The following is a 47,797-nucleotide window of genomic DNA, read 5'->3' on the forward strand; positions in this document are numbered from 1 at the left end:
GACGCCCTACATTCCCCAAATGAGCATTACGGCGTCAAAAATTACCTCATTGGAATTGAAACCATCACCCTCTTCTTCAAACATTTTAAATCAGAAGCTTTCAAATAAGTTTAAATTCTGGGAGGGGCACCAAGATTCCTTGGTGCCCCTCCCAGAATTTAATCCATGAACTATTTCCACCAAAATCTCATTTACCAATCAGTTGCGCTTATATCACACCGAAATGGCAAAATATCTTAGACAATCACTGATTCTTTTCTTTTTATTACTCTTCAGTACCGCTGGCTTTACCCAGATCATTTCACCCCCAAAATGGAATATACAAATTGAGGAGAAGGATATTAAGGTCGGTGATGAGGTTAAACTGGTATTCAAAGCCCAAATCCCAAAAGATTGGTACATCTATTCCAATGACTTTGATCCCGACTTGGGACCAATGTTAACGGAATTGACGCTCAAAAAATCCGAAGGAATCGAATTAGCTGGCAGCTTGAAAGCCATCAATCCACGAAAAAAATATGATGAGATCTGGGAGGGAGACGTTACTTACTTTATCGGGAATGGCACTTTTGAACAGCAAATAAAAATAACTGCTGAAAACATCAACATCATTGGATCTATTGATTATCAAATGTGTACTGATGTTACTGGACAATGCATCCCTTTTGAAGAAGATTTCACATTAAAAGTCTCCGCCAAACCTTCTGGAACAACCCCCACTTCCCAGGTGACTGAAATTGAGAACGACGATGAACAAGCAACTCAAAAAGTCACCGAACAAGATGCAGTTGAGGTGTCGGAAGCGGCCCCTGCTTTAGAATTGGAAGAAAGAACATATATTGACATCAATGAAAATGAGAGTGAGGGAGGACTATTGGGGTTTATGTTTATTGCATTTTTGGCCGGATTGGCAGCATTGCTGACACCCTGTGTTTTCCCCATGATTCCGATGACGGTGACTTTCTTTACAGGTAGGTCAAAATCCCGGATTTCAGGAATCCGGAATGCTTCAATATATGGACTGTCCATTATAGCCATTTATACCATTGCAGGTACAGCAGTAGCGGCGATTCAAGGGCCAGAATTTGCCAATTGGCTTTCTACCCATTGGGCGCCTAACGTCTTTTTCTTTTTGGTTTTTATTTTCTTTGCTTTTGCATTCCTTGGCATGTTCGAACTGACCCTGCCGAGTGGCTTTGTAAATAAGATAGATGCAAAAGCAGATAAAGGGGGCTTGACCGGGATTTTCTTTATGGCCTTCACCTTGGTATTGGTTTCCTTTTCATGTACAGGGCCAATAGTTGGATCCATTTTAATCAAGGCTGCGGGCGGTGACTTTATCACGCCGATTGCCGGGATGTTTGCCTTTTCATTGGCATTTGCCATTCCTTTTACTTTGTTTGCCATATTCCCTGAATGGCTGAATTCCCTGCCAAAATCAGGTGGTTGGCTGAATTCCGTCAAAGTAGTTTTAGGTTTTCTGGAATTGGCTTTGGCTTTCAAATTCCTCTCTGTTGCAGATCAGGTTTACCATTGGGGATTGTTGGACAGGGATATCTACATCGCGATATGGATTGTAATATTCTTCTTGTTGGGACTTTACTTGCTTGGCAAGATCCGAACCAAGCATGACACTCCAATGGATTACATCAGTGTCCCAAGATTGATGTTGGCCATTTCCACTTTTGTGTTTGTAGTATATCTGATTCCCGGGCTTTGGGGAGCGCCTTTAAAAGCTTTGAGTGGCTATTTACCACCAATGGCAACGCATGATTTTAATGTGATGGAAAGTAGGGGAATGGCGTCCAATGACAGTAAATTGGATGATATTCCAAAGTATGCCGACCTCCTACATTTCCCACATGGCATTCAGGGATACTTCGATTATGATCAGGCATTGGCAGCGGCCAAAAGATCGGGGAAACCGCTTTTTATTGATTTCACAGGACATGGATGTGTCAACTGCCGTGAAATGGAAGCAAGAGTTTGGTCTGATCCACTTGTTTTGGATAGGTTGAAAAATGACTTTGTGATGGTCGCCCTTTATATCGACGAGCGATATGAATTGCCTGAGTCAGAATGGTTTGTTTCAGAATATGATGGCAAAGAGAAGAAAACCATTGGGAAACAAAACGCCGATTTTCAGATCACCAGATTCAACAACAATGCACAGCCTTATTATGTGATTTTGGACCATAATGAGGAATTGCTCATCAAACCGATATCCTACGACACTAATATCCAGAATTTTGTGAATTTTCTGGAGAAAGCCAAAAGCGAGTTTGGAAGAAGGTAACCTAATCTAATTTTTCATCTATCTACGCAATGATGCCAGTAGAAAGGTAATTCGATATAATTCTCGCTAGAAACTGAAGTGTCCGGTACATCGGACTTCGGACATCCGACTTCCTACCTGTCTGTATTAAAATATTGGGTTTCTGGCAAAGAAGCGGATAACTATTTATTTTTTTTAAAGGCTGAATTATCCCTCAAGTTTAGTTGGGTTGCTTATCCCATTTTCAAAAACCAATCTTGTTTTTGGGAGACTTTCAGGGTAATTTTTTTGAATAAATACAATCAATTTTTCTCTGATTTCTACTCTTAAGTCCCAAGCTGTGGGCGAGTTTTTGGCACTTACCAAAATCCTTATTTCCATGGTGGACTCTTTGGAATCGGTGACTTGAAGCACATTTACTTTTTTGTCCCAAAGTGGGGTATCATTCAATAAACGTGTGAGTTCTTCCCTTAAGGCTTGGATTGAAATGGTATAATCAGTGTATAAAAAAATTGAACCTATAATATCCGCAGAATTTCGGGTCCAGTTTTGGAATGGCTTTTCCAGAAAGTAGGTAGTGGGCAAAACCAACCTCCTTTTATCCCAAATCCTCACTACCACATAGGTCAGATTGATTTCCTCAATCCAGCCCCACTCATTTTCAACCAACACTGCATCTTCGATTCTGAAAGGTTGTGTAATTGCAATCTGTATCCCTGCCAATAAAGTCCCAACTGCCTTTTGGGCAGAAAATCCAATTATTATTCCAGCTACTCCAGCCGAGGCAAACAGACCTATCCCAACTTTTCTGATACTCTCAAAAGAAAGCAAAACCATCCCGACCCCAAATAAAACAACCACAAAAATGACAACTCTCGTTAAAATGTTAATCTGAGTATATACTTTTCGTGAAGCTAGATTATCTTCTTTTTCTATATCATATCTTTTTAAGTAGGTAGCTTTTAAGGTCTTAATTAATTGAATTAAAAACCATGTAAAACTGATTGTCACTAAAATAGAACTATGATTGTATAGTATTGAAAAAAACCCATGTGAAACATCGAAAAAGTAATCCAAAATTGGCTTCACAAGGATAAATATGATCGTAACTATGGCACTCAGAATAAGCTTGTAATGTTTCATCTTGATTTTTTTTAGGTCTTGGGAATAGATGGAAATCTTGGGCCTAATTGGAATTGGTCTTGGACCAAATGGAGATTTAAAGAATCTTACCAAAACTTATGCTAGTTCAAAAAACAGCAAAGTCTCAATTTTCATCTTTTAATATAACAATTGCACTTGAAGAATGAAAAATTACTCCTATTTACATTGAAAAATCAATTCGTTGAACGTGTGTATCACCTCCTTTTCCTCAATGCCATCAACAAATGCATGTGGTTTTTGGCACGGTGCAGATTTTGCGCTTCGTAGTGGATGGTGTAATAAATATTTCCATTGAGATAATCGGCCAAAAATCTGAACCCCATGATGCAAGTCATCATTTTTCCACCAAAGGATAAAGATTGGATTTCATCTTTAGTAAAAGTGCCATCTCCTATTTCTAATAATCCATTCAATAAAGCATCAAATTTATCTTGATCTACATCGATGTTATTCCAATTTGTTGAATTTTCCCCCTCCGTACAAGCCACAGTTCTAACCAAATCCCCAAAATCATAATAGACATAACCGGCCGTCAGGGTATCTAAATCTATGATGGCAATGACTTTATTTAGATTTTCAGAAAAAATAAGGTTGTTAATTTTGGTGTCATTATGAGTAAGTCTTAGAGGTAGCCTTTCTTTCCAAAACAGATATTCTTCGACCAAATCCTTTTGGGAAAGATAAAAATCCACCAATACTTGCAACTCACCCGTAACCTCTCTCTCGGTTTTGCTTAATGCCTCCAACAATTGATTGTACCGCAGCTCCAAATCATTGAAACCTGGAATAACCTCCTGAAATAAAGACGCGTCAATATGAATTCCAGCCTTAATAAAATGGGCAAATGCTTTTGCAGCCAAATAAGCCTGATGAGAATTATCTACCTCATTGATGCATTTTCCTGTTATAAAAGGAGACAATCTGAAATAATCTCCATCAATGACTGTAAAGAGCTCGCCATTTAAATTTGGTATCGGGAGTGGCAGTTCAAAGGGTAATTGATTGGCATTTATTTGATCCAAGAGGATGGCATGGTTATGGGAAATCCTTTCTGGATTTTTGAAAACCGAATTATTGAACTGCTGTAAAATATATTGACGAACTCCATCATCAATCAAAAAGGTCTTATGAATATGACCATCACCAAATTTTTGGATTTGCGCTCCAGGTAGTAGAAACCCATAAGCATCATTGAGTTGTGTCAAAAATGATGGGTTTTTCATATTTGAATTTGCATTGATTTCACTTTCAGTATACATAAATAGAGGATTGAAACCATATTGATTTCAACCCTCTATTTTCTTCAACTTCTTTATATAATAATTAGAGATCAAGTTCTTTTCTAAAATAAGCAATGGTTTTTGCCAATCCTTCATCTAACTTAATTTTCGGTTCCCAGCCCAATTCCTTTTTTGCCAAATCAATGACCGGTTTCCTTTGCATAGGATCATCTTGAGGTAAAGGGAAAAATTTTATTTTACTCTTGCTACCTGTTTGTAAAATGATTTTTTCTGCCAACTCAAGCATCGTGAACTCTCCTGGATTACCAATGTTGACCGGTCCTGTGAACCCATCTCTAGAATTCATTAATAAATGCATCCCATTGATAAGGTCATCTACATAGCAAAAGCTCCTGGTTTGCTTACCGTCACCAAACATGGTAATATCCTCTCCTTTCAGGGCCTGAACAATAAAATTACTGACAACCCTACCATCATTGGGATGCATCCTGGGACCATAGGTATTGAAAATCCTCATGACCTTAATATTGACCTTGTGTTGGCGGTGGTAATCAAAAAATAATGTTTCAGCACATCTTTTACCTTCGTCATAACAGGCACGAATACCTGTTGTACTCACCGAACCTTTGTAGGATTCAGGCTGTGGATGTATTTCGGGATCTCCGTAGACTTCCGATGTACTTGCCTGCAAAATTTTTATTTTCAATCGCTTTGCCAACCCCAACAAATTGATCGCCCCAATCACACTCGTTTTGGTAGTTTGAACAGGGTCAAATTGATAATGTACAGGACTTGCAGGGCAGGCCAAATTGTAAATCTCATCAACCTCCACAAATAATGGAAAGGTCACATCATGTCTTAGAAATTCAAAGTTTTTATTATCCAACAGATGGTGGATATTCACTTTCCTGCCTGTAAACAAATTGTCCACGCATAAGACCTCGTTTCCTTCATTTAACAAAAGTTCGCATAAATGAGAACCCAAAAATCCAGCTCCGCCGGTAACTAATATTCTTTTCATAAGTATTTTTTTGAAAAAAGATTTTACAATTATAATACCTTTTGACTCACGAAAATACTAAAATATTTTTCCTTCCAAATTTTTGGTTACAAGTATTGACTAAATATTAAAAGAATTCATTACCATTTGATTATTATTAATTATCAGGTTTCGATTACTCTTATTAAAAAACATATATGTACACAATGATGCCAGTAAAATGGTAATTCGATATAATTCTCGCGAGGAAGGTGAAATGTCCATTACTTCGGACATCGGACTTCCGACCCATTTGTAATAGATTATTGGGTTACTGACAAAGAAGTGGATAACAATTTTGCAAATTGCTTTATTTGTAACTTTGCAATTATTATTTCTTTTTTTACATTAGTGAAATTTATTAAAGAAGTTTATTATTCTAAATTAAAATTTTTAATAAACTTCAAACCAGTATAAGCCTAAAAAAACCCCTAGACTATGAACATTTCTTATATTGATTGGGCCATCATTGCAGCATTCTTTGTGATTTCGATGCTGATCGGGGTCTACACTTCAAGAAAAGCCGGAACCTCCGCCAAGGAGTTTTTCCTTTCAGGAAGGAATATGCCCTGGTGGTTATTGGGCGTTTCCATGGTTGCTACCACTTTTTCCGCAGACACACCCAATCTGGTGACTGATATTGTTCGAAAAAACGGAGTCTCTGGTAACTGGGTTTGGTGGGCTTTTTTGCTGACAGGGATGTTAACGGTGTTTGTCTATGCAAAGCTTTGGAGACGGTCAGAATTGACGACTGATTTGGAATTTTACGAATTAAGATATGGTGGGAAACCTGCTGCATTTTTAAGGGCATTCAGGGCTTTATACCTGGGAGTTTTCTTTAATGTTGTAATTATGGCAACTGTTTCACTTGCCGCAATCAAAATCGGCGGCATCATGTTGGGCTTAAGTCCCATAGAAACCTTGTTGATTGCCAGTGTGGTCACAGTGATTTACAGTTCTTTGGGTGGTCTGAAAGGAGTTTTGTTAACAGACTTTTTCCAGTTCTTTATTGCAATGGCCGGAGCTATCGGTGCGGCAATTTATATTTTGGATTTGCCGGAGATCGGTTCTTTGGATAAACTGTTGACCCATGAAAATGTGGTTGGAAAATTGGATTTTCTTCCTGACTTCAATGACTGGAACATGGTGATTCCGCTTTTAATCATGCCCCTTGCGATTCAATGGTGGGCTACCTGGTATCCCGGTGCTGAGCCTGGAGGAGGTGGATATATTGCACAAAGAATGCTTTCTGCCAAAGATGAAAAAAATGCCATAGGTGCTACTTTGTTTTTCAATATTGCCCATTATGGAATGAGACCTTGGCCTTGGATCATTATTGCACTCGCTTCATTGATTGTTTTCCCGAATATCTCAGATATGCAAGCCGCTTTCCCCCATATCCCGGTAGATAAACTAGGAGATGATTTAGCATATTCCGCCATGTTGACTTTCTTGCCAACTGGCTTGATCGGAATTGTACTTGCCTCCTTGATAGCCGCGGTAATGTCCACGCTATCCACACACCTAAACTGGGGATCTTCTTATGTTGTCAATGACTTCTATCTGCGCTTTTTGAAACCACAGGCGACTGACAAAGAATTGGTATTGGTCGGAAGAATCGCCACAGTTCTTTTGATGGTTTTAGCGGCATTTCTTGCATTGGCGCTCTCCAATGCTTTAGAGGCATTTAACATCCTCCTACAGATTGGGGCTGGTACAGGGATAATTTTTATCCTTAGGTGGTTTTGGTGGAGAATAAATGCCTATACAGAAATCTCAGCCATGGTCATTTCATTTGTTGTGGCTATTTTCTTTGAGAGTATTAACCCAAAATATCAATGGATCAGTATTCCTGAAAATCAGGAGTACCTTAAATTGCTATATGGTGTTGGAATTACAACTATTGGTTGGATTTTGGTAACAATTTTCACACAACCCGAAAAAGATAACATTCTGCTGTCCTTTTACCGAAAAGTTCGACCTGCAGCTTTTGGCTGGAAAAAACTCTTGGACAGATATCCTTCCGAAAAACAAGAGCAGGGTCAATTGCCCATGGAAATCGGATTGATGTTGGTTGGTTCGGTGATGGTCTATGCTACTTTATTTGCCGTAGGATTCTGGATTTATGGTAATGTAGTTTCAGCTTCTATCGCAACCGTCATCGCAATAGTCGGAGGAATAATTATCATTAAGAGCTGGAAAAAGATGCGATAATTGTATAGGTATTTTCACAATGAGTTGCAATTATTTCTACTATCATCCGATACAGGGTAAGTGGGTGATTTCAGGTTCAATATCAACTAATATCCAACCTGCCTGCGGTAGGCAGATATTAATAAATATCATAGGTGATTTTAAAATAAGGTATAATTCGATCACTGGCAAAAAGAGAATTTATCTTATTGGAAATTTAAGTTTTTAAACTCCAAAGTATTGATCAAATGGATCAGATCCACTTTGATATATTCAATTACAGGAGCCAAAGAATCATTTTTCATAGAGGTATTGAAATAGAGAGCACCCCTTAAAAAGTTACTGGTCGAATCAGTCACAAAAAACTGAAACTGTGTCGGAACCTCTCCGCTGAGTTCTGCTACTACACCGGTATATCCTTTTGGAGTAAGCAATACCGATTCTTCTATGCCATAAGCCTTGATCTGATGCTTTGCAGTAAGATTGATTGCGTCCTTCATCACCGTTTTAAGGTCCTTTCCTTTACTATCCAAAGGAAGATAAGTCAAGTGCACCTTACCTCCCAATTCATTATAATTCAGGTTTATCCAATTTTTCTCTGCCAAATTAAACGAATCAGGTTCTACCGAAGCGTTCTTGGAATATTCAAAAGTATAAGGCTTTTCTTCGTCAAGTAAAATAAAACCCCTTTCCGGCAGGTCGATTCTATTATATCCTTTTGGTTTAGGGAGAAAATCTCCTCCACATGATGATAGCAGGAAGAGAAAAAGCGGGCCCAAGAAAATTCTTTTCATACTTAACATGGTTTCAAAGTTATCAAATTGGTTTGATTTGAGCCTTGGATAATGGATATTTATAGAAACTTTAAAAACACTAATTATGAAAAATGTGAAAAAAAATTTCGCAATCGCTATGGGAATGATGGCATTTTTATTTGTTCAGACCATCTCCTATGCTCAAAACAACTTGACTGAATTTGTAGCCAAGTGGGAAAACGGGAAGCAGTTTACTCTTGAAGTAGTGGATAAAATGCCGGATGATTTACTGGCATACAAGCCGCATGAATCTGCAATGAGTTTTACTGACCAAATCGTCCACTTGTCAGCAGCAATGGCAGGAATGAGTCAAAGGTTCCTGAACGGCGATAAGCCTAGTTTTGATCTAAGTGCAAAGCCAACTTCTAAAGCTGAAATAAAAGCTTTTGTTGCCAATTGCTATGATTACGTGAAAGCCACCGCCTCAAAATTATCCGATGCCCAAATGGGAGAGTCAGTTGATGTCTTTGGCACCTCGGCAACAAGAAGACAAGCATTGGCCTTGATTGACGACCACACCACCCACCACAGAGGAGCTGCCATTTCCTACATCCGCTCAAATGGCATCGAACCACCAAGGTTTAGGGCTATGTGATTTGAGGGTAGATCTTAGATTTTGGAATGTAGATTTAAAAAGAAAGGCGGACAAATATCCGATTTGCCGCCTTTTTTTAAATCTAAAATCCACCTTCTAAAATCTTAAATTTTCACTTCATGACACCTTCCTCCCTCATCCCTCATCCTTCCTTCACCTCACCCATTCCACCTTCTCTCCGACAGGTCTCCTTTTGCCTACAGGCCATCTATCTGTTGCAGGTTTAGCTACATAGAAGAAGCCCATCAACATGTCCTCTTCTTCCAATCCAAACCAAGACTTGGCCTCAGGCCAGAATGTAGGTCCGCCGGTTCCCCAATATGCCGCGAGGCCGTGGGCTGATGCTGTTAGGTACATATTTTGAACAGCCATAGCCACAGAGGATATTTCTTCCATGACAGGAAGGTTGGCCTTCAGGTCACGCTTCATGATGATGGCAATAATGTGGGAAGCTTTGAGGGGGTTTTCTTTGAATTTCTGATAAGTAGCGTCTAAGAAATTGCCACTTTTTGTATTCCTTTCTTTATAAAGTTCAGCCTGAAAATCTGCGAATTTCTTGAGCCCCTCCCCAGTAAAAACTTTGAAATTCCAAGGTTCTGTCAATTTGTGTGTTGGCGCCCAATTGGCATTTTCCAACATTTCAGTAATGATGACATCTTCAACGGGATCATTTTCTTTGAACTGAGCTACGAACATGGATCTACGCCCACGGATGATTTTATTTACTTCTTCGATATTGAAATCAGGTTTTTCCATATAGTTAGTTTTGATTGAAACTGTCAGATTAAAAATGCTAAATCCGGGTAAATGGTTTCCTTTTTTCAGTAGGCAGTGTTCAGTTGGCAGTTTGCGTTAGTGATCCGTGTTCAGTTTCGGTTTAAAGTGTACATTTAAGTGTTTGGTTCAGTTTGCTACGGCAAACTGCCCGCCGAACTGCCTACTGAAAAAATCCACTGCCTACTGCCCCCACTGCGACTGCCACTGAAATCTTCCTACTTTCTACCGAGACTGACTCACCCCCAAAGATTCTCCGGATATTCCCCCGATTCATGCATTTTTTTCAAAGAATTGATCACTATCGGTTTATCCTCTGTATAGGTGACTCCAAACCATGTTTTTCCACCTTCCAATATTTCAAAAGCAGCCTTTCCTGCCTGAATTAAATTGTTGGCAACTGTGGGGATATAAAACTCGGATTTAAGGTTTTCTTGATTTGCAGGGAGGAACTGATTCCACATTTCTTCTATGTCTGAAAAAACAGCCTGATGAAATCCCCAGAAATTCATCGAGACGGGAGTTCCTTCTTTGATCTCGATCAATTCACTATCCCCTTTGGCAAGAATTTTTTCGCCTTCTTTGGCAATAGCGGTTCTTTCTACCATACCTACCAGTTGATTGGCGTCATTCATACCGCAAACTCCTCGGCTGACAGTCCCGTGTTCTGACAACACATTTTGGATGGCATATCCTACCATGGCATGTAGATTGGGCTGTACGCCGTTGGTCAGGAATTTACCGACCACTTCAAAAGCCTCTTTGCCATAAAAATCATCCGCATTGATGACAGCAAAAGGTTCAGCAATGGCGTCCTTGGCGCATAGTACGGCGTGGGCTGTTCCGTAAGGTTTTACCCTATCCGGATGTTGGTATTGATCGGGCACAAAACTGTTTAGGGTCTGAAGTACAAAGTCAATTTCAATCTTTCCTTTCAGTTTGGGCATCAATAGGTCTTTGGTCATTTCAAGAATTTCTTCTCTTACGATTAGCACGACTTTTCCGAAACCGGCCCTGATGGCATCATATATCGAATATTCCAGGATGGTTTCTCCACTTGGGCCAAAGCCATCGATCTGTTTATTTCCACCATATCTGCTGCCCATTCCTGCAGCAAGGACCAAAAGTGTTGGTTTTATTTCCATAGAGTCATTTTTTATTGAGTTTTCAAAATTACTGGTTTCAGAATGGATACAAAGGAAGAACAAATATTATTTCAAGAGTTATGATTATATTTAAAAAAAAGTTAAATTTTTTAAAATTGGGTTTTTTAGCATGTATTTACCAGTCATTTTGTATTAAATTAGTTAAAATAGGTTCAAAAAAACGTCTATAAATTAAAAATAATGTAAAATTTCATGAAATCAAGGTTAATTATAATACCGAAATACTTTTTTATTACTTTTTCTTTTACATTAGCACTGCTTTTCTAATAAATCGCCACTTAAATTGAAGAAAATGAAAAAAATCGAAGCAATCATTAGAACATCCAAATTTGAAGAGATCTATACCTGTGTTGCAGGCTTGGGTGTGAAGTTTCTCACCTTTTACGAGGTCAAGGGCATGGGAATGGAACACGCCAGGCAACAGACCTATAGAGGTGTTGCCTATGAGCCAACCTATATTCCAAGAACCAAACTTGAAATAGTGACAGTGGAAGAATTGGTTGGGCCCGTGGTAGACTGTATTCTCAAAATGGGTAAAACCGGCGAGGTTGGAGATGGGAAAATCTTTATTTACGAAGCGTTGGATGCCTTCAGGATTAGAAACAGCGACACTGGTGAGGAAGCTTTATAGAACCAAGATGCGAGATGTGAGATGTGAGACACAAAACATAAGACATAAGTCTCAAGACATAAGGTATTAGAAACAAAGCCTGCCCCGAATATCAAAGCATCAAGAATCAAAACCTGTGCCGAGTATCGGGAAATTAAGATGTGAGAAAGGGAAAAAAAGATAAAAGTTTAGAGAAAAAAATAGAGTAAAATCTGACCTCAAACTCGGTTTCAAAAGTCAAAATATCATTACATAATACTAACCTATCAAACCTATGAATCAAGAAATCTTTACAATCAATAACTTATGGATGATGGTGGCCACAATTTTGGTCTTTATCATGCATTTGGGCTTTGCATGTCTGGAAGCAGGACTTACCCGAGCCAAAAATACAGTTAACATTTTATTTAAAAATACGATCATCCCGGCCATTGGGCTGTTGACCTATGCCTTTATCGGATTCAATCTGATGTATCCGGGAGATGATTTTGCAGGTGGTTTTATTGGATTGGCAGGCATTGGAATTAATTTACCTGTAGGCTGGGACACTTTTGCCTATAATGAAGGCTATACCTTTTTCACTGATTTTATTTTTCAGGCCATGTTTGCGGCTACGGCTGCGACTATCGTTTCCGGGGCAGTAGCTGAGAGAGTTAAACTGGGACCTTTCATATTTTTCTCTATACTTTATGTAGGTATCTGCTATCCCATCGTAGGTATGTGGAAGTGGGGAGGAGGGTTTCTGAATTCCATGGATATCCCTTTTTATGATTTTGCGGGATCTACCATTGTCCATTCAGTCGGAGGATGGGGAGCACTTGTAGGAGCATTCCTATTGGGGCCAAGATTGGGAAAATATACCGAATCAGGTATGAAAGCTATTCCGGGACATAATATCCCAATGGCAACCATTGGAGTGTTTTTACTTTGGTTTGGTTGGTTTGGATTTAATGGAGGTTCAGTATTGACCGCGGATCCGGGAAGTGTTTCTAGAGTTTTCGTCACTACTGCCATTGCCGGTGCTGCCGGTGCTTTTGGCGCCTTGATCGCTTCCTATCTCAAATTTAAGACTTATGACATCACCATGGTTCTAAATGGGATTCTTGCAGGATTAGTAGGAATTACAGCAGGCGCAGACCTGATGGGAGTAGGAGAGGCTGCCATTATCGGGTTTATTGGGGGTACTTTGGTGGTTTTTGCTGTTGTTTTTTTTGACAAGATCAAAATTGATGACCCAGTAGGAGCCATTTCTGTCCACCTGATAGGAGGTATTTGGGGAACTTTGGCAGTAGGTTTATTTGGAAACCTCGCCGGATTCCAACAAGTGTTATCTCAATTGATAGGTATTGGTGTGGTAGGAGCCTTCTGTTTTGCAACCAGTTGGCTGATTTTCTTCTCCATGAAAAGAACCATTGGTATACGTGTAGATGAAAGAGAGGAACTCGAAGGTCTCGATATCAACGAACACAGTATGCAAGCTTATCCTGATTTTGCTTCTAAAAACTAAAATAAAATATCCAAAGGACCTGTGGAAATTTTTTCCACAGGTCCCTTTGGATATTTTAATTGTTAAATAGTGGACATCCATAAAAAGCACTAAAGAAACAATCAATTAATAAGCTTTTAGACTGATATCCATACTTTTTACCTGATGGGTGAGGGCGCCAACAGAAATAAAATCCACCCCGCACTCTGCTACATCTTTCAAAGTTTCTTCTGTAATACCTCCGGAAGCTTCTAATGGATACCTGCCATTTACCAAGCCAACAGCTTCTCTCATGGTAGGATAATCCATATTGTCCAACATGATATAATCGATTCCTCCTATCTCTATGACTTCTTTGACTTCATCAAGATTCCTAGTTTCTACCTCAATCTTCAAATCAAGGTTATTGGAAGCAAGGTAATTTTTGGTGGATAAGATGGCGTTTGGAATTCCACCGGCAAAATCAATATGGTTATCTTTCAGCATAACCATGTCATACAGCGCAAAACGGTGATTGATTCCCCCTCCCAGGACAACAGCCCATTTTTCCATCAGCCTGAAATTCGGAGTTGTTTTACGGGTATCCATCAATTTTGCTTTGGTGTGTGCAATTAATTGGTTGAGTTGTGAGGTCTTTGTGGCAATGCCACTCATCCGTTGCATACAATTGAGCACTAGTCTTTCAGTCGTCAATATCGAAGCGGCAGATCCACTGACCCTTAGGCCGATTTGACCTGCTGATACTTTATCCCCATCATTTAAAAGTAATTCAACTTGTAGGGTTGGATCATATTGTTTAAAAATCAATTCAGCCAATTGCAGACCTGCGATGACACCGTTTTCTTTTATAATCAACTGTGCCTGACCTTGTTTTCCTTTAGGGATGGCTCCCAAAGAAGAATGATCACCAGAACCGACGTCCTCTATCAGGGCCGATTGAATAAAACCGTAAATTTTTTCTGGATTTAAAGAGGCTATGTTTTCCACAAAGCAAAATTAAAAAATAAAGTGAGGGGGAATTTAAATTCTTATTTTAATAATTTCCAAACTGTATATTTTTATCAATTCGCCTTTGTCTGTCCCTTTGATCAATATTCTGAACTGATCCGCATCTGTGGTATAAGAACCCACAAAAAACATAGTTGGCCCAGGACTGCCCCCTTTATGTAGAATTTTGAAATCGCTTGGCGGATATTTTATGAAGAAATCTTTTAAAATGAATTCTGCCTGATTTTTGGAAAAATCACCCTGACTACCGTTGATATTCAAATTGATCGCCTGATCAAAATACTTTGCCAGATCTTTGCTTGAGCCTGTTTTAAAGTAAATGGAAACGTCAGTGAGATTGAATAAGCTTGGGATAGAATCAGCTGCATTCGAATGCATAAAGAACATCAAGCTAAGAGTCAGAAGGGCAATTATTTTTTTCATCAACTAAAAGGCTTCAAAAATTAAGCCAAATCAAGAACCCTAATTATTTTTCTTAAAAAATAATAGTTGTCCTCTAATTTTTGTTATTCATAGCCTGATATTCCTAATTAAAATAAATTTATCTAGCTGGAATTTTGTGCCCTTAGCAAAGAATAGTCATTTTTACGGTTCAATAGGGAATTTTACTGATTTTTATAAATATTTATTTCAACATGAATAAGAAAGTAATCTTAATGATATTGGATGGGTGGGGTATTGCTACCAATCCGGAAGTTTCTGCTATCGATAAAGCTAAAACACCTTTTGTAGATAGTCTGTATAATAAATACCCTCATTCAAAATTAGAAGCTTCAGGACTTGCGGTTGGTCTACCCGAAGGTCAGATGGGCAATTCAGAAGTTGGGCATATGAATATAGGAGCAGGGAGAGTGGTATATCAGGATCTTGTCAAAATTAATAAAGCGGCAAAGGAAGGAGATTTAAATTATCATCCAGTTCTTGAAGAGGCCTTTGCCTATGCAAAAGCGGAAAACAAAAAAGTCCATTTCATAGGTTTGGTATCTGATGGTGGAGTCCATGCACATATTGACCATTTGAAAGGACTTTGTAATGCGGCCAAATTTCAAGGACTTACCCAAGTATTTATTCATGCTTTTACTGATGGCAGGGATACAGACCCTAAAAGTGGGATTCACTACCTGTCAGAACTCACAGAACACTTTCAGCATTCCGTTGGAAAGATCGCTACCGTCGTTGGAAGGTACTATGCAATGGACAGGGATAAAAGATGGGAAAGGGTGAAATTGGCCTATGATGCCTTGGTTCATGGAGAAGGAGAAAAATCAAAAGATATTATAGCTTCCATAGTTAAATCCTACAGTAATGGTGTGACAGATGAATTTATCAGACCAATCATACAGGTAGATGATAAAGGAAAGCCATTGGCTAAAATCGAAAATGGTGATGTGGTTGTTTGCTTCAATTTCAGAACAGATAGAGGAAGAGAAATCACACAGGTCTTGACCCAGACTGATTTTGAGGATTTCAACATGAAAAAGCTGAGTTTGAATTATATTACCTTCAGTAATTATGACGAAACTTTTAGAAGTATCAAGGTGCTTTTTGAAAAGGACAACTTGAACAATACATTGGGAGAGGTACTTGCACGGAATGGAAAGAAACAGATCAGAATTGCAGAAACCGAGAAATACCCCCATGTTACATTCTTTTTTTCCGGTGGAAGGGAAAAAGAATTTGAAGGGGAAAGCAGGATTTTATGTCCTTCACCCAAAGTGGCCACATACGACCTCAAGCCGGAAATGAGCGCCTTTGAAATTGCTGACAAAATCAAGACAGAAATCCGGAAAAAAGAAGTTGACTTCGTTTGCCTTAATTTTGCCAATCCGGACATGGTCGGTCATACAGGTGTATTTGAAGCAGCAGTAAAAGCTTGTGAGACTGTAGACCAATGTGCAAAACAAGTGATCGAACAAGCATTGCAAAGTGGATATACTACTATAGTAATCGCTGATCACGGTAATAGTGACATGATGATCAATGCAGATGGTAGTCCAAATACAGCCCATACTACTAATCTTGTCCCCTGTATCATAGTGGATGATAAAGATAAATTTGAAATCAAGGATGGCAAGTTAGGTGATCTTGCACCGACTATTCTTACGATTATGGGAGTTCCTATTCCTTCCGAAATGACAGGGGATATTTTATTCTAATATCTATTACATTTGTTGACAAGGAATTCAATCCATTCTGGAATTGGATTCCTTGTTATTTACAGCCAACTCAAAAATTATTGTAATTATGAAATACTATTTGCTGCTGATTTCCATAGGTTTTTTTATCAGTGGTTGTTCGGTTAGTGACAACAATCCAAATGATTTGGAACCCATATATTTTCCACTGAAAGATTATTTTGAAGTTCAAGCGCTTCAACTTGATGGGAAAGGTGTGTTAAAGGAAATTACTGTAAATGGAGAAAAAGAAAAGATCCAAAAATCCTTGGACACTGAAGGATGGTTAAAAGAATTTGAATTTTTTATTCAGGCAGACATCAATAGGTCCAGCTTGGCTGGTTCTTATGAAACCAAAAGAAGTGAAAAGGCCCTGATCCATGAGCTTAAACGAGGAGAGAAAGGTAAAATACAAAGAATTGTGGTCAATTATAACGGGAAAGAAGTAAAGGACATATCCTTTGTTTCCAAATCTGACAATCTCTTTTATTCCACTGAAACTAGGGGAATTATTTACAATCAGAGTTTGACCGGCGTACCTGACAATTATGTTGTTGAGACCATGCAGAAAGTTGTTTTCCTTAAACCCAATAAAATGATTATCACGGCATCTATCAATTATTATTGATGGATTGAAATACCAATCAAAAAGAAATCCCGAATAAAAATCTTTATTCGGGATTTCTTTTTGATAATGAATTCTTGTAAAAAATGTTTTTTGATAATCTGACCTGCAGCCATTTTATCTTAAACAAATGCAAAGAACACCAGCCAGGTAATGATCAATACCGGCAATAAAATTGGAATGGAAAACCTGATGACATAACCAAAAAAGGATGGCATTTTGATTCCACTTTGTTCAGCTATGGATTTTACCATGAAATTGGGTCCGTTTCCAATATAGGTCATTGCACCAAAGAATACTGCAGCTATTGAAATAGCCATCAATTCGAAAGCTGAATCATCATAATTGTTCAGGGCAAAATTTCTTACATTTTCGATATTGCTGATTTCAGCACCTTGAGAAGCCATAGCAGCGGCCAAGAAATTCAAGTATGTAGGTGCGTTGTCCAAAAATCCCGAAAGAATTCCTGTGCCCCAATATAAAGTGTTGTGAGTAATGATCGCGGCACCTTCGGGAGACTTGGCAAAATTGCCGACAAGTTCCAAGGCCGGCATCATGGTTCCGAAAATTCCAATGAATATGAATGCTACTTCCCTTATAGGTTCGAAGTTAAACTCATTTCCCTTGATGGCTTTTTGATCTGCAAATCTAAAGCTAAAGTAAGCAACAGATAGCATGATAATTTCCCTGATGAATGAAAACTTCTGTCCATCATAACGGATGGCGGGAACCCATTCAATCACGTTTGGATCGAGGAAAACTGAACCAATGATCACCATTAGCCATAAAAAGTTTCTGGATCCTATCAGTTGGAATTTATTGCTATAGGAAGTACCGTCGAGTTCTTCTTCAATAGCTTTACCGAATTTTTTGTCTATAAAATAAAAGATTGTTGCCAAAATAGCCAATGCCAAAAGCCAGGCGGGCCAGTTGTACTCTAATGTCCAGAAGAAAGGAACACCCTTTAAGAATCCAAGAAATAGTGGAGGGTCACCGATGGGAGTTAAGGAACCACCTATATTGCTTACCATAAAAATAAAGAAGATGATATGGTAAGGTTGGATATTCCCTTTGTTAAGGCGGATAAAAGGTCTGATCAGCAGCATCGAAGCACCAGTAGTACCTATCAGGTTCGATATCAGTGCGCCTACAATCAAGAGTGTGACATTTGCCATTGGCGTGGCTTTTTTGTCTACCTCTATCAAAATACCTCCTGATGCAATATAGAGAGAAGCCAACAGTGCAATAAATTGTACATATTCTGCCATTGCGTGAACAGGTCCATGTACGTTATGGAGTATAAACAAATAGTAGAAGACTACAAAAATAGCAAGCCCGACAGCAATTTTAGGGTAATTATGGTGCCAGAAATGTTCGTAGAACAAAGGACCTGTTGCAATCATCAACAAAAGCGTAACAAATGGGATAACCAGCCAGAGTGGAGCGATCTCATGGTGTTCATCGGAATCATCATGAATATGTGCTGCTACGCTTGTTATCGGATCACTTTCGCTTTCCTGATCTACTGCTTCTGTCTGGGGGTCTGTTTGGGCAAAGACTTGTGGGATACCTGAAAAATATAACATCCCAAAAATCAGCACCAAAACAGGAATAAAATTCTTCATTCAATTAAAATTAAGGGATTTTTCTTAATAATTATGGTTTCAGAAAACTTATGAATCAAATCAATTCAAATTATAAACTCAGATTTTACTTTTGCTAAACTACTATTTTTGAATGAAAAGCACTATATAAAAAATCACTCACAAGAGGAATTATTTTAATTTAATCCCTCTTGGTTGATGATTGGTAATATGGTTATACAAGTTGCTTTAAGGCTATTTCTAAAGAAGTTAAAGCTAGACCTGTTTTACCAGGGTTTTTTTCATAAGTCTTCTTTAATGCTTCCGAGATTGTTTTGCTGACATCAGTAAATATAGCCTCATCGGTCAGGACTACATCGTCAGACATGAGATAAGCAAAGACCCTTGCCATACCGCAGTTGGCAATAAAATCGGGGATTAAGGAGACTTTTTCATCTACCCACACGCCAATTGGACCAAAAAATATCTCTGTATCAGCAAATGGAACATTGGCACCACAACTGATGACCTCTAATCCGGATTTTACCATTCTCTCTGCCTGATTTTTATCAATCAACCTTGAAGCTGCGGCAGGGATAAAAATTTCACTTTCTAAGTCCCAGATGCGCCTGTTAATTTCCTCATGGGTAAGTAGGTTATCTGCAAACAGTTTATTTCCGTTTCTTTTTACAAACAAGTCCCTGATTTCATCTAAGGAAAAGCCTTCTTCATTGATCAATCCTCCTTCTCTGTCTATAATTCCAACAATTCTGACACCTTCTACTGCTAAAAAACAAGCTGCCGCGGCCCCTACATTGCCCCAGCCTTGGATAACTGCTCTTTTTTCATTGATATTCCCGCCCCAAATTTTATAATAGTGCCTCACTGCTTCTGCTACCCCAAAGCCTGTGATCATATCAGCAACTTTATATTTTCTGGGACTGTTGGGCGTATATAATGGGTCTTCCAGCACTTTGGAAACTCCTTGGCGCAACTGACCGATTTTTCTGATTTTTTCAGGCTCTGTAGCATGATAATGTCCGTTTACCACACCTTCCTGGGGGTGCCATAATCCATAGGATTCTGTAATTGGGATTACCTCGTTGATTTCGTCAATATTCAAGTCTCCACCAGTACCGTAATAGTTTTTGAGCAAAGGCATTACTACTCTGTACCAACGCTTAAGCACCTCATCCTTTCTAGGGTCACTTGGGTCAAAGTTGATTCCTGATTTAGCACCTCCTATTGATGGACCGGAAACAGTGAATTTTATTTCCATTGTTTTGGCCAGAGATTCCACTTCTCGTTTGTCAAGGCCTTTGCGCATCCTTGTTCCTCCGCCGGCAGCACCACCCCTAAGAGAGTTGATGACTACCCATCCTTCAGCCTCTGATTCACTGTCACTCCATTCAAAAACAATTTCAGGTTGTTTATTTTCAAATTTCTTGAGTAATTCTTTCATGTGGTATATTTGGGTTTATCAGGAAGCAAAAATAGAAATATTCTTGACTTTTATCTTGGTGACTGCCTATAGTCCATAAACTGTTCCCCCGCAATTGTCCCTAGAGGCCCCTGTCACAGAGGCCAAGCAATTGACCTCTCCTCTTATTCTCAACACTCCTAAAAACGCAAACAACAATGCCTCCTTAAAATTGATTAAAGTATTGTTGGGTGCTATGAATTCAAAGTTTTCAGTTAATTCTGTTTGAAGCATTTCCATAAAAAAAGCATTGTAAGCTCCACCTCCGGTGATTAGAATTGTCGGTTTTTTCCCCGGAATAGGTTGAAGTACTGCATTGATCTGCTCCACATAGTGGACTACCAAAGTATGGAGGATATTTTCGGGTTTAAATTCCCCGCTCAATTCAAGGATTTTAAGGTAATCCTCCAAATCTTCTCTGCCCAAAGATTTGGCTCCTTCTTTTTTATAAAAGGGAAGTTTGTTTAGCGCTTTTAATACTTTGGGAAGTATTTTACCTTTTCTGGCAAGTTTTCCATTTTTATCAAAAGTCTTTCCACAGATTTCGGCAAAATGATTGAGCAGCAGATTAAACGGACAAATGTCAAAGGCAATCCTCTTTCCATCAAAATCCATACTGATATTGGCAATACCACCCAGGTTGATACAATAATCATATTCTCCAAACAAATATTGGTCACCTATCGGTACTAACGGAGCGCCCTGTCCACCCAACTGTACATCAAGCATCCTGAAGTCATTGATGACAGGTAGTCCGCTGGATTGGTGAAGTGCCCAACCATTTCCGATTTGTAGGCTGAGTTTTTTGGAAGGCTGGTGAAACACGGTATGGCCGTGAGAGGCCACGGCCTGAGCTGAATGCGATTTTTTAGTAAGAAAGTATTTGACTTGATCTCCCGACCAGCTTCCAAACTCAACATCAAGTAAGGACAGCTTTTGGCCATTGAGTAAGTGGGATTTTTTGAGTTTTTTTCCCAATTTTTTTGGAAATGGCACTGTGTCTGCATCAATAATGGTGAAATTCCATCTGTCTTTTTTTTCAAATTCGCAAAAGACAATGTCCAAGCCATCGCCAGAGGTGCCAGACATCAAACCGATCACTTTATAAATCTCTTGGTCGCTCATGGGTTAAAATATGTTAAATGTATGTCTGTAAAGTTAATTTTAATTTAATCAAAAACAGCCGTAGGGTAAAATGAGTAAATTCGACTTAATCAATTACAATCATCCTCATTTCAGCATTTGAGAAATTTCGTCATAGATATAGGCAACACCAGGTTGAAGACCGCACTCTTTGAGGAAGGGAAAGTTATTTCTGAGGAGAGTTTTGGAGATTTTGGGACTTTTTTAGAAGCCTCCAAATCACTTCAATTTCAACATGCAATTATTAGTTCTGTGACATATACCAAGGAACAACTGGGAGAACTTCTTGGTTTTTCTTTTTTATTTTTGGACAAAAGCACAGGTTTGCCGATTACAAACAAATACGCTACTCCTGAAACATTGGGAGTAGATAGGAAGGCTGCTGTAATTGGTGCGCGTTCAATAATTGAAAATGGCCCTCTTTTGGCTGTGGACCTTGGAAGTTGTATTACCTACGACTTTCTGGATGAAAGTGACAATTATATGGGTGGTGCGATTTCTCCCGGGCTTCAGATGCGTTTTCGGGCTATGCATCAGCAAACAGCCAGGCTACCAATTGCTGAATTAGAAAGTAACAAAATCCCGGATTTTATAGGCAACACTACTGTCAGTTGTCTAAGGAGTGGGGTGTATTTCGGTATACTTAATGAGTTGAACGGATTTGTTCAGCAGTATCAAGAGCAATATCATGATTTGAAGGTCATTATTTGTGGAGGCGATTCAAAAATTTTTGAAAGCTTAACAAAAGACCACATATTTGTAATCCCTAATTTGATCCTGTATGGATTAGATAGAATATTAAGCTACAATGTCAATTACCAATAAGTTTAAATTATTTGGTGCAATGTGCACCTTTTTCATATACAGCAATGCTTATCCGCAATCCAGCGCTTCTACCTACAGTGCTTTGGGACTTGGAGAGTTCAATAATTCAGGATTTACCCAAAATCAAGGAATGGGAGGATTGGGTATCAGTTTTGGAACGGGTTGGGGAATCAACTATATGAATCCGGCTTTATCTACACGAAACACTATTTTCAACTTCCAGACTGCTTTCAGCTATGAAAGACTTGATGTCGCCTCAACAAATGAAAATCAGACTGTAGATGGCGGGGGTCTATCCTATGTAGGTGTATCACTTCCTATTAAATCCGGTAAATCATCCGTAGGATTGGGTGTCAATCAGGTGACGAGTGTAAATTATAGCATTGTAGTTAATGGGCAGGTCACCAATTCTGATCTGACTTCATTGAACAGGATAGATGGGGAGGGAGGAATCTCAGAAGCGTACATTTCAACAGGCTTTATAGTCGCCAAAAATCTTAGTCTTGGTATTCAAGGATCTTACCTTTTTGGATCTACCATTAGAACAAATCAACTCACCCTATTGAACGAAGAAAACAACCCAATAGGAGCCTCTACAGAATTTTATGAAAGATTAACAGTTAATGATGTGACATTCAAAGCAGGACTTCATTATTTTTTCAAAATGGGAAATAAGAGCAACCTTCATTTAGGTGCCATTTATCATGCCTATGGGGCGATTAATGGAAAAGAATTTGCTAAGGTTGCCGAATTTGGGCAAGCTAGCAGGCCCGATACAGAAGGAGATATCATCCGAAACAACGAGATAGGCAATGTTTTTATTCCTAAAAAGATAGGTTATGGGGTAACTTACGAAAAAATCAATAAATTTGTAATTGGACTGGAAGCTCAAATGCAGGAATTCAGCCAATATAGGTCATTTGGAGGAAACCTTGGTGAATTAGGAGATAGTTACAGAGTCGCATTTGGTGGTCAAATTACTCCTGATTATGCTGCAGTTGACAACCTATTGAAAAGATCTACTTACAGGATTGGGGTTCAATATGAACAGACACCCTACATTGTGAACCAAACCCAGATCACGGATCTTGGCATCAATTTTGGAGGATCTGTTCCGATCAATAATCTCTCTCTAATGAACTTCGCTGTAAAGGTCGGTTCAAGGGGAACAATTGAAAACGGATTGATCAGAGAAAATTACTTAAGTTTTAGTCTTGGTTTTTCTCTCAATGATAATACATGGTTCTATAAACGAGTTTACGAATAAATCAAACAGAATATGAAAGTAAAATACGCACTTGTAGGGTTATTCACATTGGCCCTTGTAGGATTGGCTCAGGCCCAGGAAGGTTGGAACTGGCCTTCTGATGAGGCTTTGGAAGCCAAAGCCAGAGAATACAATGCAGCCTATGTAGATTACATGAAATCAGAACAATTCGTGGAAGCTACCAAGCCTTTGTATTGGTTGTATGCCAATACTCCTAAACTTAATGAATCCATTTATATCAATGGAATAATTGTTTATAATGGTGCTGCTGGAAAGGCTTCTGATGAGGCAAAGAAAAAAGTGTATCAGGATTCGGTCGTTGCCATATTTGATATGAGAAAGGCCAATTTTGACAATGAAGAAAAGTGGATTGAAAACAAAGCTTACTATAGCTACAATTTCTATAAAGCGAACAAAGATAAGGTAGGGGATGCTTTGGCTACTTTCGATCGGGTGGTAGAGATAAACGGTAATTTCAATACCATTAATCTCGTGGCTGCATATTTTGACTTGATTTACAGGCATAGTGCATACAACAAGGCATTTACTAAGGAACAATTGTTGGAGAAGTATGAAAAGCTGAATGCTTTGCTAGTTGAAGCTGAGGCTGAGGGTAAAGATGTTTCTGCTCCAAAGCAGACATTGGAGCAGTTGGTAGTAGCAATGGAATTGATCGATTGTGAATTTATAGAAAACACGATGAGTCCAAAGTTAGCTGCTGATCCTACCAATATGGTTCTTGCCCAGCAGATATTTAAATACTCCATCCAATATAAGTGTACTTCTTCCCCAACATTCCTTACTGTCTTGGAAATTATTGATTCTGATAGTCCGACATTCTCGACTTCTCAAGTGAGGGCAATGAGATACATGCAGAATAAAGAATATGAAAAAGCCCAGCCTGTATTGGAAAAAGCTTTGACTTTGGCAGAAAACAATGTTCAAAAAGCTGAGGTACATTTTGACCTAGCCAAAATCCATGGCATAGCGGGTAGAAAATCCGCTGCTAGAAATTCTGCCCAAGAGGCCGCTAAATTGGATCCTGAAAAAGCAAAAGATGCTTGGACCTTGATCGCACAATTGTATATGCAGTCTTATAATGATTGTAGAAAAGGAGTTAGCAGGGTGGATGATCAAGCAGTCTATATCGCAGCCTATAATGCTTACCAAAGAGCTGGCGACAGTAAAGGTATGTCTGAGGCCCGTGCCAGATTCCCTTCAAAAGAGGAATTGTTTACCGAAAGTAGACAGCCTGGTGAGTCTTTCTCAATTCCTTGTTGGATTGGAGAGACAGTTACATTGGCTACAAGAGATTAACCTCATAATAATGAAATAGATAAGGCAGTCTTTATGGCTGCCTTTTTTTATGTGTCTTTAGGATTGGTTTTCTTTTGATATCTTTGCCATCATGAAATGGATGCCCCGGCTTTTGTTGATAATAGCCATATTGCCACTGATTTTGGCTTCTTGTGGAGAAGAGGTGGATACTAGTATGTTGGAAGTTTACCTAGGCCCAACTAGTATCGCCTATGACGTTGAATTGTTTCACAGTGATTCTGCCATCATCAGAACCCACCTCCAAGCCAAAAAGCAAATGGAATTTGAAGATGGAAACCTGGAATTTCCTGAAGGAATAGAAATCACTTTCTTTGATAAAGAAGGAAATATCAGCACCACCATGCGGGCTGATAAGGGATTTTATGAGAGAGGAAAAAACCTTTATCGAGGAGAAGGTGATGTCAAAGTTGACAACCTAGAAAAAGAGCAAAAACTTTCTTCTGAGGAGTTGTTCTGGGATCCTGGCTCCAAAAAAATCTACACAGATAAATTTGTAACCATTCAGGAAAAGGAAACCCTTTTCAACGGAACAGGTATGGAAGCGGATGAAGGGTTCAATGAATACAAATTATTTAAAGTGATCAATAGCCGTACTTTACTTCCCGGAGAAGGGATGTAAGATATAACTATAAATCGCAGATATTCAGTTGATATTGGATGGATATTTTGATATTATTTTGGGGATTTGACTGGAAATGAAAAATTAAATGAAATTAGCGGATATTATATTACTGTCGCTTTCGGCAGCTATGGTTATTATTGGGACACACCTGACGATTACCGTAGGATTGACCACTTCATATCCTGTATTCATGTTTGCGGTTGCATTGCTGTTCTGGTACCGATATAGGAAAAATGACCAATTGGTCAAAGAAAAAAATCAATCAGAAAAGAAGACATTCGAGAATCGTAAAAGAAGAAATTAATGGAAAGCCAATATCTCATTTACGTTATCATCACGCTTCTTTTTTCGGGATTATTCTCAGGTCTTGAAATAGCTTTTATATCGGCTAACAGGCTACACATTGAGCTACAAAGCAAACAAGGAATGCTTTCGGGTAGGATATTGTCAAATTTTGTCAAAAGCCCAGGGCAATTTATAGGCACCACCCTAATTGGCAATACCATAGCCTTAGTTCTTTACGGGATTTTTATGGCTAACTTGCTGGAACCTTGGATAAGGGATTGGCTTCCAGATGGAATAGATAATCAACTTTGGGTATTGACAATTCAGACTGTTATTTCGACCTTAATCGTATTGGTAACTGCTGAGTTCCTTCCAAAAAGTATTTTTATGCTAAATCCAAACAGCCTGCTTTCAGCTTTTTCAGTTCCGTTTCAGGTCATTTATATTCTAATGTATCCTATTGTTTGGTTGGTGGTGGGGCTTTCAAGGTTTTTTATTACCAGGGTTTTAGGCTTAGAATACAGCGAAGACAAACCTGTTTTTAAAATCACAGACCTGAACAGTTTTATACAAAATAACATGCATCATAGCCGTCAGGATGTGAAGGTGGAGGTGGATTCCAAAATATTTGACAATGCGGTGGAATTCAAGACCATCAAGGTAAGGGAATGTATGGTGCCTCGCACAGATATAGCCGCTGTTGATATTGAAGACAGCATGGATGATTTGAAGCAAGTATTTGCTGAAAGTGGCCATTCAAAAATCATCGTTTTTAAAGATACTATTGATGATGTTATAGGATATTGCCACCAATTGGAGCTTTTCAAGAAACCAAAGAAAATATCAGATATCCTTACCCCAATCATTATTGTTCCCGAATCCGCTCTTGCCAATGAACTGCTGATTCAATTTATCAAAGAAAGAAAAAGCCTGGCACTGGTAGTTGATGAGTTCGGAGGGACAAGTGGGATAGTAAGTATGGAAGATATCATTGAGGAAATTTTTGGAGAGATTCAAGATGAGTATGACAATGATGATTTGATAGAGCAAAAATTGTCTGAAAATGAATATTTGCTCAGTGCCAGACATGAAATTGATTATTTAAATGAAAAATATGGATGGGAAATTCCTTATGGTGATTTTGAAACTTTGGCAGGTTTTATCCTATCATTGACAGAAGATATTCCCCAAAAAGGTGAATCTATTACATTTGAGAGCTATACGTTTGTTGTAGTTTCAAAACTCGACCACCGCTTGGAGACTGTCAAAATCAAAATCCATCATGGTGCAGAATCATCCAAGTAATTTATTGACACAGATATAATTTTGAATTTACACGCAGATTGAATTATTTTGCGGCACTTCAACAAACAGGAGAATGGCTTTAATTAAAAAAATCAGACAGAGAACAGGTCTTGCAATTGGTGTAATTGCAGTGGGATTAATATTTTTCCTCGTAGGAGGTGACATTTTAAGTCCTAACTCAACCCTTTTGGGTGGTGGATCAAACACCGTAGGTGAGATTGCAGGTGAAAGTATTTCCTATGAGGAATACATCCGAAAAATCGAGGAAACAAAATTTTCATTCCAACAGAATACAGGTAGAACTCCTTCCGAACCTGAAATGAATTCCATCCGTGAACAGGCTTGGAGAGCATTGATAGTGGACAAGGTATTTGCCGAACAATATGATGCTCTTGGCTTGACCGTTTCAGATGCTGAATTGGTAGATCTTGTTCAGGGAAAGAATATCATTGCAGAATTGAGACAACAGCTTACCAATCCTGAAACAGGAGAATTTGACAGAACTCAATTGGTATCCTTTTTACAATCTCTTGACGAAGGTGGTCCAGAGCAAAGGGCTTATTGGGCACAGCAGGAAAGGATGTTTGCAGATGCTAGATTGAGGATCAAATATGATAACCTATTGTCTACTTCCGAATTTGCCACTTCAGCCGAGGGAAGATTGGAACACAAAATGGCAAACTCCGTAGCAGACGTAGACCATTTATTCATTCCTTTTTATGCCATCGCTGATACTTCGGTTAATGTTTCGGATAGTGAATTGAATAGCTATATCACCAAAAACAAAGAAAAGTATAAGGTTTCTAATGCTGTAGATTTGGATTATATCAGTTTCAACTTACATCCTAGCAGTGAGGACTCAGCAGCGGTTATCAGCGAAATAAGAAAACTCACTGAAGAATTGAAAGAAAGCACAACCGATTCTGTTTTTGTAGTTAGAAATTCAGAAGGTGTACGTCCATTTGCTTCTTTTGGCCCAGGTGATGCTTTACCGGAAACCTTGACCTCCAATGTGGATGATTTTGAGGTTGGAGGAACATACGGTCCTTTCCTGACCGGAAGTTCAACCTACATTACTCATAAAGTTTCCTCAAAATTCGACGGCACTCCGAAAATGAGAGCAGCACATATTCTTTTTGGTGCCCAAGGACTTGAAGGTGAAGCCAAGGAGGAAGTCAGAAGAAATGCTCAAGATGTATTAAAAGAAATCCAAGGAGGCCTTAATTTTGCTTCCGCTGCTGCCCAATACGGACAGGATGGTACTGCCCAAAGAGGCGGTGACCTCGGATGGTTTGCCAAAGCAGATTTTGTGGAGGAATTTGCCGAAGTGTCTTTTATAGCAAAAAATACAGGATTGATCCCTATACTCGTAGAAACAGAATATGGTTTCCATATCATCAGTGTTACTGACCTTCCTCAAACTGAGACTTACAAAATTGCTTCCATTGAATTGGAATTGGGTCCCAGTGACGCTACCAGAAATGATGTTTTCCGTAAGGCGGATTTCTTTGCTGCCAATACTGGCAACAACAAGGAATTTGCTGCGAATGCAGAGAAAGAAGGTTACAGGATTATTCAAGCAAATAATGTGGATGCATTTGCCAGAAACCTCAACAATCTTCAAAATGCCAGGGAAGTAATCAGATGGGCATTCAATGATGCTTCTGAAGGAAAAGTTTCAGAAGTATTTGAATTGGACAACGCCTACATTGTGGCTACACTTAAAAAGAAATATGAAGAAGGAACGGCTTCTCTAGATCAAGTGAGGCAGGAGGTATTGACACAAGTAAGGAACGAGAAGAAGGCTGAAATGATCAAAGAAAAAATAAAAGATAAAAGTACGCTTGAAGAAATGCAATCCGTATTTTCAGATGAGGCTTCTTTGGCTAATACTGCAGACCTTAGAATGAGTGCTTCAGTTCTTCCTGGTGTAGGCTTTGCACCGAAGGCAGTCGGTGCAGCATTCAGCCTGAAAAATTCAGGGGATATTAGTAAGCCAATCCATGAAGATGTGGGAATTATTGTACTGAAGTTGAATTCCATTACGCCTGCTGCTGAAATCGCAGATTATAACAGCTACCAAAGACAATTAACCATGAATGCATCCCAAAGAACAGGGTACATGATTATGATGGCTTTGGAAGATCTTGCCAATGTAAAAGATTACAGGTATAAGTTTTTCTAAAATACCTAAAGCAAAAAAAACCCGTGGAACGATTCACGGGTTTTTTTATGCCTAAGGATTTTATTTTTTAAGTCTGGTGTTTAACCTTTAAATTAGTAGAAATGAAACACGAGTTTAACAGAGCTTCATTTAAGGAAAAACTTGAAGCCCAAAATTCTTTTCCCAGCTTATATATGTTTAAGTTTATAGTTCCTAATGGAAGAGAGACAGAGGTGGCAGCATTATTGCCCAACAATAAAATGACCTTGAAAACTTCTTCAAAAGGCAAATACGTTTCGGCAACCATCAAAGCCTTAATGCCTAATAGTGATGCAATTCTTGATATATATGAAAAAGCTGCAAAAATCGAAGGAGTGATTTCATTATAAAACAAAAAACTATGTGGACAGAAGAAAACAACAAACTGAAGAAAGAATTTAAATTCAAGGATTTCCAAGAAGCTTTTGCCTTTATGACCAGGGTAGCATTTCTGGCAGAAGCACAAGGCCATCATCCAAATTGGAGCAATGTCTACAATACTGTGACCATTGAATTGACTACCCACGATGCTGGAAATAAAGTGACCAAAAAAGACAAGGACCTTGCAAGTGCCATTGACAAAATCTGAAAAGTCTGAGGAAAGTGCTGTGCAACTTTACTTGGTTCCCACACCTATTGGCAACTTGAAGGATATTACCTTCAGGGCGATTGAAGTTTTGAAATCAGTTGATGTGATTCTCGCGGAGGATACACGCACCACAGGCAAGCTTCTGAAACATTATGAAATACAACGGCCATTGCAGAGTTACCATATTTTCAATGAACACAAGACAGTCGAAAAACTGATTGAACGGTTAAAAAAGGGAGAGGTGATGGCCTTGGTCAGTGATGCAGGTACCCCGGCGGTTTCAGACCCGGGTTTTTTATTGGTACGGGCTGCCAAAAATGCAGGCATTGAGGTGAACTGCCTGCCCGGTGCAACCGCATTTGTTCCCGCCCTAGTCAATTCCGGTTTACCAAATGACCGATTTACCTTTGAAGGATTTCTTCCACATAAGAAGGGCAGGAAAACAAGGATTGAGGCATTGTTGGAAGAACCCCGGACGATGATATTTTATGAATCTCCACATCGATTGATGAAGACCCTCGAGCAGTTTGCAGAAGCATTTGGAAAAGAGAGAATGGCAAGTGTTTCCAGGGAATTGACAAAAATTTATGAAGAAAATGTCAGAGGGACAATGGAAGAGCTGATTGAGTATTATAAGGAAAATCCAATTAAAGGCGAAATAGTGATTGTAGTGCAGGGGATTGGGAAGTAGTTGGCAGTGGTCAGTGTTCAGTGTTCAATCAATCTATCACTTTCGTAAGCGGAACAACTTCAACAAACTGCATGCTGTCTTTTTCAAAATACCTAAACAAATGATTGTTGGGGCCAAAATGAATGGGGATCTGTTCAGTTTTAATGACGGTTGCTGGATGCCCATCTTCTAATGAACAACTCACCAATAACCTGTCCACAATCTTTCTACCTTGATTTTGGGCAATGATTAAAAGGAGGGAGTTTTTAAATAATGAAAAATCCACTAATCTTGTGAATTCCTGCAAATCTATTTCTGATTTGTTGAATTCTTCAGCAGATGCATATCTCTTGGTTTCTGTAAAATTATAATTGAAATCTGAGGGAGTGGTGAAATTATTTTTGGATAAAAGTTTACCATTTTTGTCTAAGGTAATTAATTCTTTATGGTAAGGATCTAATAGTTTAAGGTTTTGCTCAAAAAATTTTAACTTTAAAAATTCAGCGACGGGATTGTCTAAAAAGATCTCATATAAAAGTTTTGAGGTTTGATTCTTAATGTCATATCGATAAATCTTTGCATGATTTAAAGCCTCAGCTCCATAGGTATTAAAAACCAGATACTCATTATTAAACTTTGTAACGTCTGCGAGAAATTCATTGGAAGAGATATCTATGGAAAGTTTTTTGATGGTATGTGGCTGATCGGTTGTTAAAATGTGGAATTCGTTTGGGAATGTTTTTAAAATAATAAGATTTTCTTCGTCATATGGTTCTGTTTTTAAAACATACTGCCCTTTTATCTGAAAGCCTCCGTAGGTTTCAATAAGGTTTGCAACTTGAATGATAGATTCCAATCCATTGTTTCCATAAATATCCAATTGAGTTCGGTAATTATGGAGAACAAAGAATTTTTCCTTTTTATAAACAATATTCAATTCATGAAAATTACGGACATTTTCAATTTTGATACTATTTTTAAATTCCCATTCACTACTAATTTCACCTGAACAAGAGGCAAAAAACATAAGCATGAATGGTGTGAATAAAATCCAACTGGAGGTCTTATTGTATTTCATTCGGAGGCTGTTTTGTTTTGGATGTACAAACTGCTTTTTTCAACATATTTCTCAAAATATCTTGCACTATCCCAAAGAAAATTAAGTTCGTTCTCACTTCCGAAAAGGTTGGCCTTTTTTTTAGAATTTGAAAGGATAATAACCAAGTTGGAAGAATCATTCATGCTGAAATTCAATTTTTCCCCACTCTCTGAAAAACATGAATTGCATCTGTCAAGGTCGATTACTGCAAATTGAGATACTGAACTGACTGCTTTTTCAAGTTCTATATTATGGTGATTTACTTTTTCTGAACAAGCTAGAACCACCAAAAAGGCAAGTATTGCTGTCTTTCTATTGAATGTTGAATACATCATATACAATTTCGTCTTCATTTAACCCTTCATAACTTGGGTGAATTTTTGGTAAATAGATGCCATCAGGTCCCATAAAGAGAACCCTTGGATCATACGTTCCGGATTTAAACTCAGTAGAACCCAGAAATTCTCCATCAAGAGTATGTGTTAGGATTTCGAAATTCTTGTTTAAATAAGGGTCGATTGTACTTAAGTTGAAGGTTGGAGATGGAATTATAGGAAGATAGCGTATCCTATGTAAGACATTATTATCATTGTCAAACAAGATTTTACCATAGACATAGCTTTCAGCCATCATTTTCGGCCAATATTCCTTATAAGAATTTTTTGGTACCGGTTCTGGATTTGTTGCAATCACTCCATTCAGTGCTATTGGTTTTGATTGGTTTAAAACACCGTCTTTTCCTAAGATATGATAAACACTATCAGATAGGTTCCAAGAGAAATACCATTCTTCTTTATCTATTTTTATTCTTGAGAAAGTTTCATTCACCCATCTGTTATTATGAAAAGACTTAGGTTTTTTAATATATGGATAAGAAGTGAAATCACCTGACTTTATGTTAAGGCTATGTTCGTATGTGAAATCATGATTTTCTATGCTTTCATCAGTCATTTGAAAAACAGTAAAATGCAACTCATCTTCAATTAAAATTGTGGGCATAAGGGGTGTTCCTACATGATTGATTAAGCCGTCTATGTCACTTTTAAATTCATTATGTTGGATTCTGTCTATAACATTTCCGTTAATATCGACGATAAGAGAATTGTTCAATTGGAATTGACGAAATAAGAATATGGAATCTTGATTGTGATAATGGAAAGTATTAAGCCTTTCGAGACCATTAAGTCCTTCTCTTTCCACATGAATCCTTCTCTTTAGCTTTTCTTCCGATAAGCTGTAGATGTCCACCGAATAATTTACCTGATTCAGTACTAACAATGAATCCCCTACCACCTGATAGATAAAAAATTCATAGGTGGATTTTTCATCCAAAGGCAATTGCACCGATTTGATTTTGGGTAAAAATTGCTTGCCTAAGTTTTGGGACTTGTCGGAAAACTCACAGGAATTTAGAAATACTACTAGGAAAAAACAGGGTATATTTAATGTTTTCATATCCAATGCCTAAAATATAATTTGAAACAAAATCAACTTGCAATTTGAATTTTGCAAGTTGATTTTTAATGAAAAAATCATTGTTGTGGACCCCCACCGCAGATAATTTGATTTCCGCAATCTGAACCTGAACCCATACAAGCTCCAGGATTGCCAGCGACTTTTGCAAAACTGCAAATCATACAGCCAATTGAATCATCGTGCCTGCAAGAACTCTCTCCTGAAAATGAAACACCTGCTGACAACATAATTGTCATTAAAGTTAATTTAAAGAACTTTTTCATAATTATTTGGTTTTATTTAAAGATATAGTTTCAGAAAAGTAAAAAAAAAAAAACAACTATGTCAAGAGTTTGATATTTTTTTTTAAATTTTTCACAAAATTCTAATTATAAGAATATTAACAAGATATTTCATTCAAGAGTCAACAACCGTTTTGTTTCGGCGTTGGGAAGAATGTCTCCTGATATGTTTATCAAGAAATAGGTACATTCACAGGGCCAAACAAAAGCCTCAGAATCCAGATGTAATCTCTGCAATATTCAAAGTGCACATTTACCAAAAGTAGTCATTGGATTTCAGGCATGGTCAGACTACCCACTAAGACTTCCTTTTAAAGTCAGTAAACTTTAAAATTATTATTCTAACTGTAAAAACTATCTCGTAAATGATTGATTTATTAAAGGTACTGAACCAAACCAAGGTAGTGGCTGAGGAAGCCGGAGCTTTTATCCGAAAAGAGAGACAATTCTTTGATGTCAAAAATGTGGAACAAAAAGGGCTAAATGACCTAGTTTCCTATGTGGACAAGCAGGCAGAGATGATGATTGTGGAAAAACTCTCAGAAATTCTCCCCGAAGCAGACTTTATAACTGAAGAAGGTACCGGTCAGACAAACGGCAAGGCTTATACATGGATCATTGACCCACTTGATGGCACAACCAATTTTATTCATGGGCTGCCTATTTTTTCAGTTAGCATTGCTTTGAGACATTTGGATGAAATTGTAATCGGGGTTGTTTATGAAATCAACTTTCATGAGTGTTTTTATGCCATGAAAGATCACGGTGCTTTTTGTAATGGAAAGCCAATTATGGTGAGCAGCGCAAAAAGTCTCAGCGAAAGTCTGATTGCCACTGGTTTTCCCTATAGTGCCTTTTCTCAGATTGATGTCTATTTAGATGTCTTAAAAGAATTGATGAAGAAATGTCATGGAGTCAGGAGACTGGGAAGTGCTGCGATAGATTTATGTTATGTTGCCTGTGGACGGGCAGACGGGTTTTTTGAATATGACCTCAAGCCATACGATGTTGCTGCGGGGGCTTTGATCGTCATGGAAGCCGGCGGGGCGGTTAATGATTTTAGCCAAGGAGATAATTACATCTTTGGAAAAGAAATACTTGCTTCAAATGGATATATCCAATTGGAATTTGACTTACTCCTTCAGGAATATTGGCGTGTATAATGCATGTTCTAAATCCTATTTATATTGAATACGTTATTGTATTGATTGATTTTAGAAAAACGAAATGAAAAAGATACTGATTATAAGTTTAGCGGTTTTTGTGGTATTGATAGCAGTAGCTGTTTCATTGCCGTTTATTTTCAAAGATAAAATCGCCGAAAAAATTGACAGGGAAATATCCGAATCTGTCAATGCCCAGGTTTACTATGACTTCAACAATATCAGCCTGAGTATTTTCAAGCGTTTTCCACATATATCTGCCACTATCAAGGAATTTGGTGTGGTCGGAAACCCTCCTTTTCAAAATGATACACTTATTCATATGGATATGCTTCAAGTGGACTTCAATCTTAGGTCCATTCTTTTTGGAGATAACCCTTCATTGACAGGGATACATTTGGATGGGGGCAGTTTATATGTCAAAGTTCTGGAAGACGGAACTGCCAATTATGACATTACTTTTCCTTCAGAAGAGGAAGCTCCTGCCGAGAGTAATTTTCAGATTGGAATTGATTTGATTGAAGTCAATGATTTTGATGTGATTTATGATGACCGACAGTTGCAGTATTTTATGGCTTTGGGCAAAATCAACATGGTGGGACAGGGGGACTTCACTATGGATGTCTATGAACTCCCGGTCAAAATGGAAGCCTTGATAGCAGATATTACCTATGAGGGGACTAATTATCTCCGCAACAAACAGTTTAAAGGGGAAACCCTAATGAACATAGATATGAATCAAATGAAATTTGAATTTGGTGATGGAGAGTTTGCTGTGAATGATTTTCTTTTTGATTTTGGTGGATTGATAGCCATGCCCGCTGACGACATAGGGTTTGACCTGGCTTTTGCCGGCAAAGACAATACTTTCAAAAGTGTTCTTTCCCTTGTACCCGGAATTTATTCTGATAATTTTTCAAATCTTAGAACTTCAGGTTCGATGGATTTTAATGGGGTTTTTAAGGGAATTTATAATGAAACCAGTTTTCCTTCATTCGATATTTCATTGAAAGTCTCTGAAGGGATGTTCCAGTATCCTGATTTGCCAAAACCTGTGAATAATGTCAACGTGGATATGCAGGTGAAGAACACGACAAATAACTTGGACAATACTTCAGTAAACATTCCAACTTTTAGTTTGGATTTTGGCAGTAATCCCATTTCCGGAAGGTTCTATTTGGCGGATCTAATTTCTTATGAAATGGATGGAGCGTTGATAGGAAAAGTTAATTTGGAAGAGATGACTTCTATTTTCCCAATTGAGGGTATGACATTAAAGGGAATATTTGATGTCAACGCACAGGCAAAAGGTAAATATGATTCAGTAGCCCAGATCATTCCAAGTATTGATGCCAAAATGACCCTGACCAATGGATATGTCCAAAGTGCTGACTATCCTGCTCCTATTGAAAAGCTGAATGTCAATGCGAGCATCATTAATCCAAGTGGCAAAATGAACGACTTTTTGGTTGATTTGAGTCAGTTTGGATTTGAACTCGAGGATGAAGCCATCAATGGTAGGCTAAGGATCAATGATTTTTCACTATTGAATTGGGATGGTGCTTTAAATGGTACTGTGGACTTAGGGAAAATGCTGGCCATATTCCCAATGGAAAATATCATAATGGAAGGAAAGATCTTCGCTGACCTGCAGACGAAAGGTTCCTATAAAGATGTAGAAGAAGGCAGGTACAACCGACTTGATACAAGGGGAAAAGCTTCTATTTCTGATTTTTATTTTACCTCATTGGATCTTCCGCAGGGAATCAGGATAAATAGATCTGATGCTGATTTTTCTCCAGATAGGATTAATCTGACCCAATTTGATGCGAGAGTTGGGGGAAGTCCTTTGCAGGCCACCGGTTTCTTATCCAACTACATAAATTATATTCTTAAAGACGAGGAAGTCTTGAAAGGTCAATTAAGCCTTAATTCCAGTAAGTTTAATGTCAATGAATGGATGTCTGGATCCGAAAGTACAGAAAGTGAAGCTCTGACCATAATTGAATTGCCAACAAATATTGATTTCAATATGTCAGTAGCTGCTGCGGAGGTTTTATATGACAATTTGATTCTCAAAGAAGTCAAAGGGAATATGGCTTTGAAAGATGGGAAGTTGAGTTTCAGGGATGCATCAATGAATACATTGGGAGGACAGGTAATCATGAACGGCACCTATGATCCCACAGACCTTACTGCACCCAAATTTGACTTTAGTCTTAATCTTGCCAACTTGAATATTCCTCAAGCATTTGAGGCATTCAATACAGTAAAGGCTTTTGCACCTATAGCGCAGCATCTTACCGGTAATTTTAACACCAATATCAATTTCTCCGGAATCTTAGGACAGGATATGATGCCCTTACTTTCATCTTTGGATGGTAAAGGTTTACTCAAGGTAACAGAGGCAGCTCTTCAAAACAGTACTTTGCTTCAAGGAATTACCAGCCTGACCAAATTGAATGACACCAATACCTTACAATTCAAGAATTTGAACATTCCCATTGAAATCAGCAATGGGTTTATGGCTGTAAGGCCATTTGATGTCAAGTTGTGGGATTATCAGGCCAATATTCAGGGGAGTACCGGATTTGATGGCAGTATTAATTATCTGATTAATATGCAGGTTCCGGCCGGTAAATTTGGGTCGCAGGCCAATGCATTATTGGCTACAATATCCGGTGCTCAGATGAATGAATCTACGCTTATTCCAATTGCGATCAATTTGGGCGGTACTTATAACAGTCCAAAAATCGGACTGGCAGGTGGAAATAGTATAGAAAACCTGTTGACCAATGCCCTGCAATCTAGGGTGGCAAGCGAAAAAGAAAATTTGCAGGATCAGGTTACCCAACAATTCAAGGCGACAGAAGACAGTCTAAAAAGAGAAGTTACCCTCAAGGCGGAAATGATTCAGGATAGTTTGAAAAGAGAGGCTGAGAAAAAAGTTTCCGAGACCAAAGACAAGGCGGTAGATGAAGCTAAAAACTTACTGAAAGGAGTTTTGGGCCGACCTAAACCCTCCAAGCCTGATACCACTAAAATAAATAATTGATTATTGAAGACCCACCTAGCGTGGGTTTTTTTAAGCTAGGATAAAATACCAGATACCAATTGTCAGAAATGATAACGGAATTCCAACTCCTACCATTAAGGAAGCTAGCTTGGGTTCTAGGTGATGAGTGATCGCGATGATAGAGCCTGTAATCATGGGCGCCATTGCAGCTTCAATGACCGAGACCTGCAGCATCAATCCATCTAGCTTAAAAATAAATTTGAACAGAATTAGAATGGTCAAGGGGATAAAAAGTAGTTTGTAGCCAAGCCCAAACCAAAGAAATTTGGATTTATATGCATCAGGGCTGATTTTGACCTGTAATCCAACTGCTGTGAGCGCAACAGGTGTTAGGGTTGCTGCGATCATTCTGAGCAATGTTTCCATATTCCCCGAAATTTCAAATCCACTTATATTCATAGCAATGGCAATCAGAAAAAAAAGGAATGGTGGAAAGGTCAAAATCTTTTTGGTGATATCCCTTTTCCTCTTTTTTTCCACACTATAGATAGATGCTACAATTACTGCAATACTGCTGACAATAATAAAAGATCCAGCCTGATCAATCAGGAGTGCAACCTTCACACCTTCATCCCCATACAATGCCTGGACAATTGGAAAACCCACAAAGGAAGTATTAGCCAGACCTGAGGTAATCACCAAACATCCTGTGATGGAATTTCCCCATTTTAGCTTTTTCCCCAAAATTCCGAATATCAACCAAGAAAGTCCAAAACTTATCCAGGCCGAAGCGACCGGAAGGGCCAATTCGGGGACGAGTTCTATTTTTGGTAGATACAATAAAGCAAGAGCTGGGAGTACTACATAAATGAGGTACCTATTTAGATTATGGGCCAAATTGTCCGGTAAAAACCGAAAACGTTGGAAAACAATCCCCAGACATAAGAATATAACAATCAGAAAAATATTAAACATAAAAGAAGTTATTGGGGATCATGGGAAATAAGCAATGGATATGGGGGTCCTTTCTTGGTCATGGAGTATGTATGTTTTCCAATATTAACAGAACGGTAATTAATTATTAATCAAATCTTTGATGAATAAGCTTTCATTTGTAAAATAAACAATATCATTATGACCAAATTAATACCATTGATTGTAGAAGGAAAAAAAATCGTTCAACTTTCCCAACTCACCATAGACCAAGCCAATGATCTCAGAAGTTGGCTACCTGCCAACAGTCTTCAAAGACTTAGGATTCAAGGCATGGAAATCAACGACTGCATTTCCTTTGAGACATATGACTATTGGTTCAAAACCCATCATGTATTGTCCAGAGCTTATGAAACCATTTTGGATTTTTAGGAAAGTCCATAAAACTTACGTTTGTCCAAAAAGTATTTTTTCAATTCAGGATAAAATAGGCTCTCAGCTTGTGGGATTCCTGAAAGCGTAAATGCGATATTTCCCTGAGAAAATTCCTGCTCGGGCTCCAAGGTTTCAATCATCATGATAAGCTCTTGAAGGGAAAGCGATTCTTTGGTTTTTTCAGGATTTAATTTCAGATCGTTACCATAGAAATCCACAGCTTCGTAATAGATTAAGCCATCCATCACATTTGCGTAGATACAGATTTCTTCACCCCATTGACTTTCAGGATAAATCAATTTAACCAACAATGCATTTGGCAATTGCCCATCAAAATAGCTTTGGGGCTTAAAATCATAATTTATCATACTTAAAATTAGGAATAATTTATGATCATTTAATTTTTAGACAGAGCTAAAATATATTTTTGATTCCAAATAAAAATAAAAAAGGGGAGTCTAACTTAACAATGTTTATTATCTTCGTGTTGTCTTTGAGATAATTGTAGGAATCCTTGTACCAATTAAGAAAAATATTGCCCCTTTTCAGTCACTTGAGCTTGGCATTGATGCTAAGTATCTTGACTAATGGCGTATTATTTTTTCATACCCATGAATTGGAAAATGGAAAGATAATTACTCATGCTCATCCTATTTTGACGGAAGAGCAAGAGGAACTTCCCGACCATGGGCATACTGAGATGGAATTGATCATTTTGGATCTTATTGCTCACGCAGATTATTTTGTTTACCACTTTGATTTGGAAATCCCAGCGAATGAAGCCATCAATCAGAATTTCATTTCAGGATTTATTTCGCATGAATTTTTTACAACAATCCTAATCGGATTTGACCATCGCGGACCGCCGGTCTTTGCCTGATAAATCACTTTTCCCTGATCCACTAAGATTGGGATATTTTCAGTTTCAACAATTTCAATTATAATTTCAGCGATGCGTACAATACTTACGCTTGCTTTAACCCTTTTTTATTTAGGGTTATTGGCAGCACAGGATATATCAATTAATGGCAGGGTAGTGGATAAATCGACCAATATTCCTTTGCCTGGGGTTTCGGTTTTTATTGCCGAATTGAATAGGGGGGTAGTTACTGACTTGGATGGCAATTTTAAAATCTCTGAGCTGCCCGATAGAAATATTACACTTAAATTTTCTTTTGTTGGTTATTCGACCATCATTCAATCCATGAAGGCAGGCTCTTCTTCCCGGACATTGGTAATACAGCTTGAAGAAGCTTTTACCAATATCGATGAAGTTGTGGTTTCAGGAGCTTATGTGATGAGTAAAGAGAGTTCTCCGATCAGCATTGAAAAGGTTGATTTGGTTGATATTTTAAAAATGCCTTCACCAAGTTTAATGACTGCTTTGACAAGGACTCCCGGAGTCAATGAAATCTCACTAGGCCCGGGTATCAGTAAGCCTGTGATCAGAGGTCTTTCTTTTAGTAGGGTTTTGTCGGTCTATCAAGGAGGACGATTTGAAAATCAGCAGTGGGGAGCAGACCATGGATTGGGACTCACTGAAACCGGAATTGGAAATGTGGAACTGATAAAAGGTCCGGCATCCCTAATTTATGGCTCTGGGGCCATGGCAGGTGTAGTCAACCTTATAGAAGAAAAAGATGCCATCAAAGGAGAGGTCGAAGGATATTTGAATCTTAGGGGATACAGTAATAATCTTGGATTGAGATCAGAGTTGGGTATAAAGGGAGCATCTGAAAATGGGTTTGTTTGGTCGATCAATGGAGCGGGAGAATCACATGCTGATTACAAGGATGGTGACGGAAGAACCATGGGAAACACCCGATTCAATACACAAAACTTTAAAGGTGGTGTGGGTCTTCAGAAGAAATGGGGCGATACCAGATTAAGATATACCTACCTTAAACAAAAGCTTGGCATTCTCGATGAAACCGATATTGAGGGGTTGGCAACTTACAGAGGTGATAGGTCATCCCAGGTACCTTTCCAAAATGTCACAGACCACTTTCTCTCTTCTGAAACAAATGTTTTTCTTGGGGAAGACAAGCTAAAAGCCACTTTTGGACTTCATAAAAATCTTCGGGAAGAAATTGAAACCGGTGAGGAATTTGTAGATCTGGGTTTGAACCAAAGTAACATCATGTATGATGTGAAATATTTTAAATCATTGAATCCAAGTCTTGAGGCTATTTTTGGCGTACAGGGTTTTTATCTTCAAACTATCAATTATGATGATGCTTTGGAGTTTTTGATCCCTGATGCCAAAAAGGACGATCGTTCCATCTATGGTCTATTGAATTACAATAAAGACAATTGGGTAGTTCAAGGAGGAGTAAGGTATGATTACCGAAAAGTAAATGTGGATGCAAGCTCACCTCATTTTGTTGATTTTGGATTTATACTTCCCGGAGAGCCTGAAAACAGGCAGCTGGAAAGAACTTTTGATGGTGTAACCACCTCAGGCGGTGCGACTTTCAGGCCTAATTCTCATTGGAGATTCAGGTTGAACATAGCCCAAGGTTTCAGAGCCCCAGATCTTGCGGAGCTTTTTTCCAATGGTGTTCACCCAGGAACCAGAAGATTTGAAAAAGGTAATGCTGAATTTCAGCGGGAACAAAATATTCAAACCGATTTTGGAATCAGGTATAGAACCAATAATTTCTCGATATCGGGAGAGGTGTTTTATAATGACATCAATAATTATATTTTCTTTGCTCCAACAGGTGAGATGCAGGAAGATCTTGATATTTGGTCTTTTGAACAATCTGATGCAAGACTTTATGGTGGGGAATTAGAGTTTGATTTCCATCCTTCAGCGGCAAAATGGTTCCAGGCTTCTACCTCCTATTCCATGGTGATTGGGCAAAGAACAGAAGATTGGACATATTTACCCTATATTCCTGCTTATAGGTGGAATCAATCAGTCGATTTCAGATCCAAGGATATCGGAATTATCCAAAAACCATACCTGAGCGTGCTTGGGTCATTGATTTTCAATCAAGATAAAGCAGCACCATTGGAAGAGGCCACGCCAGGATATTTCTTGTTGGGGATGAACATAGGCGGAAATCTAAAGGTGGGAAACACTTTATTGGATGTATATGTAAGTGGAACAAATATCCTGAATAAAACCTATTTGGATCATTTATCGCTATTCAGGCCATTTGGGGTTAATCAGATGGGCAGAAATGTGGCATTGAATGTGAGAGTTCCATTTTAAATCGATAGAATAACTTAATAGGGATATTTTTATGCCCTTTTCTGGATTCCGAAAACTCTATTTATAAGAGAAATCAAGTTTAAATTTTATTCAAGGAGGGGGTTTTATTTGCCCCCTTTTTGTCTTTATACAATTGGATAATCCATCGATTAAAACTAATTTTGGGCCACTTATTAAAATACACCCCATGAAAAGAGATCAGACCATTTTTGACCTTATTGGAAAAGAAGAAAACCGTCAAAAAACAGGAATTGAATTGATTGCATCCGAGAACTTTACCAGCAAACAGGTAATGGAGGCAGCAGGAAGTGTATTGACCAATAAATATGCAGAAGGGCTCCCTGGCAAACGTTATTATGGCGGTTGTGAGGTGGTGGATGAGATTGAGCAGTTAGCAATAGACAGAGCTAAACAGCTTTTTGGAGCTACTTGGGCAAATGTTCAGCCGCATTCAGGTGCTCAAGCCAATGCAGCAGTTTTCTTGGCGGTCTTGAATGCCGGCGATCCTATTTTGGGTTTTGATCTTTCTCATGGAGGCCATTTGACTCATGGATCTCCAGTAAATTTTTCTGGAAAATTGTACAAGCCCCATTTCTATGGAGTGGAACAAGAAACCGGAGTCATCGATTATGACAAGGTGGAGGAAAAAGCACTTGAAGTAAAACCAAAGCTGTTGATTTGTGGCGCTTCTGCTTATAGCCGTGATTGGGATTATGAAAGGTTAAGAGATATAGCAGATCAGGTTGGGGCGATTCTATTGGCGGATATTTCTCATCCATCAGGATTGATCGCAAGAGGTCTATTGAATGACCCATTGGATTTTTGTCATATTGTGACCACTACCACCCACAAAACATTGAGAGGTCCAAGAGGAGGTCTGATTTTGATGCGGGAAGATTTTGATAATCCCTTTGGTCTGAAAACCCCAAAAGGTGAATTGAGAAAAATGTCTTCTCTCTTGGATTCAGGCGTATTCCCCGGAACGCAGGGCGGTCCATTGGAGCACATTATCGCAGCCAAGGCAATTGCTTTTCAAGAAGCACTTTCTAATGATTATATGAATTATGTGATTCAAGTGAAAAAGAATGCATCTGTAATGGCCGAAACTTTCGTAAGTTTAGGTTACAAGATCATTTCAGGAGGAACCGACAATCACATGATGCTTATAGACCTTAGAAATAAAGACCTGACGGGTAAAATAGCAGAAGAAACACTTGGAAAAGTAGATATTACCATCAATAAAAATATGGTCCCTTTTGATACCCGTTCGCCATTTGTCACTTCGGGAATGAGAGTTGGAACAGCTGCGGTTACTACCCGCGGTCTGAAAGAGGAGGACATGAAAAGAATTGTCCAATTGATAGATAAATCGCTCACCCATCACGATAAAGAGGCTTCATTGGCTCAGATCAAGGCTGAGGTAAATGAGTGGATGGTTAAATTCCCATTATATTAATTTCAAAAAAAGACGTGGCCTTAGATCAGTATAAAGAAGAAGAGGAAGAAGAAGGCATGTCCTTTTTGGACCATTTAGAACAATTGCGTTGGCATTTATTAAGGTCTGTTTCAGCTGTAATGATTTTTACGGTAGCAGCTTTTCTAGCTAAAGGTATTGTATTTGGCAAAATCATTCTTGGTCCCTCCAGAATTGATTTTTTTACATATAGGGTACTTTGTCAGGTTTCTGATTTTCTGTCTTTGCCGGCGCTCTGTATAGAACAGCTTCCTTTTACGATACAGAGTAGGCAGATGACTGGACAGTTTTCGATGCATATTACTTCCAGTGTGGTGGTAGGTCTGATAGCGTCATTTCCTTATTTATTTTGGGAAGTTTGGAAATTCATTGCCCCAGGTTTGTATTCCAAAGAAAGAATGGCAGCAAGAGGTGCAGTTTTCTTTGTCAGCTTATTGTTTTTTGCAGGCACCTTATTCGGGTATTATATCCTTGCACCGCTGTCCATTAATTTCCTATCCAACTATCAGTTGGACCCAAGTATTCTGAATGAATTTGATATCACCTCCTATGTAAGTACCCTTTCCATGTTGGTCTTGGCCTCTGCGATAATGTTTCAATTGCCGGTAGTGATTTATTTTCTATCTATGTCAGGATTGGTAACAGCAGCTATGCTCAAAGCATATCGAAGGCACTCCATAGTCGTGATTTTAATCTTGGCAGCAGTAATTACTCCACCTGATGTGATCAGTCAGATTTTGATTGCCATGCCGATTTTAGTACTTTATGAAGCAGGTATTCAGATTGCTAAGAGGCTTGAGAAGAAAAGAGCTGAAAAAGCATTGGAAGACGACCTCAAATATAAGGATGATGAGTAAAAAAATAGCCATAGGAGGAGATCATGCCGGTTTTCATTATAAAACCGAAATGATCAAAGTATTGGAAACTGAGGGATATGAAGTCAAAGATTTTGGTCCTTATTCCGGTGATTCAGCCGACTACCCTGATTTTGTACATCCTCTGTGTGACGCAATAGAAAAAGGGGAGTTCAAACAAGGGATCCTTATTTGTGGAAGTGGCAACGGTGTCGCCATCACTGCCAACAAGCATCAAGAGATCCGGGCAGCACTTTGTTGGACAGAAGATTTGGCTTCCTTGGCAAGACAACACAATGATGCGAATGTATTGGCATTGCCAGCTAGGTTTATACCTTTTGATTTAGCAGAAAAAATGACGATGATTTTCCTTACTACGGAATTTGAAGGTGGCAGACATGCTACCAGAGTGAGTAAAATCGCTTGTAAATAATCAATCCTCCCTATAAAAATGGGGAGGATTTTTTTGCCACCATCCCATCTGCGAACAATGATTGTTCGAAGGAGAACGTTTTTTTGAAGGAAGTTCCGAAATCAGGGCTTAAAGGAAGTTTATCTTTGGCATTACACTTGGATTTATAAGTCAAACTAATATTCTCCCATGATGGTCTTCCATGCACTAAGGACAGCTTTTCGAAACCTCCTCCGTCACAAAACAAATGCTGTAGTCAATATTCTCAGCCTTACCATTGGCCTGACTTCAGCTATATTTATCTTTTTGTGGGTCTTAGATGAATATGGTTTTGATAAATTCCATACTAATGACAAGGACCTGTATCAGGTAATGATCAACCATACTTTTCCGGATGGGCAGATCCACACCTATGGAGCCACTCCTGCGAAATTGAAGGAAGCAGTTCGCGCTGTAATTCCAGAGGTCAGCAATATTACCCAAACCAATATGTCCTCCACCCTATTGGTTCAACATGAAGAAGTTTCTTTTCAAGAAGAAGGGATTTATTCAGACAATGAATTTTTTACAATCTTTCATTTTCCTTTGGTCCATGGAGATCCGTCCAATCCTTTGCCGGATAACAATTCCATCGCCTTATCCCAAAAACTTGCTGAAAAATTATTTAAAGACACAGACCCGATCGGTAAAACCGTTCAGGTGGAACAGACACAGGAATTTATGGTCTCTGCAGTTTTTGCCGATATTCCAACAAATTCAAGTATTCAGGTTGAGTTTGTGGCACCGTTTGAAGTCCACTACCAAGAAAACCCATGGATGCAGGGATGGCAGACAGGAGGGACAAAAACCTTTTTGACTTTGGATCCAAAGGCTTCTTTGCCTGCCGTAAATCAAAAACTGGAAACGCTTATCAAAAGCAATTGCACTGAATGCACCACAAGTCCGTTTCTGTATGGCTTCAGCAAATTGTACCTCAACGGCAGGTTTGAAGGTGGCAAAAATGTCGGCGGAAGAATCGAACAGGTCATTTTGTTCTCCATTGTGGCATCCATTATCCTGCTGATGGCCTGCATCAATTTTATGAACCTGGCTACGGCAAGTGCTGCTAGCAGGAGTAAGGAAGTCAGTGTCAGAAAAATCATAGGAGCGAACAGGCTAGGTTTGGTGGTCCACTTTATGCTGGAGTCGCTGATCATCGCATTTTTAGGATTGTTATTGGCCAGGTCTCTGGTCCATACTTTACTTCCTTTCTTCAATACCATTACTTCCAAATCCATCCAACTGGATATTTTTGATCCTTTGTTTTTGGGAGGGGCGGTTGCGATTACCTTGGTTTGCGGCTTATTGGCCGGGATTTATCCTGCCATATTCCTTTCTTCTTTTAAGCCCATTTCCATTTTTCGCGGAAATGCAAGAAGTCTGCTGACTGGAAGTGGATTGAGAAAAACATTGGTTGTAATCCAATTTGCATCGGCGTTGGTTTTGGTGGTGGGAAGTATCATCATTTACCAACAAATCAAGTATATCAGTAACAAAGACTTGGGATTTGACAAGAGTCAGGTTTTGGTCATAAATCAGAATAAGGATCTGATTGCCAATACTGCTCCTTTCAAAAACGCCATGCTCCAATTGTCCAACGTGGAAAATATTGGTTTTGGTGGAAATGATATTTTTGTCATCCCGATTACCACTACCGAAATCGATTGGACAGGTAAACCCAATGATGCTTCCATCCATTTCAAGCTGTTCCGGGCCGATGAGGGTTTTATTCCGACCATGGGAATAGAAATGCTCCAAGGACGGAATTTTGTGGGAGTAAACCAGGACTCCCTCAGCTACATCATCAATCGCAGAGCGATGGAAATCATGGGAATTCCAGAGCATGAGGTGATCGGATCAGAATTGGGTGTTTGGGGTAATAAGGGTAGGATTGTCGGAGTGACTAAAGACTTTCACAACGATAACCTTAAGTTAGGCATAGAGCCTTTGGTATTCCTTTATTCGGAGAATCTCGGGGCACATTATTTTGTAAAAATAAATCAATCTGCATCCATGTCTGAATCATTGGCCGGGATTGAAAAAGTTTTCAAGGCACATAGTCCCGATTATCCTTTTGAGTTCACCTTTTTGGACGAACAATTTGAGCAACAATATAGATCAGATTTAGTGTTGGGTAAACTTTCTATGAGTTTTATGGTAATTTCAATTCTGATATCATGCTTGGGGCTGTTTGGTTTGGCAACATTCACCGCAGCTCGAAGAATAAAAGAACTTGGTATCCGTAAAGTAATGGGAGCGACTTCTCTTAATTTGGTACTTATGCTTTGTGGGGATTTCACCAAGTTGGTATTGATCAGTATCCTGATTGGCAGCCCAATTGCTTGGTATTTGGCGAAAGAATACCTTTCAGGATTTGCGTTTCATGTGGACATCAGTGGGATTACATTTTTACTTTCTGGTTTGGGATTGTTGGCCTTGGCACTCTTAACCGTAGGATTCCAGTCTTTAAAAGCCGCTTTGACTAATCCTGCGGATTCGTTGAGGAGTGAGTGAGGAATTTAGGGGGATTGTGTTTTGGTTAGGATATTTATTCAATGGAAATTCAAAAAATCAACGGCTGTTTTTCTGTTTTTTGAGGAAGGATTTTGGTCTATGCCTTGGTGGCATCAGCTAATACCAATAGAAAAATTATTCAAAAAAAGTTTAATTTTTTATAATTACTATACCTCCCAACTTTAATAATTTTAACAGATTAAAACTGTAAATGATCTTTAACAAAAAACCAATATGATGACAGAAGACAAGAATACACCGTCCCAACAAGGAAAATCAAACCCTTCTGATCCGGGTAAAGATAAGGCAAGCATAAAGGAGGGCTCCACAAAGGAGGAACTGAAAAAAGAGGATAAAGTAAAGAAGGAACATCTTGATGAAGATGGTGAGGTGCCATCCCATTTAG

General features: G+C 38.7%; 43 protein-coding genes. 26 read left to right on the plus strand and 17 right to left on the minus strand.

Annotation, left to right across the window (positions count from 1 at the left end; genetic code table 11):
• Window positions 1-223 precede the first annotated feature (223 nt).
• Window positions 224-2,296 (plus strand): cytochrome c biogenesis protein CcdA, encoded by a 2,073-nt coding sequence (locus tag ACEW8U_RS02885; protein ID WP_373520528.1) that lies wholly within the window; start codon window positions 224-226, stop codon window positions 2,294-2,296.
• A gap of 186 nt (window positions 2,297-2,482) precedes the next feature.
• On the opposite strand, the gene ACEW8U_RS02890 is transcribed toward ACEW8U_RS02885, so the two are convergent.
• From ACEW8U_RS02890 to ACEW8U_RS02900, 3 genes are all read right to left on the minus strand, one after another.
• The gene (locus tag ACEW8U_RS02890) at window positions 2,483-3,418 is read right to left on the minus strand and encodes a mechanosensitive ion channel family protein (RefSeq protein ID WP_373520529.1); all 936 of its coding nucleotides are present in this window, start codon (window positions 3,416-3,418) and stop codon (window positions 2,483-2,485) included.
• Between the two features lie 215 nt (window positions 3,419-3,633).
• Window positions 3,634-4,698 (minus strand): phosphotransferase enzyme family protein, encoded by a 1,065-nt coding sequence (locus ACEW8U_RS02895; protein ID WP_373520530.1) that lies wholly within the window; start codon window positions 4,696-4,698, stop codon window positions 3,634-3,636.
• A 64-nt stretch (window positions 4,699-4,762) separates the two neighbouring features.
• Window positions 4,763-5,701, minus strand: a complete 939-nt coding sequence (locus ACEW8U_RS02900) for a UDP-glucuronic acid decarboxylase family protein (RefSeq protein WP_373520531.1) — start codon at window positions 5,699-5,701, stop codon at window positions 4,763-4,765.
• A 456-nt stretch (window positions 5,702-6,157) separates the two neighbouring features.
• Here ACEW8U_RS02900 and ACEW8U_RS02905 point away from each other — a divergent pair, with 456 nt between their 5' ends.
• Complete coding sequence (locus tag ACEW8U_RS02905; protein WP_373520532.1) at window positions 6,158-7,933, plus strand: sodium:solute symporter family protein; 1,776 nt, start codon at window positions 6,158-6,160, stop codon at window positions 7,931-7,933.
• Between the two features lie 185 nt (window positions 7,934-8,118).
• Here ACEW8U_RS02905 and gldD read toward each other — a convergent pair whose 3' ends face one another.
• Entirely contained in the window at window positions 8,119-8,706 is a 588-nt protein-coding gene (gldD, locus tag ACEW8U_RS02910) for a gliding motility lipoprotein GldD (protein WP_373520533.1), read from the minus strand.
• A gap of 85 nt (window positions 8,707-8,791) precedes the next feature.
• Here gldD and ACEW8U_RS02915 point away from each other — a divergent pair, with 85 nt between their 5' ends.
• On the plus strand, window positions 8,792-9,322 hold the full coding sequence (locus ACEW8U_RS02915; RefSeq protein ID WP_373520534.1) for a DinB family protein: 531 nt from the start codon (window positions 8,792-8,794) through the stop codon (window positions 9,320-9,322).
• Window positions 9,323-9,475: 153 nt separating this feature from the next.
• Here the strand turns inward: ACEW8U_RS02915 and ACEW8U_RS02920 are convergent, their stop codons facing one another.
• Together ACEW8U_RS02920 and ACEW8U_RS02925 are read right to left on the minus strand one after the other, a co-directional pair.
• Window positions 9,476-10,078: a nitroreductase gene (locus tag ACEW8U_RS02920; protein WP_373520535.1), complete on the minus strand. Its 603-nt coding sequence runs from the start codon at window positions 10,076-10,078 to the stop codon at window positions 9,476-9,478.
• 257 nt (window positions 10,079-10,335) lie between these two features.
• Entirely contained in the window at window positions 10,336-11,241 is a 906-nt protein-coding gene (locus ACEW8U_RS02925; RefSeq protein ID WP_373520536.1) for an NDP-sugar synthase, read from the minus strand.
• A gap of 313 nt (window positions 11,242-11,554) precedes the next feature.
• Between ACEW8U_RS02925 and ACEW8U_RS02930 the strand changes: the two genes are divergently transcribed.
• Window positions 11,555-11,893 (plus strand): P-II family nitrogen regulator, encoded by a 339-nt coding sequence (locus ACEW8U_RS02930; protein WP_373520537.1) that lies wholly within the window; start codon window positions 11,555-11,557, stop codon window positions 11,891-11,893.
• 253 nt (window positions 11,894-12,146) lie between these two features.
• Window positions 12,147-13,379, plus strand: coding sequence for an ammonium transporter (locus tag ACEW8U_RS02935; RefSeq protein ID WP_373520538.1), 1,233 nt, complete (start codon window positions 12,147-12,149; stop codon window positions 13,377-13,379).
• Between the two features lie 105 nt (window positions 13,380-13,484).
• Here the strand turns inward: ACEW8U_RS02935 and nadC are convergent, their stop codons facing one another.
• Together nadC and ACEW8U_RS02945 are read right to left on the minus strand one after the other, a co-directional pair.
• Window positions 13,485-14,345: a carboxylating nicotinate-nucleotide diphosphorylase gene (gene nadC, locus ACEW8U_RS02940; RefSeq protein WP_373520539.1), complete on the minus strand. Its 861-nt coding sequence runs from the start codon at window positions 14,343-14,345 to the stop codon at window positions 13,485-13,487.
• Between the two features lie 33 nt (window positions 14,346-14,378).
• The gene (locus ACEW8U_RS02945; protein WP_373520540.1) at window positions 14,379-14,789 is read right to left on the minus strand and encodes a DUF4783 domain-containing protein; all 411 of its coding nucleotides are present in this window, start codon (window positions 14,787-14,789) and stop codon (window positions 14,379-14,381) included.
• 212 nt (window positions 14,790-15,001) lie between these two features.
• Here ACEW8U_RS02945 and gpmI point away from each other — a divergent pair, with 212 nt between their 5' ends.
• Together gpmI and ACEW8U_RS02955 are read left to right on the plus strand one after the other, a co-directional pair.
• Complete coding sequence (gene gpmI, locus ACEW8U_RS02950; RefSeq protein ID WP_373520541.1) at window positions 15,002-16,522, plus strand: 2,3-bisphosphoglycerate-independent phosphoglycerate mutase; 1,521 nt, start codon at window positions 15,002-15,004, stop codon at window positions 16,520-16,522.
• 88 nt (window positions 16,523-16,610) lie between these two features.
• Window positions 16,611-17,168 (plus strand): hypothetical protein, encoded by a 558-nt coding sequence (locus ACEW8U_RS02955; RefSeq protein ID WP_373520542.1) that lies wholly within the window; start codon window positions 16,611-16,613, stop codon window positions 17,166-17,168.
• Between the two features lie 119 nt (window positions 17,169-17,287).
• Here the strand turns inward: ACEW8U_RS02955 and ACEW8U_RS02960 are convergent, their stop codons facing one another.
• The 3 genes from ACEW8U_RS02960 to ACEW8U_RS02970 all read right to left on the minus strand — a co-directional run bounded on the left by ACEW8U_RS02960 (window position 17,288) and on the right by ACEW8U_RS02970 (window position 21,353).
• Entirely contained in the window at window positions 17,288-18,790 is a 1,503-nt protein-coding gene (locus ACEW8U_RS02960) for a sodium:proton antiporter (RefSeq protein ID WP_373520543.1), read from the minus strand.
• 193 nt (window positions 18,791-18,983) lie between these two features.
• Window positions 18,984-20,210 (minus strand): Glu/Leu/Phe/Val dehydrogenase dimerization domain-containing protein, encoded by a 1,227-nt coding sequence (locus ACEW8U_RS02965; RefSeq protein ID WP_373520544.1) that lies wholly within the window; start codon window positions 20,208-20,210, stop codon window positions 18,984-18,986.
• 66 nt (window positions 20,211-20,276) lie between these two features.
• Window positions 20,277-21,353 carry an anhydro-N-acetylmuramic acid kinase gene (locus ACEW8U_RS02970; RefSeq protein ID WP_373520545.1) on the minus strand — a complete coding sequence of 359 codons (1,077 nt, stop codon included), beginning with the start codon at window positions 21,351-21,353 and terminating at the stop codon, window positions 20,277-20,279.
• A 117-nt stretch (window positions 21,354-21,470) separates the two neighbouring features.
• Between ACEW8U_RS02970 and ACEW8U_RS02975 the strand changes: the two genes are divergently transcribed.
• From ACEW8U_RS02975 to rsmI, 10 genes are all read left to right on the plus strand, one after another.
• The gene (locus ACEW8U_RS02975) at window positions 21,471-22,196 is read left to right on the plus strand and encodes a type III pantothenate kinase (RefSeq protein WP_373520546.1); all 726 of its coding nucleotides are present in this window, start codon (window positions 21,471-21,473) and stop codon (window positions 22,194-22,196) included.
• The gene (locus ACEW8U_RS02980) at window positions 22,180-23,463 is read left to right on the plus strand and encodes a hypothetical protein (protein ID WP_373520547.1); all 1,284 of its coding nucleotides are present in this window, start codon (window positions 22,180-22,182) and stop codon (window positions 23,461-23,463) included. Before ACEW8U_RS02975 ends, ACEW8U_RS02980 begins: the two co-directional genes overlap by 17 nt.
• Before the next feature lie 12 nt (window positions 23,464-23,475).
• A complete protein-coding gene (locus tag ACEW8U_RS02985) occupies window positions 23,476-24,780 on the plus strand; it encodes a tetratricopeptide repeat protein (RefSeq protein ID WP_373520548.1) in 1,305 nt (434 codons plus the stop codon).
• A gap of 100 nt (window positions 24,781-24,880) precedes the next feature.
• The gene (gene lptC / locus ACEW8U_RS02990) at window positions 24,881-25,420 is read left to right on the plus strand and encodes an LPS export ABC transporter periplasmic protein LptC (protein ID WP_373520570.1); all 540 of its coding nucleotides are present in this window, start codon (window positions 24,881-24,883) and stop codon (window positions 25,418-25,420) included.
• Window positions 25,421-25,508: 88 nt separating this feature from the next.
• Complete coding sequence (locus ACEW8U_RS02995; RefSeq protein ID WP_373520549.1) at window positions 25,509-25,727, plus strand: hypothetical protein; 219 nt, start codon at window positions 25,509-25,511, stop codon at window positions 25,725-25,727.
• Entirely contained in the window at window positions 25,727-27,013 is a 1,287-nt protein-coding gene (locus tag ACEW8U_RS03000) for a hemolysin family protein (RefSeq protein ID WP_373520550.1), read from the plus strand. The genes ACEW8U_RS02995 and ACEW8U_RS03000 overlap by 1 nt, the downstream gene beginning before the upstream one ends.
• A gap of 73 nt (window positions 27,014-27,086) precedes the next feature.
• A complete protein-coding gene (locus ACEW8U_RS03005) occupies window positions 27,087-29,198 on the plus strand; it encodes a SurA N-terminal domain-containing protein (protein ID WP_373520551.1) in 2,112 nt (703 codons plus the stop codon).
• A 101-nt stretch (window positions 29,199-29,299) separates the two neighbouring features.
• Window positions 29,300-29,566: a DUF493 family protein gene (locus tag ACEW8U_RS03010; RefSeq protein WP_373520552.1), complete on the plus strand. Its 267-nt coding sequence runs from the start codon at window positions 29,300-29,302 to the stop codon at window positions 29,564-29,566.
• 11 nt (window positions 29,567-29,577) lie between these two features.
• Window positions 29,578-29,805, plus strand: a complete 228-nt coding sequence (locus tag ACEW8U_RS03015) for a 4a-hydroxytetrahydrobiopterin dehydratase (RefSeq protein WP_373520553.1) — start codon at window positions 29,578-29,580, stop codon at window positions 29,803-29,805.
• On the plus strand, window positions 29,786-30,496 hold the full coding sequence (gene rsmI, locus ACEW8U_RS03020) for a 16S rRNA (cytidine(1402)-2'-O)-methyltransferase (RefSeq protein WP_373520554.1): 711 nt from the start codon (window positions 29,786-29,788) through the stop codon (window positions 30,494-30,496). The genes ACEW8U_RS03015 and rsmI overlap by 20 nt, the downstream gene beginning before the upstream one ends.
• Window positions 30,497-30,524: 28 nt before the next feature.
• On the opposite strand, the gene ACEW8U_RS03025 is transcribed toward rsmI, so the two are convergent.
• From ACEW8U_RS03025 to ACEW8U_RS03040, 4 genes are all read right to left on the minus strand, one after another.
• A complete protein-coding gene (locus tag ACEW8U_RS03025) occupies window positions 30,525-31,553 on the minus strand; it encodes a hypothetical protein (protein WP_373520555.1) in 1,029 nt (342 codons plus the stop codon).
• Window positions 31,550-31,909, minus strand: a complete 360-nt coding sequence (locus tag ACEW8U_RS03030; protein WP_373520556.1) for a hypothetical protein — start codon at window positions 31,907-31,909, stop codon at window positions 31,550-31,552. The genes ACEW8U_RS03025 and ACEW8U_RS03030 overlap by 4 nt, the downstream gene beginning before the upstream one ends.
• The gene (locus ACEW8U_RS03035) at window positions 31,887-33,029 is read right to left on the minus strand and encodes a DUF4221 family protein (protein WP_373520557.1); all 1,143 of its coding nucleotides are present in this window, start codon (window positions 33,027-33,029) and stop codon (window positions 31,887-31,889) included. Before ACEW8U_RS03035 ends, ACEW8U_RS03030 begins: the two co-directional genes overlap by 23 nt.
• A 77-nt stretch (window positions 33,030-33,106) precedes the next feature.
• Window positions 33,107-33,313 carry a hypothetical protein gene (locus ACEW8U_RS03040; protein ID WP_373520558.1) on the minus strand — a complete coding sequence of 69 codons (207 nt, stop codon included), beginning with the start codon at window positions 33,311-33,313 and terminating at the stop codon, window positions 33,107-33,109.
• Between the two features lie 383 nt (window positions 33,314-33,696).
• Between ACEW8U_RS03040 and ACEW8U_RS03045 the strand changes: the two genes are divergently transcribed.
• Window positions 33,697-34,494 (plus strand): inositol monophosphatase family protein, encoded by a 798-nt coding sequence (locus ACEW8U_RS03045; RefSeq protein ID WP_373520559.1) that lies wholly within the window; start codon window positions 33,697-33,699, stop codon window positions 34,492-34,494.
• A 64-nt stretch (window positions 34,495-34,558) separates the two neighbouring features.
• Window positions 34,559-37,549 (plus strand): AsmA-like C-terminal region-containing protein, encoded by a 2,991-nt coding sequence (locus ACEW8U_RS03050; RefSeq protein WP_373520560.1) that lies wholly within the window; start codon window positions 34,559-34,561, stop codon window positions 37,547-37,549.
• A 30-nt stretch (window positions 37,550-37,579) separates the two neighbouring features.
• Here the strand turns inward: ACEW8U_RS03050 and ACEW8U_RS03055 are convergent, their stop codons facing one another.
• Entirely contained in the window at window positions 37,580-38,485 is a 906-nt protein-coding gene (locus ACEW8U_RS03055) for an AEC family transporter (protein WP_373520561.1), read from the minus strand.
• Between the two features lie 159 nt (window positions 38,486-38,644).
• On the opposite strand from ACEW8U_RS03055, the gene ACEW8U_RS03060 reads away from it, so the two are divergent.
• The gene (locus tag ACEW8U_RS03060; RefSeq protein ID WP_373520562.1) at window positions 38,645-38,875 is read left to right on the plus strand and encodes a hypothetical protein; all 231 of its coding nucleotides are present in this window, start codon (window positions 38,645-38,647) and stop codon (window positions 38,873-38,875) included.
• On the opposite strand, the gene ACEW8U_RS03065 is transcribed toward ACEW8U_RS03060, so the two are convergent.
• Window positions 38,872-39,246 carry a UDP-glucuronosyltransferase gene (locus ACEW8U_RS03065; protein WP_373520563.1) on the minus strand — a complete coding sequence of 125 codons (375 nt, stop codon included), beginning with the start codon at window positions 39,244-39,246 and terminating at the stop codon, window positions 38,872-38,874. The two genes, ACEW8U_RS03060 and ACEW8U_RS03065, sit on opposite strands and share 4 nt — an antisense overlap.
• A 146-nt stretch (window positions 39,247-39,392) precedes the next feature.
• Between ACEW8U_RS03065 and ACEW8U_RS03070 the strand changes: the two genes are divergently transcribed.
• The 6 genes from ACEW8U_RS03070 (at window position 39,393) to ACEW8U_RS03095 (ending at window position 47,391) form a co-directional block, all read left to right on the plus strand.
• Window positions 39,393-39,758: a hypothetical protein gene (locus ACEW8U_RS03070; protein WP_373520564.1), complete on the plus strand. Its 366-nt coding sequence runs from the start codon at window positions 39,393-39,395 to the stop codon at window positions 39,756-39,758.
• Between the two features lie 72 nt (window positions 39,759-39,830).
• Entirely contained in the window at window positions 39,831-42,098 is a 2,268-nt protein-coding gene (locus ACEW8U_RS03075; RefSeq protein ID WP_373520565.1) for a TonB-dependent receptor, read from the plus strand.
• Between the two features lie 187 nt (window positions 42,099-42,285).
• On the plus strand, window positions 42,286-43,554 hold the full coding sequence (gene glyA / locus ACEW8U_RS03080) for a serine hydroxymethyltransferase (protein ID WP_373520566.1): 1,269 nt from the start codon (window positions 42,286-42,288) through the stop codon (window positions 43,552-43,554).
• Window positions 43,555-43,568: 14 nt separating this feature from the next.
• A complete protein-coding gene (gene tatC / locus ACEW8U_RS03085; RefSeq protein WP_373520567.1) occupies window positions 43,569-44,429 on the plus strand; it encodes a twin-arginine translocase subunit TatC in 861 nt (286 codons plus the stop codon).
• Complete coding sequence (gene rpiB / locus ACEW8U_RS03090) at window positions 44,422-44,859, plus strand: ribose 5-phosphate isomerase B (RefSeq protein WP_373520568.1); 438 nt, start codon at window positions 44,422-44,424, stop codon at window positions 44,857-44,859. Before tatC ends, rpiB begins: the two co-directional genes overlap by 8 nt.
• 168 nt (window positions 44,860-45,027) lie before the next feature.
• Window positions 45,028-47,391 carry an ABC transporter permease gene (locus tag ACEW8U_RS03095; protein WP_373520569.1) on the plus strand — a complete coding sequence of 788 codons (2,364 nt, stop codon included), beginning with the start codon at window positions 45,028-45,030 and terminating at the stop codon, window positions 47,389-47,391.
• The last annotated feature ends 406 nt before the right edge of the window (window positions 47,392-47,797 follow it).

This window comes from Aquiflexum sp., from assembly GCF_041751335.1.
Taxonomy (GTDB): domain Bacteria; phylum Bacteroidota; class Bacteroidia; order Cytophagales; family Cyclobacteriaceae; genus Aquiflexum.

Bases quoted from the DNA above. Each gene is read 5' to 3' on its own strand.
- ACEW8U_RS02925 (WP_373520536.1), bottom strand. From the start codon at position 11,241: ATGGAAATAAAACCAACACTTTTGGTCCTTGCTGCAGGAATGGGCAGC.
- ACEW8U_RS02915 (WP_373520534.1), top strand. From the start codon at position 8,792: ATGAAAAATGTGAAAAAAAATTTCGCAATCGCTATGGGAATGATGGCA.
- ACEW8U_RS03030 (WP_373520556.1), bottom strand. From the start codon at position 31,909: ATGATGTATTCAACATTCAATAGAAAGACAGCAATACTTGCCTTTTTG.
- ACEW8U_RS02920 (WP_373520535.1), bottom strand. From the start codon at position 10,078: ATGGAAAAACCTGATTTCAATATCGAAGAAGTAAATAAAATCATCCGT.
- ACEW8U_RS03055 (WP_373520561.1), bottom strand. From the start codon at position 38,485: ATGTTTAATATTTTTCTGATTGTTATATTCTTATGTCTGGGGATTGTT.
- ACEW8U_RS02885 (WP_373520528.1), top strand. From the start codon at position 224: ATGGCAAAATATCTTAGACAATCACTGATTCTTTTCTTTTTATTACTC.
- gldD (WP_373520533.1), bottom strand. From the start codon at position 8,706: ATGAAAAGAATTTTCTTGGGCCCGCTTTTTCTCTTCCTGCTATCATCA.
- ACEW8U_RS03075 (WP_373520565.1), top strand. From the start codon at position 39,831: ATGCGTACAATACTTACGCTTGCTTTAACCCTTTTTTATTTAGGGTTA.
- ACEW8U_RS02980 (WP_373520547.1), top strand. From the start codon at position 22,180: ATGTCAATTACCAATAAGTTTAAATTATTTGGTGCAATGTGCACCTTT.
- ACEW8U_RS03005 (WP_373520551.1), top strand. From the start codon at position 27,087: ATGGCTTTAATTAAAAAAATCAGACAGAGAACAGGTCTTGCAATTGGT.
- ACEW8U_RS03000 (WP_373520550.1), top strand. From the start codon at position 25,727: ATGGAAAGCCAATATCTCATTTACGTTATCATCACGCTTCTTTTTTCG.
- ACEW8U_RS02895 (WP_373520530.1), bottom strand. From the start codon at position 4,698: ATGTATACTGAAAGTGAAATCAATGCAAATTCAAATATGAAAAACCCA.
- ACEW8U_RS02945 (WP_373520540.1), bottom strand. From the start codon at position 14,789: ATGAAAAAAATAATTGCCCTTCTGACTCTTAGCTTGATGTTCTTTATG.
- ACEW8U_RS03010 (WP_373520552.1), top strand. From the start codon at position 29,300: ATGAAACACGAGTTTAACAGAGCTTCATTTAAGGAAAAACTTGAAGCC.
- ACEW8U_RS03015 (WP_373520553.1), top strand. From the start codon at position 29,578: ATGTGGACAGAAGAAAACAACAAACTGAAGAAAGAATTTAAATTCAAG.
- ACEW8U_RS02985 (WP_373520548.1), top strand. From the start codon at position 23,476: ATGAAAGTAAAATACGCACTTGTAGGGTTATTCACATTGGCCCTTGTA.
- rpiB (WP_373520568.1), top strand. From the start codon at position 44,422: ATGAGTAAAAAAATAGCCATAGGAGGAGATCATGCCGGTTTTCATTAT.
- ACEW8U_RS02935 (WP_373520538.1), top strand. From the start codon at position 12,147: ATGAATCAAGAAATCTTTACAATCAATAACTTATGGATGATGGTGGCC.
- lptC (WP_373520570.1), top strand. From the start codon at position 24,881: ATGCCCCGGCTTTTGTTGATAATAGCCATATTGCCACTGATTTTGGCT.
- ACEW8U_RS03095 (WP_373520569.1), top strand. From the start codon at position 45,028: ATGATGGTCTTCCATGCACTAAGGACAGCTTTTCGAAACCTCCTCCGT.
- ACEW8U_RS02955 (WP_373520542.1), top strand. From the start codon at position 16,611: ATGAAATACTATTTGCTGCTGATTTCCATAGGTTTTTTTATCAGTGGT.
- ACEW8U_RS02890 (WP_373520529.1), bottom strand. From the start codon at position 3,418: ATGAAACATTACAAGCTTATTCTGAGTGCCATAGTTACGATCATATTT.
- ACEW8U_RS02965 (WP_373520544.1), bottom strand. From the start codon at position 20,210: ATGAAAGAATTACTCAAGAAATTTGAAAATAAACAACCTGAAATTGTT.
- ACEW8U_RS03065 (WP_373520563.1), bottom strand. From the start codon at position 39,246: ATGATAAATTATGATTTTAAGCCCCAAAGCTATTTTGATGGGCAATTG.
- ACEW8U_RS02900 (WP_373520531.1), bottom strand. From the start codon at position 5,701: ATGAAAAGAATATTAGTTACCGGCGGAGCTGGATTTTTGGGTTCTCAT.
- ACEW8U_RS03040 (WP_373520558.1), bottom strand. From the start codon at position 33,313: ATGAAAAAGTTCTTTAAATTAACTTTAATGACAATTATGTTGTCAGCA.
- ACEW8U_RS02905 (WP_373520532.1), top strand. From the start codon at position 6,158: ATGAACATTTCTTATATTGATTGGGCCATCATTGCAGCATTCTTTGTG.
- ACEW8U_RS03025 (WP_373520555.1), bottom strand. From the start codon at position 31,553: ATGAAATACAATAAGACCTCCAGTTGGATTTTATTCACACCATTCATG.
- ACEW8U_RS02995 (WP_373520549.1), top strand. From the start codon at position 25,509: ATGAAATTAGCGGATATTATATTACTGTCGCTTTCGGCAGCTATGGTT.
- ACEW8U_RS03060 (WP_373520562.1), top strand. From the start codon at position 38,645: ATGACCAAATTAATACCATTGATTGTAGAAGGAAAAAAAATCGTTCAA.
- gpmI (WP_373520541.1), top strand. From the start codon at position 15,002: ATGAATAAGAAAGTAATCTTAATGATATTGGATGGGTGGGGTATTGCT.
- ACEW8U_RS02930 (WP_373520537.1), top strand. From the start codon at position 11,555: ATGAAAAAAATCGAAGCAATCATTAGAACATCCAAATTTGAAGAGATC.
- ACEW8U_RS02970 (WP_373520545.1), bottom strand. From the start codon at position 21,353: ATGAGCGACCAAGAGATTTATAAAGTGATCGGTTTGATGTCTGGCACC.
- ACEW8U_RS03045 (WP_373520559.1), top strand. From the start codon at position 33,697: ATGATTGATTTATTAAAGGTACTGAACCAAACCAAGGTAGTGGCTGAG.
- glyA (WP_373520566.1), top strand. From the start codon at position 42,286: ATGAAAAGAGATCAGACCATTTTTGACCTTATTGGAAAAGAAGAAAAC.
- ACEW8U_RS02960 (WP_373520543.1), bottom strand. From the start codon at position 18,790: ATGAAGAATTTTATTCCTGTTTTGGTGCTGATTTTTGGGATGTTATAT.
- ACEW8U_RS03050 (WP_373520560.1), top strand. From the start codon at position 34,559: ATGAAAAAGATACTGATTATAAGTTTAGCGGTTTTTGTGGTATTGATA.
- ACEW8U_RS03035 (WP_373520557.1), bottom strand. From the start codon at position 33,029: ATGAAAACATTAAATATACCCTGTTTTTTCCTAGTAGTATTTCTAAAT.